Origin of the sequence: Nocardia sp. CY41 (genome assembly GCF_009829325.1) — a bacterium.
Lineage (GTDB): Bacteria > Actinomycetota > Actinomycetes > Mycobacteriales > Mycobacteriaceae > Nocardia.
This window is the reverse complement of record NZ_VUOS01000009.1, coordinates 113,174-170,844: the sequence shown is the minus strand read 5'-3', so window position 1 is coordinate 170,844 and position 57,671 is coordinate 113,174. Positions and strand designations below refer to the sequence as shown.

The following is a 57,671-nucleotide window of genomic DNA, read 5'->3' as shown; positions in this document are numbered from 1 at the left end:
CCAGGAGGTGGCGATGCGCATCGGGTACAAACTGGCGGCCGAGGCATTCGGTCCGAACGAGCTTGTCCGTCAAGCGATTCGAGCCGAGGAGGCCGGTTTCGACTTCGTCGAGATCAGCGATCACTTCCATCCCTGGCTGGACAATCAGGGCCATTCGCCGTTCGCCTGGAGCGTGCTCGGAGCTATCGCGGCGAAGACCGATCGGATCGCACTCGCGACCGGAGTGACCTGTCCCATCCTGCGCTACCACCCCGCGATCATCGCGCAGGCGGCGGCGACGCTCGCGATCTTGTCCGACAATCGTTTCACCCTCGGTGTGGGGTCGGGGGAGCGTCTCAACGAGCATGTCGTCGGCCGCGAATTCCCGCCGGTGCGGATCCGGCAACGGATGCTGCGTGAAGCGCTCGAGATCATCCGTTTGCTCTGGGGTGGCGGCTACCAGTCCTACGACGGTGAGTTCCTGACCATCTCCGAGGCGCGTGTTTTCGATTTGCCCGACGCGCTCCCGCCGATCGCTGTCGCCGGGGGCGGGCCGGAGGCGGCCCGCATTGCCGCCGAGCTCGGTGACGGCCTGTTCGCCACCGAACCGAACTCGGAGATCGTCGAGCGCTACCGCGCGGAGGGCGGCACGGGACCGCGCTACGCGGAGGTGGGGATGGCGTGGGCGCCGGACGAGGAGACGGCCGCGAAGGCGGTGCTGGATACGACGCGTTGGGCCGTCACAGGATGGAAGGTGATGAGCGAGTTGCCGAATCCGGTCAATTTCGCGGCGGCTACCACTACCGTCCGCCTGGAGGACATCCTCGACAACTTCGCCTGCGGCCCGGACCCGGTCCGCTACCTCGACGCCGCCAAGCAGTACACCGACGCCGGCTTCGATCATCTCGTGATGCAGAACGCGGGCCCGGACCCGGACGGCTTCCTCGACTTCTACCGGCGGGAACTCGACGAGCCACTGCGCGCTCTGGCGCCGAGCACATGAACGGGAACGGCACGCGCGAGACGCTTTCGCGGGAACGCTGGGGCAACCGCCGGCTATCGAGTCGATGTTCAGCTCACGGTAAGGAGTTTGCCGAGTAATACGGTGAGCGTCGGCGTTCGTCCCGCTCGCGTTCACCCTGGGCACCGACTTCCGGCCCGCGAAACGTATCGATCGGGCCGAGGTCCTGCACTGGGACACGTGGTGACCACCGCCCGACGCGTCAGAGGGTCGTTGCGCGGATCGTGGTGAACAGCCGCAGGCAGCGTGCGGTCATCTGGTCGGGCGTGTGACCGGGATGGTCGCTCCACCAGGAGATGGTGGTGGACACGATGCTGAACCACAGCGCCAGCAACAAGGAGTGATCGTCGTCGTCGGAGATGCCTGCATCGGCCAGCACCTGCGACACGCCCGCCGCGCCCATGCCGTTCAGGGCATTCCGATACTCCCGGGCCACCGAATAGGCCGCACTCGACCGTGGCAGGGTAGCGTCATAGATGATCTTCCAGTTCTGCGTGCGCCCGTCGAGCGCGCGGAAGATGCCGGTCAGTGTCGCGAGCGCCCGGTCGTGTGCGCCCTGCGCGAACTGAGCCGCTGCCACCGCATCGATCAGACTCTTCCCGGCGCGGTGCACGCAGGCCGCGTGCAGACCGTCGCGGGAACCGAAGTAGGCGTATACGAGCGGTTTGGAAACACCTGCGGCCGTGGCGATCTCGGCCACGGAAGCCTCGGCGTAGCCGCGCTCGCCGAACTCGCAGGTGGCGATGTCGAGGATCTGCTCCTCCCGCCGCTCTCGCGGCACACCCTTGGTGCCCGGCCTGCTCATCGGGCCTGCCGTACGGGCGACGGGACGATCGGGTCGAGCAGCACCCCGGGATTGAGGATTCCGGCGGGATCGAGCGCCGATTTGGCCGCCCGCAGCGCCGTGGCGAAAGGTTCGGGTCGCTGGCGGTCGTACCAAGGGCGGTGGTCGCGGCCGACGGCATGATGGTGGGTGATGGTCGCGCCGTTGCCGTGCAGCGCTTCGGATACGGCGGCCTTGATCTCGTCCCACTGCTCGACCGTTCGTCCCCAGCGGCCCGCGGCGTAGATGCCGAAATAGGGCGCGGGGCCGTCCGGATAGACATGGGTGAACCGGCAGGTCAGCACCCCGGTGACACCGGCGGATCGGAACGCGGCCGTGGTCGCCGCCTGCACGGCCGCGCGCAGAGCGTCGAAACGATCCCAGGTGCAGGCGGTTTCGAAGGTTTCCACGATCATGGACTGGGCCGCGAGCGCGTCCCGTTGATACGGCATACGCAGGAACGACGACCGCCACGTGTCGGCTGCGCCCGCGCGCGCCGGGTCTTCCGCGGAGTCGGTGGCGCGAACGCCGTCCGGGATCGTGCCGCCGTGCTCGCGGCAGATCTGCACGGCCCGGCGCATCGGTTCGTCTACCGGATGGTCCGCGGACTCGAATCCTAGAACCAGCACTCCGCCTGGCGCGCCGGTGCCCGCGTTGAGGAACGCCTCCACCGGATCGAGCAACCGGCAGTTGGCGGGAAACAGGGCCGACTGGGCGATGGCGCGGGTGGCGGCCACCGCCGCTTCGTAGTCGTCGAACAGCACCGATGCGCCGGCCCGCCAGCGCGGACGGTCTTGCAAGCGCATCCACGCCTCGGTGATGACGCCGAGTACGCCCTCCGACCCGAGGAACATCCGATCCGGCGAGGGTCCCGCGCCCGACGCGGGCAGCCTGCGTGATTCGCTGATGCCGGCGGGAGTGACCACCCGTAGCGATTCCACCATGTCGTCGATGTGGGTGTATACGGTCGCGTAGTGGCCGCCCGCCCGGGTGGCCAGCCACCCACCGAGCGTGGAGAACTCGAACGACTGCGGAAAGTGCCGCAGCGTCAAGCCCTCCGGCCGCAACGCGGCTTCCAGTGCCGGGCCGAGGATGCCCGCTTGGATCCGTGCGGCCCGGCTGGTGCGGTCGAGTTCGAGGATCTGGTTCATGCGGCTCGTGTCCAGCGACACGGCTCCGGCGTAGGTGTCGGCGCACCGTGGTTCCACACCACCCACCACCGACGTTCCGCCGCCGAACGGCACCACGGCGACCCCCGCGCTCGCGCACCAGTCCAGGATGTCGACCACGTCCTGCTCGGTACGCGGCCGCAGCACCTGGTCGGGGACGTGGTCGAGGCGCCCCAGCAGCGACCGCGCCACGTCGCGGAACGCCTGCCCGTGACCGTGTGCGACACGGTCGCCGAGGTCGTCGGAAGCCAGCCCAGCCAGTGCATCGGGTACCTGGACGCGCGGCGCGGGCACGCGCAACGACGTCAACTCCGGCGCTTCGTGCACGGTCAACTCGGCGTCCGGGAGCAGAGCCGCGACGCGTTTCGTCAGGGCGGCTCGCTCGGTGCCGGTCACCGCGTCTTCCCGGTTGCCCCATCCCCACCAGGACCTCGTCGCCATCACATGGCTCCATTCCCACGAAGTTAATTGACTTGAGAGTAAATTACCTCAGGATCAATTGGTCCTACGGGGGCGACGCCGCTCTGCCGCTCGGGCCGGCGCCGGCCGGTAGTTCTTCGCTCGCGGGCGAAGGAGCGTCGGTCGGTCACTCGGATCCGGTTCGCTACGCCTGGCTGCGAGCCGGTCGGCGGCAGGCGTCAGCAGCGCGACAATTGGAGTGACTTTCATCACATCAATTTCCGCGACCAAATGACTGTTCTTCGCATCACACCATGTCGTAGCCCAATCTGGACCGGGGTACTCCTGTGAGCCATCCCAGCCTCGTCGCGACTATCGATGCGGCGTTCGCTAAGGTCCCTCTGCACGCTCGGGTCATGGTTCACGCATTTGAGGCACTGCTTCTGGCTCCATCGCCAGGGCGGACAATGATCGACCAGAGAGTGAACCCGCCGCCGCATGACCCCGACACGCCGTTCCGCACGTCGCACCCAGCATTCACGGGCACGCAATCTCCTGTTCCCCCAACTGCTCACGGCCGCGGTCGACGCGGCGTTCGACTCCCCGGCGGTCCGGTATAATCCCACCGGCGATCCAGCAGATCAGCGGGAGCTCAGCTACCGGGAACTGGACGAGGCGTCCTCGCGATGGGCGCGCTATCTGATCGGGTTCGGGGTGGGGCCCGGGGACTTCGTCGCGGTCGCCATCACCCGGTCGATCGAGTCGGTGCTGGCGGTGTGGGCGGTCGCGAAGACCGGCGCCGTCTACGTGCCCGTCGACCCCTCCTATCCGGCGGATCGAATCGCGCACATGATCGCGGATACCGGCGCGATCGTCGGGCTCACCACCTCGGCGCACGTGGGCGCACTCGCCCCGCTCGACGTGCGGTGGATCGAACTCGACTCCGCGGCGCACCAGGAGAAGGTCGCCGCCGAGCCCGGACACGCCGTCTGTTATCTGGACCGACTACGTCCGCTCACCGAACAGCACCTCGCCTACGTGATCTATACGTCCGGCTCGACGGGCAAGCCGAAGGGCGTGGCCGTGACGCATGCCGGTCTCGCGAGCTTGGTGGAGCACGAGATCGCCGCCCGGGCGGTGCGGCGGGAATCGCGCGTCTCGCATCTGTGCACACCGAGCTTCGACTTCTCGGTGATCGAGATGCTGCTCGCCTTCTCGGCGGGCGCGACGCTGGTCGTTGCGCCGCACACGGTGTTCGGCGGCGCCGAACTCGCCGAGCTGCTGCGACGCGAGCGGGTGACGCATCTGTGCATCACGCCGGGGGCGCTGGAATCGATCGAGCCGGCCGGTCTCGGCGAATTGCGGGCCATCCTGTGCGGCGGTGAACGGGTAGGACCGGAACTGGCCGCGCGGTGGGCGAGCGGCGACCGCTGCTTCTACATCGTCTACGGACCCACCGAGACCACTATCTTCGCTACCGGCACGGAGGCGTTGTCCGCAGGCGGAGCGACCCATATCGGCACTCCGGTACCGGCGCTGGGCGTCCATGTCCTCGATGCTCGGTTGCGGATGGTGCCCACCGGCGTGGTCGGGGAGCTGTATCTGTCCGGACCGGCGCTGGCTCAGGGGTACCTCGGACGCCCCGGGGCGACCGCCGACAGATTTGTGGCCAATCCGTTCGCGGCGGTGCCCGGCGCGCGCATGTACCGCACCGGAGACCTGGTACGTCGGACCTCGGCGGGCATGCTCGAACACCACGGGCGGGTGGATTTCCAGGTCAAGATCCGGGGGCTGCGGATCGAGCTCGGCGAGATCGACAACGCGCTGACCAGCCACCCGGACGTCGACTATGCCGCGACGCTCGGTACGACACTGCCCTCCGGTGGCGCCGCGCTGGTGTCCTACGTGCTGCCACGAACGGCACCCACCACCGACGGAAGCGTCCGGGTGGCGCTCGACACCGCGGAACTCGCCGACTTTCTGGCGAAATCGCTTCCGGCTTACATGATTCCGGTCGCGATCACGGTGCTCGACGAACTGCCGCTGACGCCGGTGGGCAAGCTCGATCGCGCCGCGTTGCCGGAGCCGGTGCTCACCACCCGGCAGTTCCTGGCCCCCGCCACACCGACCGAGCAGGTGGTCGCCGACATCTTCGCCGCACTGCTCCTGCCGCCGGGCGGCGCGCGCCGGGTGGGGGCGAACGACGACTTCTTCGAGCTCGGCGGCAATTCGCTGATCGCGACGCAGGCGGCCGCGCGACTGGGCGCCGCCCTTGGCGTGCGGGTTCCCGTCGCTCTGCTGTTCGAGGCGTCGGTGGTGGCGAAACTGGCCGAACGCCTGAACGAGCAGGCTCACCTCGGCCATCCCGCACCGCGACCGATGCCGCGACCGGATCGGGTGCCGTTGTCGTTCGCGCAGCGGCGGATGTGGTTTCTGAACCGATTCGATCCGGCCGCAGCGAGCAACAACATTCCGCTGGCGGTGCGGTTGAGCGGACAGTTGGACGTGGACGCGCTGCGGGCCGCGATCCGGGATCTCGTCGAGCGGCACGAGGTGCTGCGAACCAGCTATCCGGAGCACGAGGGGACGGGCAGCCAACGGGTGCACGCTCTCTCGGAGCCCGGGGCGGTACCGGAACTGCCGGTGCTCGACGTCACCGAAGCCGAAATGCGCGAGCGCACGGTTGCCACGGTGGTCGAGGGTTTCGACGTCACGGTGGCGCCGCCGGTCCGGCTGCGTCTGCTGCGCTCGAGCGAGACCGAGCACGTGCTGGTGGGCGTGGTCCAGCACATCGCCGCGGACGGCTCCTCCATGGGCCCGCTGACCGCAGACCTGATGACGGCGTACGCGGCCAGGGCCGCAGGCCGCGCGCCCGCCTGGAAACCCCTGCCCTTCCAGTACGCGGACTACACGCTCTGGCAGCGCGACATGCTGGGCGCGGAGCACGATCCGGACTCGATCTTCGCGCGACAACTCGAATTCTGGCGCGAGCGGCTGGCCGACCTGCCGGAGAGGCTGGATCTACTGGCCGACCGGCCGCGCCCCGCGGTGTTCTCCGGTCGCGGCGCCGTGCACGAGTTCAAGATCGACGCGACGGTGCACGCGGCGCTGAACCGGCTGGCGCACCGAACCGACGCGACGCTGTTCATGGTCGCGCACGCCGCGTACGCCGTCTTGCTGGCGCGGTTGTCCAACACCCGCGACATCACCGTGGGCGCACCGGTGGCCGGACGCGGCGAGGCCGCGGTGGACGGCCTGATCGGCATGTTCGTCAACACCCTCGCGCTGCGGACCGACGTCGACCCCGGCCACAGCTTCGCCGAACTGCTCGCGCAGGTGCGCAACCGGGACATCGAAGCGTTCGGCCATGCCGACGTGCCGTTCGAACGCCTGGTGGAACTGCTGGACCCGGTGCGTTCGAGTGCGCATCACCCGCTGTTCCAGACCATGCTGACGTTCCAGAACTTCGCGCCCCCGACACTGGAATTGCCCGCACTGCGCGTCTCCGCGCTGGATTTCGCCCTGCCGCTGGCGAAATTCGATCTCGAGCTGACCATGGTGCCGCACGAGGACGAGCGGACACCGCTGGGCATCTCGGCGGCGTTCACCTACTCCACCGACCTGTTCGACGAGGCCACGGTGTCGGGCTTCGCCCGGCGGCTGTGCGGCGTCCTCGCGACCGTGGCCGATGCGGCGGATCGCGCGGTAGGGGAGATCGACCTGCTGGACGCCGCGGAGCGCACCGCGATTCTGGTGCATTGGAACGAGACCCGGCACCCGGTCCCGGCGGGTGTGGTGCTGGACGGGTACCGGCGCGCGGTGGCGCGTCATCCGGACGATGCCGCGGTCGTCTTCGGGGGCCAGCAGCTGACCTACCGTGAGTTCGACGAGCGGGTCAACCGGCTCGCCCGGGTGCTCATCGATCACGGCGTCGGCGCGGAAACGCTGGTGGGTCTGGCGATCCGGCGTTCGCTGGACCTGGTGGTCGGCATGTACGCGATTCTCGCCGCCGGTGGCGCGTACGTACCGCTGGACCCCGAACACCCCGCCGAACGAATCGCGCACGTTCTCGAGGTCGCCCGGCCCATCTGCGTGCTCACCACCTCCGCCGACGAAGTACCGGCGCCCGACGATGTCACCGTCCTGCACCTGGAGGCGCTCGGCGTCGATCGGCGCTCGGGCGCGCCGATCCGCTCGGACGAACTGCTGCTCGAGGTGCGCCCCGAACACCCCGCGTATGTGATCTTCACGTCGGGCTCGACCGGGCGCCCGAAAGGCGTGGTGGTCTCGCACAAGGCGATCGACAACCAGATCGAGTGGATGCTCGCCCGATACCCCATGGGGCCGGGGGATGCCTACCTGCAGAAGACCGCCACCACCTTCGACGTTTCGTTGTGGGGCTATCTCATGCCGCTGCGGTCGGGCGCGAAACTGGTCGTCGCCGAACCCGACGGGCATCGTGACGCGGCCTACCTCGCCTCGGCCATCGCGGCGCACGGTGTCACCGTCACCGATTTCGTGCCTTCGATGTTGACCGCGTTCGCCGCGCACGCGACGGCCGAAAACCTCGCGACACTGCGCGATCTGTTCGTCATCGGGGAAGCGCTGCCGCCGGAGACCGTGCGCGCGGTCCGAGCGGTCACCGGCGCACACGTGCACAATCTCTACGGACCCACCGAAGCCGCGGTATCGGTCACCTACTGGCCCGCTGGAACAGGCGACTCGGTGACGGTGCCCATCGGGCAGCCGGAATGGAACACCCAGGTCTACGTCCTGGATTCGCGGTTACAACCGGTCGCGGCCGGCGTGCCCGGCGAGTTGTACCTGGCCGGAGACCAACTCGCCCGTGGATACGTGCGGCAGGCCGCACTGAGCGCCGGTCGTTTCGTCGCCAACCCGTTCGACAACGGCAGAAGGATGTACCGCACGGGCGACCTGGCCTTGTGGCGCGCGCCCGCCGGCGGCGAGCCGCAGCGACTGGAATATCTCGGGCGCACCGATTTCCAAGTGAAGTTCCGCGGTCAGCGCATCGAACTCGGGGAGATCGAGACCGCGCTGCTCGCGCAGCCGTCGGTGAGCCAAGCGGTCGCCGCGGTGGTCCCCTCGGCATCGGGAGATCGGCTGGCTGCCTACGTGGTCCCGCGGCCCGGCCAGGCCGTCGACCGTGCCGAACTCATGGCCGGGATCTCGGCGGTGCTGCCCTCGTACATGATCCCGTCCACGCTGGTGGAGCTCTCGGCGCTGCCGCTGAACGCGAGCGGCAAACTCGATCGCAGAGCACTGCCCGAGCCGGTGATCGAGGCCAGGGCGTTCCGGCCTGCTCGCAACCCCGTCGAGCAGGCCGTGGCTCAGGTGTTCGCCGAGCTGCTCGGCGTCGAGCGAGTCGGCATCGACGACGATTTCTTCGCCCTCGGCGGCAATTCGCTGCTCGCCACCCGGACCGTCGCGCGGGTCAACGAGGCACTGGGATCACAGGTCGGCGTGCGCGACCTGTTCGAGGCGCCGCTCGTCTCCGCGCTCGCCGCGCGGGTGGCCGCCTGTGGGGCGGGTACCACCCGTCCGCCGTTGACGCGGTCGCGGCGGCCGGACCGCATTCCACTTTCGCTCGCACAGCAGCGCATGTGGTTGCTCAACCGCATCGAGCCGGACTCGCCCGCGTACAACATGCCTTTCGCCGTCCGGCTGAGCGGTGTCCTGGACCTCACCGCGCTGCGTCAGGCGGTCGCCGACGTGATCGAACGGCACGAGGTGCTGCGCACCCGGTACCCGGTCGACGCCGAGGGACAGCCGTACCAGGAGATCCTTCCTGCGGACGCGGTTCTTCCCGACGGCATCGCGGTCGAGCACGGCATCGCCGAAGTCGCGGACCTGGTGAACGGGCTGATGTCCGCGGGTTTCGACGTGACCACGGACGCGCCCATCCGGGTGCGGCTGTTCACCTCGGGTCGTGATCATCTGCTCGTCATCGTGACCCACCACATCGCGGCGGACGGATCGTCGCTCGCGCCACTGGCGCGCGACCTGGTGGCCGCCTACACGGCGCGTCTCGGCGGTGGCGCGCCGCACTGGCCGCGTCTGCCGGTGCAATACGCCGACTTCGCGATCTGGCAGCACGCCGCCATCGGCCCCGACGATCATTCCGATTCGATTGCGGCGCAACAGCTGTCGTATTGGCGCAACCAGCTGGCCGGGCTGCCGGGACCGCTGGAGCTGCCGACCGATCGACCGCGACCGTCGACCGTCTCCTCCTGTGGCGCGTCGATCGGCCATCCCATCCCGGCGCGGATCCACGAGCGGCTGAGCCGGATCGCGCGCGACCACAACGCGACGCTGTTCATGGTCGTGCACGCGGCGCTCGCCACACTGATCGGGCGCCTGTGCGGCGCCACGGACGTCGTGATCGGCACCCCGGTCGCCGGGCGCGGCGAACGCGCGCTCGACGACCTGGTCGGGATGTTCGTCAACACGTTGGCTCTGCGCGTCGAGGTCGACCCAGCCGCCACGTTCCGCGACCTCGTCGGCCGGACCAGGGAAGCGGCGCTCTCGGCGTTCGCCAACGGCGACGTGCCGTTCGAGCGGGTGGTCGAGGAGGCCGCCCCCGCACGCAGCGGGGCGCACAACCCACTCTTCCCGGTGATGCTGTCGTTCCAGAACATCCAGCAGCCCACCCTGGAACTACCCGGCCTGACGGTCACCGCGGTCGACAACGGCGCCACCGCGGCGAAATTCGATCTGCACGTGGTCGTCGAGCCCCGGCTCGGTGACGACGGCCGGACCGAGATGGCAGTGAGCTTCACCTACGCCACCGAACTCTTCGACGAATCGACCGTCCGCGCCTTCGCTCGCCGGTTCGAGCGCATCGTGTCCGCGGTCGCGGAGAACCCCTCGGTGCGGGTCTGGGACATCGATCTCCTCGATGAAGACGAAAGCTGCCCGGCCGTCACGCGATCGCACGAAACTCGGGACGAGACCGCGTCGACGCTACCCCAGCTGATCGGCGAGCAGGCGCGCCGCAGGCCGGAGGCGACGGCCGTCCGGTGCGGCGCCGCCGCCGTGAGTTTCGGCGCATTGCAGCGGCGCGCGAATCGCATCGCCCGCGCCTTGATCGCAGCCGGGGCGGGGCCGGAAACCATTGTGGCCGTGGCGGTGCCACGCACCGAAGAACTGCCCGCCGCACTGCTCGGCGTGCTCACGGCCGGCGCCGCGTACCTGCCGATCGACCTCACCTACCCGGCGCAGCGGCTGGCCTTCGTTCTCACCGACGCGGCGCCGGTGTGCGTGCTGACCACCGCTGACGAGCAGGCCGCTCTTCCGGACACGGGCTTGCCCACGGTTATGCTGGAGCAGACGGCGGAATTCACCGACGATCCGCTCACCGACGCCGAGCGCATGGCGCCCCTGCTCGCGGACAACCTCGCCTACGTCATCTACACCTCGGGCTCCACCGGCGTGCCCAAGGGTGTCGGGGTGACGCACCGCAATGCGGTGGAATTGTTCACCAGGGCGCAGCCCCTGTTCGAATTCGGCGAGCGTGACGTCTGGACGTTGTTCCACTCCTTCGCCTTCGACTTCTCGGTGTGGGAACTGTGGTGCGCGCTCGTGACCGGCGGCACCGTCGTCGTGGTCGACTACGAGACCTCGCGATCACCGGAGCAGTTCCGCGAGTTGCTGATTCGCGAGCGGGTGACGGTGCTGAACCAGACGCCGTCGGCGTTCTGCCAACTCGTCGACGCCGACCGGGACGCCTCGGCCGCGCCAGGGGAGTTCGCGCTCCGATACGTGATCTTCGGTGGTGAGGCGCTGGATCTGCGGCACCTGCGACGCTGGTACGAGCGTCATCCGGAGGGCACGCCACGACTGGTCAACATGTACGGCATCACGGAGACCACCGTGCACGTCTCCTTCCTGGAGGTCGGCACGGATCTGACGGACACTCCGCTCAGCCTGATCGGCCGCGCCTTGCCCGGGCTGGACACGCACGTGCTGGACATCCGCCTGCGACCGGCGCCGTTCGGTTCTCCCGGCGAGATCTATGTCGCGGGTGGCCAGCTGTCGCGCGGTTACGCGGGCCGTCCCGGCCTCACCGCGACGCGGTTCGTCGCCGATCCTTTCGGGCCGCCCGGGTCCCGGATGTACCGGTCGGGTGACCTCGCGCGCTGGAGCCGGTTCGGCGGTGACGCCGGGCTCGCCTATTCCGGTCGCGGCGACCAGCAGGTGCAGCTGCGCGGCTTCCGGATCGAGCTGGGGGAGATCGAATCGGCGCTGGTGCGGTGTCCTGGCGTGCGTCAGGCCGTCGCGCTGGTGCGGACCGATGCCGCTCTGGGCGATCAGCTCGTGGGCTATGTGCTACCGCAGCCCGGCGCGCGGCCCGACCCGGCCGAATTGCGCGATCAGGTCGCCGCGTATCTGACCGGCTACATGATTCCCGCCGCGATCGTCGTGCTCGACGCCTTCCCCTTGACGCCCAACGGCAAGCTCGACCGCCGGGCACTGCCCGCGCCGGCATTCCGCGCGCGCGAATTCCGCGTGCCCGCCACGCCCGTCGAGGCGACGGTCGCCGACGCCTTCGCCGCGGTGCTCGGCGCCGAGCGCTTCGGCATGGACGACAACTTCTTCGAACACGGCGGGAACTCGCTGCTCGCCGCCAAGCTGACGCTCCGGCTGTCGTCCGCGCTCGGCACCCGTATCCCGGTGATGCGGGTGTTCACCGCGCCCACACCCGCGCAGCTGGTCGCCGACCTGGCCCGTCGTGCGAGCGGCGCGGTCGAGACCGAGGCGGCCTTCGAGATGCTGCTGCCGCTGCGCCCCTCGGGTTCGGCCGCACCGCTGTTCTGCGTTCACCCGGTCTCGGGGATCTCCTGGTCGTACGCCGGTCTCGCCGCCTACCTCGATCCGGAGCGTCCGCTCTACGGTCTGCAGACACCGGTGCTGGCTACCGACGAGGTGATGCCGGGTTCGATCGAGGAATGGGCCCACCACTACATCGAGCTGATCCGTTCGAAGCAACCGACCGGCCCCTACCATCTACTCGGCTGGTCCTTCGGCGGCGTCATCGCGCACGAGATAGCCGTCCAACTGCAACGTCGGGGCGAGCGAGTCGCGTTGCTCGCGGTGATGGACAGTTACATGGCGGATCCGCCGGGCACACCGCCCGGCGACGCAGGCCAGGTGCCGGTGGCCGAACTCATGGGCGGTCTGCTCGGTGAGCAAGCCGGCGACCTCGGCAACGTCGCGGAAGTGGATTGGGCCGCGCTGCCTCAGAAGATGACCGAACTCCCCGAACCTTTCGCTTCGTTCGGATCCGACCGCGTCACTCGCATCCTCGACGCGGCCGTGCACTCGGTCGCGCTCCGCGAAGCCTACGACCCGCCCGTCTACCGCGGCGACGTCGTCTATTTCACCGCCGCTCTCGACGACCCGACCGGCTGTGTCGGCGCGTCGCTGTGGCGTGCGGTCGTCGACGGCCGCGTGCACAACCACGCCGTGTCCACCACGCATTGGCGGATGACCACGGCGCCCGGCCTGGCGGAGATAGCCGACGTGCTCACGCGAGCGTGGCGTGCGGACGAGCCGGACCAGGAGCGGCCGGTCAGCCGGTGAACCAGCGCCGCAGCCTGGCCTCGGCGGCCGCGGCCTTCTCCCGGGCCAGCTCCGCCGACGGCGGGGAGAACGGCGCGGCCGGCGCGGGACCGGAGAGGAAATCCGCCTCCACCTTGCCGACCAGCCCGTCACCGAACTCGATATGACAGGTGCCCCGGCCGTGGTACCGCCCGGACGGGACCGCTCCGCGCAGCTCGGCCTCGATGCCTGCGGCGACCGTGCGGGCGGCGTCCTCGGCGAACACGCCCGCACGCGGGACCGGAGCGTCGGCGCAGTCGCCCAGGGCGTAGACGCCGGGATACGGCGTTGCGAGGGTGCGCGGGTCGACGGCGACCCAGCCGTCGGTCCCGCCTTCGGTGAGCCCCGATGCCTCGACGACCGCGGGGACTCGGTGCTTCGGGATTCCGATGAACAGGTCGTAGGACAGCTCGCCGCCGTGGGTGACCGCCACATGGCGGCTCGGGTCGAGCGCCTGGACCGGCAGCCCGGGGGAGTAGCCGATCCGACGCCGGTTCAGCGCTTCGACGATCGCGGCGGAGGTCGCCGGGGACACCGGGATCGGTGACTCCATCGGGCTGGCGAACCGGATCTCGGCGCGGTCGCGGACGCCACGCCGATCCAGCTGCTCGTGCAGGAGCATCGCGCCTTCATACGGCGCGGGCGGGCACTTGAACGGAACGCCCAGCACCGCGACGAGCACCGAACCGCCGTCGAAGCCGGCCAGGCGTTCGCGCAATCGGCGGGCGCCGTCGATGGAGTAGTACTCGTAGCCGTCTTCGAGGAACCCGGGGGTCGCGCCGGGGTCGTAGTCGGCGCCGAGGGCGACGACGAGGATGTCCGGGTCGTACCCGCCGCGGTCGGTGCGGACCCGGCGGGTGCTCGGGTCGATCGCGGTCACCTCCTCCTGCCGGAATTCGACGCGCGGATGGCGGAAACGGGTGTACGGCACGCGCACGGCCTCCGGCGGCACGTCTCGGAACAGGATGTCCAATTTGGCGAAGCCGAAGGTGAAGGAGTCGTTGCGGTCGATGACGACGACACGGAGGTCGCCGGCCGGCGAACCCGACAGACGGGTGGCCAGCTCCAGTCCTCCGAACCCCGCACCGAGAACGAGTACGGTTCGCATACGGTGATTCTTCACCCTGCGGCGCGGGCCGGTCGAGTACTTCTTCATCCCTGCCCGCGTGCGACGCAGCTTCCGCCCTGTGCCTGCCGGGCCGACGCTCGAGCGCGTGGCCGGAGGGCCCTGCGATCGGTGACCTTCGGCCATCAACTCCGGCGGCACTTCGCGCGATGCTGAGAAGACGAACCGACGAGTCCCCGTTCCAGCCGCGCCTGCCGGTCGCAGGCGACGCACTGGAACGGCGGGTCCGACGAACAGGTGATCGAGGTGCCGCGATGTACCTCGCCGGGCCGTGTGGCCGCAGCGCTGGGCATCGACCACCGGAATGAGCGTGCCCATGACAGAACTACGGCCTCTCGATTCGGGCTTCATGGAACTGGAGGACTCCGACCGGCACATCAGCCTCGGGATCGGCGCGGTGGCGATCATCGCCGGCGCTCCGCCGGGCAGGACCGAGTTCGGCGACATGATCGCCAGGAGTGCGGAGCGGAACCCGCGCCTGCGCCAGAAGGTGCGGCGGGCGCCGCTGGACCTGGCTACGCCCGTATGGGAGGACGACCCGGATTTCGATGTCGCGCATCACATCCGGTGGACCGCGCTGCCCACCCCGGGTGACGATCCCGCGTTGTGCGAACTGGTGGCGGCGGAACTGGAGGAGCGGCTCGATCGCGACCACCCGCTGTGGCAGTGCGTCGTCGTCGAACATCTCGCGGGAGACCGGTGGGCACTGTTCGTCAAAGCGCATCACAGCCTGGTGGACGGCGTGTCCGGGATATCGGTGTTTCGCAGCTTCTGTGATCCCGTGACGGAGGACCCCGGCCGCGCCGGGTCGGACACGCAGGGCCGCCGCGCCGGCGTGCGGTGGCTCGATATGGTCCGCGGCGTGACGCGGCTCCCCGTCGTCGCGCCACGGTCGGTGATCGCGGTGACGCGCGGTCTGGCTCCGGTGGTGTCCGCCGTGGTCTCGCCGGCCGCCGAGTCCTCGCTCAACGGCCCCATCGGCCGCCAGCGCCGGTATGCGGTGGCACGGGCCGCCCTGTCGGACGTGCACGACATCGGTACGGCGTTCGGCGTCACGGTCAACGATGTCGTCCTGGCTTCGGTCGCCGGCGCTTATCGCGACCTGCTGGCCGGGCGCGAAGAGCGGACAGCTCCGGACAAACTGCGCATCCTCGTCCCGATCTCCATGCGGTCCGACAAGGCGAAGTATCTGATGGACAATCGGGTTACGGCGGTGCTGCCGTTCCTGCCGATCGATGTAGCGGATCCGGTGGAGCGGCTGAACGCGATCAGGGAGCGGATGACCAGGCACAAGTCGGGCGGTACAGCGCAAGCCGAGAATTCGGTGCTCGCCCTGGCCGGCCTGCTGCCGTTCGCGCCGCTGGCGTGGAGTCTCCGTCTGCTGGCGCGTTTTCCGCAACGAACCGTCGGCGCGCTGGTGACGAACGTGCCCGGCCCCCGTGACCGGTTGACCATCCGTGGGCGCACGGTATCGGAGATCCTGCCCGCCGTGCCGATCGCCATGCGGGTGCGCACCGCCATCGCGGTCCTCAGCTACGCGGACCAGTTGACATTCGGCATCACGGGAGATTACGACACCGCCCCTGATATCGCCGTGCTCGCCGAGGGAATTGAGCGGGACATCCGGCGGCTGCGCGAGCGTGCCGGCCTCCGTAGGCCGTCCCGGCCGGGGGTGAGCGAACCGTGACGATCACTCGGCCGGGAGCCCCGGCTCCGCAGGTAGCAGGGACCGATCGGGGACTTTCTGCTCTGTCCGGCAGGAGAACTCGGTGATGATATGGGAAACCGTGGTGTCGAGCGAAGATCGGAAAGCGAGGTCGTCCCCAGTGGATGCACGCGTGATGTGCCGCGGTGCGCGATCATGATCGCGTCGAACGGCCGTGTCGCGGACAACGGCGTCCCGGCCCGCACGATGGTGGAGATCGACCGCGAGGAGGCGTTGCGGCTACTGGCCGGTGTCGCCTACGGCCGCGTCGTCTTCACCCGGGACGCGCTGCCCGCGATCCGTCCGGTCAACCATTTCGTGGACGCCGGGCTGGTCATCGTGCGTACCCGGGTCACATCGCGGCTCACCGGCACCGTCCGTGCCGATCCCTCCGTCGTCGTCGCCTACGAGGCCGACGACATCGACGCGGTGACCCACGTGGGTTGGTCGGTCGTGGTGACCGGCCTCGCCCGTACGGTGACCGACCCCGAACGGGTGGAGCGCTATACGCGACTGCTGCGGCCGTGGGCCGATGCGGTGATGGACACGGTCATCGCCATCGAACCCACGATCGTGACGGGTGTCCGGCTGCTCGGCGAGCAAGATCAGGCGGCGCGATGACCCCGGCAGACCCGAAGGATCCCATGGACATCGAGAACCTCCCGCACGCAACAGATCTCGACTCTCCGATGCTGGCCGCGGTCGACGGCTCGGCCAGCTCGTATCAGGCGGTCGCCTGGGCGGCAGTCGAAGCCGCGCTGCACGGCCGTGCGCTGCACATCCTCACTTCGATGGCGATCCCGACCGGCTCCGGGCCCGAGATCTCGCTGGGAGAGGCCGATCTGGAGTGGTTGCGCGGCGACGGCGAGCGCATCCTCGCCGAGGCGACACGGGTGGCGCGCACGGCCGCGCCGGGTGCCGAACCCGCCATCACCACCGAGCTGACGTTCGAGCTGATCATTCCGACTCTCATCGAAAGGTCCTCGCGCGCGCGGATGTTGGTGGTGGGCAGCCGCGGACTCGGTGCGTTCCAGCGCGGACTGCTCGGCTCGGTGAGTACCGCGACCACCCATCACGCGCGATGCCCGGTCGCGGTGATCCATGGCATCTCGGCGATCGACGCCGTGTCGGCGCAACTGCCCGTGCTGGTGGGCGTGGACGGGACCGACAACAGTACGGCTGCCATCGAGCTGGCGTTCGACGAGGCGTCGCGGCGAAAAGTCGACGTGATCGCGCTGCACGCGTGGAGCGACACCAGCGGTCTGGACGCGCCCGTCCGGGGGTGGGACACCGCCCGCGAATCGGCGGAGGCCGTGCTGGCCGAGAGCCTCGCCGGGTGGGTCGACCGCTATCCGGACGTCGCGGTGCGGCGGGTCGTCACAGCCGACCGGCCTGGTCGGTCCCTGCTGGACGAATCGTCGAACGCGCAGCTGGTGGTCGTCGGCAGTCATGGCCGAGGCGGGTTCACCAGCATGCTGCTCGGGTCGACCAGCAATACGTTGTTGCACTCGGTGGACGTGCCTTTGATCGTCGTGCGCGTACGGTGACGGATGCCGCCCGCCGACCGGCGGGCAGATGACCGAGGGCGAACGGCTGCCCAGCTCGACTCGCCGTGGCCGCCGCCGGATCACCATGGACCAGCGGCGTTGTGCCGCAGGGGCGATGGCCTGCCCTCCGTATCGGTTCGGCGGCGGTGGGTGCGCGATATCGGAACAGCGGGGACTTTCGGGTGCGAAAAGCGACCGGTGGACGTCTCCGCATCCCCTGGACACGGAGATTTGTCCCAGGTGGTGGGCATGAGACATCGGCAGAATTTGCCGAACCATCGTCCCGAGAATCCTCCGCGACCTATCCGACAGGATCGCTCGTGGCTTCGTTCGACGTACGAGTTCCGCTGCGGATTAAGACACTCCAGGGTGACTCGCTCGCGCTCGATGTAGTCGCGAAGTCGTCCGCGCCGGCCGCGGTGCCGGTGTCCGTCATGCTGACGTCGATCCGGTTGGCGGAGTAAATCCGTGGTTTGACCGGCCGGATGTCATTCGCAGGCCCCTCCCCGACGGCTGCGCGCCTTCGGCTGCTCGGCGAACCGGGATGATGGCGAGCGCGGAAAGCGACGCGGCCCGACGAGATCGTTCCGAACAAGAGGACGACGCTCGACGGGAATATCGCGCAATACGTGCATGATTCCGCCCGGAAGTATGTATATGAGCATCCGAGCGGTGCATAAGTTCTGTGTACCCGAGTGGCGCTACGGTGAAAATACAAGTAAAGCGGAAGTGTGATAATCGGTTGGCCGCAGAGATGGGCTTCGACGGTCAATTGCCAGTGTATTGCCCTATTGCTGATTCCGTTCTTTTCGGGCAATGTACGATCCGGAGCTCAGGCGGTCGAGGGTCGCTTCCCGCTTCGTGTCGCGGCGTTGGCCATCCCGGCTTGATTCCGGCCCCGACCCGGCATGTACGATGCCCGATCGCGGGTCTCTCCACCTGGAGTCACCCCTCGGCATCAGGCACTTCCTTGTGCGATACGGGCACATGGGGGTCGCATCGCCCTGGGTGTGCGATGGCCCGCAATGCGTGCACCGAGATTCGAAACGCCCGGCTTCCGTGCGGAGCTGGGAGCTTTGATTCCACTAGACTGAGCCGAGCTGCTGTCAGATAGCTTGTCCCGCCAGTGTGTCGATGCTTCACCGCAGGTTCAAAAGTTCTGTTTTCAGATTTTGAGACGACTGGAAATGCCGACGAACGGGAGGTGTGGGAGTCGCCGTAGGCAGGCCGATCGGAGGTCGGGCACCGGCGGATCGAGCTACACGCGAAACCTGAACGGGGCGGCGAAGCGCAGGGGTAGCGCCGCTTCCTAGTACACGAAGTGCCTATATAAGCCAGATTTCGGACGCGGAGAGCCGACGTGCTTCCGTCATGCCTTCGCGCGTCCGGGTATGAATAAGGGGACATGCGATGAATCTGAAGTCAGACGGAACCGCCGACGGCGATCTGGGGCTGATTCCGCTCTCGAGTGCGCAGTACGGCATGTGGCTTGCGGACCATGTGCCCGGTGGACCGGCTGTCAACATCGCACATTGCGTCGAGATCGAGGGCCCGGTGGACTACGACGCGTTCACCCGGGCGGTGAACGACGGCGGTCACGAAACCGAGTCGCTGGTGGTGCGCGTGGTCGAATCCGACGGCCGCCCCTATCAATTCGTCGACCGCGGCATCATCTATGACGAGCCGGTGCTGGATTTCAGCGATGCGGAGGATCCGGTCGCGACGGCGATGGAGTGGATGCGCCGCGACTACAACACCAAGGCAGTCGATCTGAGTCGTGACCGGCTCACCGAGACGAGGCTGATCCGGGTCGGCGAAGACCACTACTTCTGGTACGGCCGCGCGCACCATTTGGTGATCGATGGGTACGGCGCCTTCAACAGCTTGACCCGGATGGCCGAGCATTACAACGCCCTGCTGGAGGGCAGGCCGCCGACCCGACTGGACGCGGCGAGCCTGCACGACATCGTCGAGGCGGAGCACGCCTATCGCGCCAGCTCGCGATACGAGGCGGACAAAGCGTATTGGCTGAACAAGGTTTCCGACCTGCCGAAGCCGGTCAGCCTGTCCGGCCGCACGGCCCGTTCCGGCAAGGTCGACCGCGTGGCCGGTTTGCAGCTGCCCGCACAACTGTCCGATCGGCTCGACCGCTACGCCGAGGAGGTGAACGCGTCCGCCGCGCAGGTGGTGATCGCGGCGTTCGCCGCGTTCCTCGCCCGGATGACCGGCACCGAGGATGTCGTGCTGTCGCTGCCGGTGACCGCCCGGGTGACCAAGCGCCTGCGCAATGCCGCCGCGATGCTGGCGAACATGGTGCCGATCCGCTTCGCCGTACACCATTCGACCACCGTGGAGGAGCTGGTCCGCGCGTCGGTGTCCGAGCTGGTCGCGGCCATGCGTCACCAGCTGTACCGGTTCGAGGACCTGCGCCGCGAGTCGGCCGCGATCGACTCGTCCGCGAACTCGTTCGGCCCGATCGTGAACATCCTGTTCTTCGATTCGGAGATTCGGCTCGGCTCGGCCGTCGGCCGCTATCGCGCGCTGACCTCCGGCGCACTCGACGATCTGCAGCTGAACCTGTACCGCTCGGGCGCGGACGCGCCACTGCTCATCGAACTGCACGGCAATCCGAACCTCTACGGGCAGGAAGAACTCGAGTCGCACGCCGACCGGTTCCTCGATTTCCTGCACCGGATGATGGACTCGCCCCTGGACGCTCGCATCGGCGACATCCCGCTCGTGGGCCCCGCCGAGGAACTGCGCATCGTCGAGGAACTCGCGGGCCGCGACGGCGAATCACCCTCGGCCACATTGGTGGATCTGCTGACACGACAGGCGGCGGCCACGCCGTCCTCGGTCGCCGTGACATTCGACGACATCACCCTCACCTACCGCGAACTCGACGAACGCTCCAACCGGTTCGCGCGCAGGCTCATCGCGCTCGGTGCGGGGCCGGAAACGCTGGTGGCCATCGCGCTGCCACGCGATGCCGATCTGATCGTCGCGGTGCTCGGCGTACTGAAATCCGGCGCCGGGTACCTTCCGCTGGACACCGCCCATCCCGCCGAGCGGCTCGAATACGTGCTGGGCGACGCGAACCCGATTGCGGTGGTGACCAAGCGGGACATGCGCGAGCACGTGCCGGGCGATCCCGGCCGCGTCGTGCTGTTCGAGGACGTCCTCGCCGCCGAGGAAGCCGCGGACCCGATCACCGATGCCGATCGGGTGGGCGTGCTGCGCCCCGACCACCTCGCCTATGTCATCTACACGTCCGGATCGACCGGCCGACCGAAGGGCGTCTCGATCACCCACCGGGCCGTGTCGACCTACCTGGTGAACTCGTGCGCCGAGATCGGCATCCGTTCCGACGACGTGTGGACGCTGTTCCACTCCTTCGCCTTCGACTACTCGGTGTGGGAGATCTTCGGTCCGCTGGTCAGCGGCGGCCGCATCGTCGTCGTGGACGGTCTCACCAGCCGCTCGCCGGACGACATGGTGCGGCTCGCGGCGCGCGAGCGGGTCACGGTCTTCAGTCAGACGCCGTCGGCGTTCTACCAGTTCGCGGCCGCGCGACAGCGGTACACGCACGCCGGTCAGCCGGACGGCGAGCTGTCGCTGCGCCTGGTCGTCCTGTCGGGTGAGGCCCTCGATCCCGCCGGGTTGGCCGACTGGTACGAGCACAATCCGGAGCTGCCGGTGCTGGCCAACAGCTACGGGATCACCGAAACCACCGTCTTCGTCACCTATACCGGTCTCACCGCCGACATCGCCGTTCCGGGCGCACCGAGCACGGTCGGCCCGGCATTGCCGGGCTTGCGCACGTATGTCCTCGACGAGCGTTTGCGCCCGTGCCCGCTCGGAGCCTGGGGCGAAATCTACGTCGCTGGAACACAGCTCGCTCGCGGCTACCTCGAACGGCCCGCGCTGAGCGCGGGGCGTTTCGTCGCCGATCCCTTCGGACAGCCGGGCGAGCGCCTCTACCGCAGCGGTGACGTGGCGCGCTGGAATCACCGAGGCGAGCTGGAATATCGCGGCCGCGCCGACCAGCAGGTGCAGTTGCGCGGGTTCCGGATCGAGCTGGACGAGATCCGCAACGCACTGCTGTCGCACGGCGCCGTCGCCGCGGCGGTCGTCGTTGTGCACCTGCCCGGCACGGAGGCCGCCCGGCTGGTCGGATACGTCGTGCCCGCCGTCGGCGCCGACGTGGATCCGGACGCCTTGCATACCCACGTCGGCGGGCGACTGCCGGAGTACATGGTGCCGTCGAGCGTCGTCGTGATCGACGCGGTGCCGCTGACCGTGAACGGCAAAGTGGACTACCGCGCGCTTCCCGAGCCGGTCTTCGATTCGGCCGCGGCTTACGTCGCGCCCCGCACGGTCGTCGAGGAGTCGATCGCGGACGTCTTCGCGGAAGTTCTCGGCACCGACCGGGTGGGCGTGTTCGACAGCTTCTTCGAACTCGGCGGCAACTCGATCACCGCGACCAGCGCGGCCGTGCGCATCGCTGAGGTGACCCGGTGCGACATGTCGGTGCGCGACCTGTTCGTCAAGCAGACCGTCGCGGAACTGGCCGCGCATCTCGAGGCCGGAAGCAGTTCCGGCAGGCCCGTGCTGCGGGTGGCGGCGCCCCGGCCCGAGCCCATTCCGCTGGCGCCCGCGCAGAACAGGATGTGGCTGGTCAACCAGACCGACCCCACCTCGGCCGCCTACAACATTCCGCTGATCGTGCAGCTGACCGGGCGTCTGGACGCCGCGGCGTTGCGGGCCGCGCTGACCGACGTGATCGATCGGCACGAATCGCTGCGTACCGTCTATCCCGCCGTGAACGGCGAGGGCGTACAGGTCGTCCTGTCCGCCGAAGAGGTCGTCGCCGGTCTCGACCTGACTCCGCGGCCGACCGACCCGGACGAGATCGAACATCGACTTCGCGACCTGGCTTCCGTCGGAACGGATTTGCGCGAGCGGGCCCCGATCCGGGTGGCGCTGCTCGCGACCGCGGACCGCAGCCGGCATGTGCTGGCCGTCATCCTGCACCACATCTGCTGCGACGGGTCCTCGCTCCAGCCGCTCGCGGCCGACGTCGCCGTCGCCTACGAGGCCCGGGTGCAGGGAAAGACCCCGGATTGGGAGCCGTTGACCGTTCAGTACGCGGACTACAGCGTCTGGCATCGCAGTCTGCTCGGTGACCCGGACGATCCGGATTCGCGCGCCGCCCGCCAATTGCGCTATTGGTCCGAGCGACTGGCGGGCATGCCGCCGGTCCTGGAGCTGCCCGCGGACCGGCCGCGTCCCCCCCGCCAGTCCATGCGCGGCGACGTCGCGGACACGGTGATTCCGGCCGAGACCTTCGCCGGGATCGAACGGCTGGCACGCGCGGCCAACGTCACGACGTTCATGGTCGTCCACGCGGCGCTGGCCGTCCTGCTGGCCCGGATGTCGGGTTCGGCGGACGTCACGATCGGCACGCCGGTCGCCGGTCGCGGCGAACGGGCGCTCGAGCCGCTCATCGGCATGTTCGTCAACACCGTGCCGCTGCGTACCGAGGTGTCCTCCGACGAGTCGTTCACCGAGTTCCTGACTCGCGTCAAGGGCATCGACGTCGATGCCTTCGCCAACAGTGACCTGCCCTACGAGCGCGTCGTGGACGAACTGCATCCGAAGCGGTCCCTGGCATACGCGCCGCTGTGCCAGGTGTATCTGGCGTTCGAGAACATGGGCCGGGCGAGCTTGGAGCTGTCCGAACTCACCGTCGAGCTGCTGGATCCCGGCGCCGAGCCGGCGAAGGTGGACATCATCGTCACCGTCGCCGAGAACACCGCCGCGGGTGGCGATGTCGCGCTGCGGATCAACTACGCGACGGACCTGTTCGACCGGGAGACCGTCGAAGAGTTCGCCGAGCGGCTGAACCGGATACTCGACGCGTTCGTGGCTAATCCGCGGGCGCGTGTCGGCGACGTGGACCTGTTGTCGGGTGTCGAGCGCCTGGGATTGGTCCCGGCATCCGGTGGTCGTGCCGAGAAACCCCGGGTGCTGGCGGATGTGCTGCTGGTCGGTGAGCGCACCGCGCCTGCCGTGGTGGCGGGCAATCGTGTGCTCACCTACGGGGAGCTCGACGAGTGGTCGAATCGTCTCGCCCGCGTGCTGATCGACTGGGGCGTGGGACCGGGAGACCAGGTCGCGCTGGCCATGGGACGGTCGGTGGAATTCGTGGTCGGCGTGTGGGCGGTGGCGCGGGCGGGCGCCGCGTTCGTGCCGGTCGACCCGCGCTACCCCGCCGAGCGGGTGGCGCACATGATCGCGGACTCGAACGTGGACGTCGCGCTCAGCATCGAGGCGTCGCACGCCCTGCTGCCCGGCCACGTGCGGCAGCTGGTCCTGGACCACCCGGCCACCGAGGCGTTCCTCGCGGCGTACTCCTGCGCGGCGGTGACCGACGCGGATCGCCTGCGCGCCTGCCGGGTGGCCGACGCGGCCTATGTGGTGTACACCTCGGGCTCGACCGGCAAGCCGAAGGGCGTGGCGGTGACCCACGAGGGATTGGCGAATTTCGCGATCGAGCAGCGGGAGCGCTATCGCGTCGACCGGCGGTCCCGCGTGCTGCAGGTGGCGGCGCCCGGCTTCGACGCGGTGATGCTGGAGCTGCTGATGGCACACGCGAACGGCGCGGTGCTGGTGGTGTCGCCGCCGGAGGTGTTCGCCGGTGCGCAGCTGTCGGAATTGATTCGCGCACAGGAGGTTTCGCACGCTTTCGTGACGCCGAGCGTGCTGGCGACGATGTCGCCCGCCGGGCTCGACTCGCTGCAGGTGCTGGTGGCGGGCGGCGAAGCGGTGTCGGCCGAGACGGTGGCCGTGTGGGCGCCGGGACGACGGCTGCACAACGGATACGGGCCCACCGAGACCACGATCATGGTCGCGATCAGCGACCCGCTGTGCGTCGGCGACCCGGTGACCATCGGCGGCCCGATCCGCGGCGTCGACGCGGTGGTCCTCGACGAGCGGTTGCGTCCCGTCCCGGTCGGGGTGACCGGGCAGCTGTACGTCTCCGGTGTTCAGCTCTCCCGCGGGTACCTCAACCGGCCCGCCTCCACGGCGGTCACGTTCGTCGCCAACCCGTACGGCCCTGCGGGCACCCGCATGTACGGCACCGGTGACCTGGCGCGCTGGACCGCCGAACACACGTTGGAATACTTGGGGCGCACGGACTTCCAGGTCAAGATCCGCGGGCAGCGCATCGAATTGGGCGAGATCGAAGCCGTGCTCGCCGGACACTCCGCCGTCGCGGCGGCCGTCGTGGTCGGCGTGCACGCCGAGAGCGGCTCGCGGCTGGCGGCGTACGTGGTGCCCGCGGACGGCTCGGTCGACACCGCGGAGCTGACCGACTACGCGGCGCAACGCCTGCCGTCGCACATGGTGCCGGACACGGTCATGGTGCTCGACACCCTGCCGCTGTCGTCGGTCGGCAAGGTCGACCGCGCGGCCCTGCCGGAACCGGAGTTCGCTCCCGGCGTCGAGTTCGTCCCGCCACGCAATGCCACCGAGCAGATCGTCGCCGACATCTGCGCGGGCGTGCTCGGCATCGACCGCGTCGGCGTTCTCGACAGCTTCTTCGACCTCGGCGGCAACTCGCTGTCGGCCACCCGCGCCGCGGCGCAGCTCAGCGGCGCGTTCGGTGTCGAGGTGCCGTTGCGCGCCATCTTCGAGACGCCGACCATCGGTGCGCTGGCCGAGCGGCTGCGTAGCGCCGACGCGGCGACTCGGCCGCCGCTGGTCCCCCAGGAGCGCCCGGACCGGCTCCCACTGTCGCCGGCGCAGGCCCGCATGTGGTTCCTCAACCAGTTCGACACGAGCTCAGCGGTGTACAACATCCCGCTGGTCGTGCGGATGTCCGGAGACCTCGACGTGACCGCGATGCACGCGGCGATCGCGGATGTGCTCGAACGGCACGAGGCGCTGCGCACCGTCTACCCCGACAGCGACAGCGGACCACACCAGGTGATCGTGCCGGTGGAGGCGGCGCTGCGTCCGCTGACGCCGGTGACCGTCGCGGCCGAGGAGATCGAGGCGAGTGTCGCCGCCGAGGTGACGACGGGCTTCGACGTCACCACCGAGGTGCCGTTGCGGGTGGCGCTGCTGCGCAGTGCACCCGACGACCATTCCCTGGTGCTCGTGGTCCATCACATCAGCTTCGACGGATCGTCGCTCGCACCGCTGGCCGCGGATCTGATGACCGCCTACCGGGCCCGGGTCCGGCGCGAAGCGCCACAGTGGGCGCCGTTGCCGGTGCAGTACGCGGATTACGCGCTGTGGCAGCGGAAGCTGCTCGGCAGCGAGGACGATCCGCACAGCCCGACCGTCGCGCAGACCAACTATTGGCTCGCGGCCCTCGCCGGACTGCCCGAGGTGCTGGATCTGCCCACCGACCGTCCGCGGCCGGCGAAGCAGTCGTTCCGCGGCGCGACCGTCTCGGCCACCCTTCCCGCGGATTTGCACCGGGAAGTGGTCGCGCTGGCCCGCCGCCACGACGCGACGGTCTTCATGGTGATGCACGCGGCCTACGCGGCGTTGCTGGCGCGGCTGTCCGGCACCGGGGACATCGCGGTCGGCACCCCGATCGCCGGTCGCGGCGAGCCGGGGCTGGACGGCTTGGTCGGCATGTTCGTCAACACGCTGGTGTTGCGCACGCACATAGCGCCCGGAGCGTCCTTCGTCCGGATCCTGGATCAGGTCCGGGCCACCGATCTGGCCGCTTTCGAGAACGCCGACATCCCGTTCGAGCGCTTGGTCGAGGTGTTGAACCCGCCGCGCTCGACGGCGCACGCGCCGCTGACGCAGGTCGGCTTCTCGTTCCAGAACATCGAGATCCCGACGGTGCGGTTCGAGGGCTTGACGGTGTCGGCGCAGATGGCCGATCCGAGCGTGGCGAAATACGACCTGCACCTGAATCTGGTCGACGCCTTGGCGCCGGACGGTGAGCCGGGTGACATGGCTGTCGAATTCGGCTACGCGACAGACCTTTTCGACGAGTCGACGATCACGGCGATGTTCGATCGCTACCTGCTGTTGCTGCGCGCGATCGTCCTCGATCCCACCCGCGCCATCGGCGACATCGATCTGCTCACCGAACCGGAAGCGCAGCATATCGCGCAGCGGTCCAGCGGTGCGATCACCCAGGCACCGGCGGTGACGATCGCGGATCTGTTCGCCGCGCAGGCGGCGGCGACGCCGGAACACACGGCGGTGGTGGACGCCGCCGGTGGAGCCCGGCTCGATTACCGGGAATTCGCGGCCCGGGTGAACGCGCTGGCGCGTGCGCTGATCCGGCGCGGAATCGGCCCGGAGACCGTCGTGGCGGTGGCGATGCGCCGCTCGGTGGACCTGCTGACCACGCTGTACGCCATCCACGCGGCGGGTGCGGCCTACTTGCCGCTGGACCCGGATCACCCCGTCGATCGGGTGCGCGCCGTTGTGTCCGACGCACGGCCCGTCGCGATCCTCACCCGTCCGGACGATCGGGCGAGTCTGCCCGGCGACGTGCCGGCCTGGACGCTCGGCGACCTCGAAGCCGAGCGGCTGGACGCCTCGGCGGTGACCGATGCCGACCGGACGCGCCCGCTGCGTCCGGATGACCTGGCCTACGTCATCTACACCTCCGGCTCGACGGGTGTGCCCAAGGGCGTGGCGATTCCGCACGCCGCGGTGGTGAACCAGTTGCGCTGGATGCGCGAGCACTACCGACTCGGCGGCGACGACGTCATGCTGCTGCGCACGCCGGTGACCTTCGACCTCTCGGTCTGGGAGCTGTTCTCCGCGTTGACCTGTGGCGCGGCCTTGGTCGTCGCCGGTCCCGACGCGCAGAGCGATCCACGGGAAGTGGCCCGGCTGATCGCCGACTATCGGGTGACCACGGTGGATTTCGTGCCGTCGCTGCTCTCGGCGTTCCTCGAGGTGGCCGCTCCGCGCGAATTCCCCACCCTGCGGCGGGTGCTGTGCATCGGTGAGGCGCTGTCTGCCGAGATCGTGCGCCGGTTCCGGGATTTCAGCGACGCGCGCATCGACAATCTGTACGGCCCGACAGAGGCCGCGGTCAGCGTCACCGCGCACCGGATCGACTCGGTCGAGGGCGCGGCGGTGCCGATCGGCGTGCCCGAGGCGAACGTGACCGTGCACGTCCTGGACGGGCGGTTGCATCCGGTGCCGATCGGCGTGACCGGTGAGCTGTACCTCGGCGGTGTCCAGCTGGCTCGCGGGTACCAGGACCGCCGGGGCCTGACGGCGGCGACGTTCGTCGCCGATCCCTTCGCCGGCACGCACGGCGCTCGGCTCTACCGCACCGGAGACCTGGTGCGCTGGGACGAGGACGGCAACTTGCGTTACGTCGGCCGCGCCGACACCCAGGTGAAGCTGCGCGGCCTGCGGATCGAACTCGGCGACATCGAAGCGGCGCTGGTCGCGCACGAGCAGGTGCACGCGGCCGTCGCGCAGGTACGCGTCGGCGGCGGCGAGCAGCGGCTGGTCGCCTACGTGGTCGCGGACGCGGCACTCGACGTCCGGCAGGTCCGGACCGTGCTGCGGGACCGGCTGCCTGCCTACATGGTGCCCTCCTCGGTGACCCGGATCGACTCGATTCCGCTCAACGCCAACGGCAAGGTGGACTACCGGGCGCTGCCCGAACCGGACCCGAGCGTGCAGGAGTCCGAGTTCCGGCCGCCGCGGGGCCTGGTCGAACAGGCGATCGCCGCGGTCTTCGCGGAACTGTTCGACCGGCCGGAGATCGGCGCGGACGACGACTTCTTCGAACTCGGCGGCAACTCGCTGGTCGCGACGCGCGCATTGAGCCGGATCGGCGACGTCGTCGACGTGACCATCCCGGTGCGCGCGATCTTCGAGGCTCCGACCGTGGCCGGCCTGGCCGAGCGTATCGCCCGGTTGCGCGCGATTCCCGGTCTTCCCGCGCCGACTCCGGTCCCGCGGCCGGAACGCATTCCGCTGTCGCACGCGCAGACGCGGATGTGGTTCCTGAATCAGTTCGACCCGGCCGCACCTGGATACGTGGTGCCGCTGGCGATCCGGCTGGAAGGCGAGCTCGATCTGGCGGCTCTGACCGCTGCCGTGGGCGATGTCGTCGAACGGCACGAGAGCCTGCGCACGATGTACCCGGCGGTCGACGGCACACCGACCCAGGTCGTGCTGAACGCCGAGGACGTGCTGGCGAGGTGCGATCTCACCCCGCAGGCGGTCGGCGAGCGGGAGCTGCCACACCGGCTGGCCGAATTCTGCGGCACCGGATTCGACGTCGCCGCGGGCGTGCCGCTGCGCGTGGCGCTGTACCAGTTGTCGGACGAGGCGTGGACGCTCGCGCTGGCCGCGCACCACATCAGTTGCGACGGCTTCTCGGTGGCTCCGCTCGCCACCGATCTGGTGACGGCGTATCGGGCTCGTTCCGGCGGTACCGCACCGGACTGGGCGCCGCTGGCGGTGCAATTCGCCGACTACGCCCTGTGGCAGCGAGCGGTGCTCGGTTCCGTCGACGACCCGGATTCGTTCGTGGGCCGCGACATCGCCTACTGGCGAACCCGACTCGCGGGCGTCCCCGATCTGCTCGAGTTGCCGACCGACCGCCCGAGGCCTATCGAACAGTCCCAGCGCGGCGCGGTGATCCAGGTCGCCATCCCCGGTGAACTGCAAGGCCGGGTGGAATCGCTGGCGCGGCGAGCCGGGGCCACGACGTTCATGGTGGTGCACGCGGCCCTGGCGGTGCTGCTGTCGCGGCTGTCCGGCAGCGACGACATCACCGTCGGCGTTCCGCACGCGGGCCGGGGCGACCGGTCGCTGGACCACCTGGTCGGAATGTTCGTCAACACCTTGGTGATGCGGACCCGGATCTCCCTCGATCAGACCTTCGCGAGCTTGCTGGACGACGTGCGGCGCAGCGACATCGAGGCGTTCGACCACGCCACGGTGCCGTTCGAGCAACTGGTCGACGCGCTCAACCCGGTGCGCTCGACCGCGCACACGCCGTTGTTCCAGGTGCTGCTCGCCTATCAGAACATGGCCCGAGCTCGCGTCGAGCTGCCCGGCCTCACCGTGGAGAATGTGGACCCGGGCGACAGCGCGGCGATCTACGACCTGCTGTTGATGATCAGCGAGGGCCACGGCACCCACAACGAGCCCACCGGCATGACGCTGCGGCTGACCTACGCCATGGACCTCTTCGACGAGGACACCGTGCGGCGCTTCGCCGACCGATTCGTTCGCGTTCTCGACGCGGCGGCCCGCGACGCCGAGGCCACCGTCGGGGCGCTCGGGTTGCTCGACGAGGCGGAGCGGTCGCAGGTGCTGGAGCGGTGGAACGACACCGGTGGCTCCGCCGCGGGGGGCCGGACGCTGGTCGACGTCTTCGACGAACAGGTCGCCCGCACCCCGGACGGTACGGCGCTGCGCCTGCCGGACGGCAGCACGTCGACCTATCGGGACTTCGACGCGAACGTCAACCGGCTGGCCCGGTGGCTCATCGCGCGCGGTGCCGGTCCGGAAACGGTGGTGGCGGTGGCGATTCGCCGCTCGGCCGAGCTCGTCACGGCTCTCTACGCGGTGGTGAAGGCGGGCGCGGCGTTCCTGCCGATCGACCCGGATCACCCGAGCTCGCGGATCGCGCACGTGCTGGGCGCGGCCGGTCCGCTGCTGGTGCTCACGACCGCGAGCGACGGCGACGGTCTGCCGGACGAATTCGAGTACGCGCCGATCGACCGGCTGGACGTGACGAGCCTGTCCGGCGCTCGGATCACGGACACCGAACGTCGCACACCGCTGCGGCCGAACCACTTGGCATACGTGCTGTTCACTTCCGGATCGACGGGCGTTCCGAAGGGCGTGGCCCTGACCCATGCCGCCACCGTGAGCCAGTTGGCCTGGGCCCAGCGGCAGTGGCCGCACAGCGCGTCCGACGCTGTGCTGCACAAGACGCCGATCACCTTCGACATCGCCGTGTGGGAGTTGTTCTGGCCCTTGCAGACCGGCGCGCACATCGTGGTCGCCGAACCGGGCGGTCACCGCGACCCCGCCTACCTCGCGGAGATCATCGCGCGCAACGAGATCACGACCGTGCACTTCGTGCCGTCGATGCTCGACGTCCTGCTGGAATCCGCCGGTGTCGCCGAACTGCCGTCGATCCGGCGGGTGTTCGTCGCGGGCGAGGCGTTGGCACAACGCACGGTCGACGCGGCGGAGCGCGTCTTCGCGCACGCGGAACTGGTGAACTGGTACGGGCCCGCGGAAGCGGAGGTGGTGACCGCGCAGCGGTGCACACCACATGCGACGACCGCCGCGACGGTGCCGATCGGCGCGCCCGCCGCGGGCATGAAGGCCTACGTGCTGGATGCGCGGTTGCGGCCGGTGCCGATCGGCGTCGTCGGTGAGCTGTACGTCTCGGGTGTCCAGTTGGCGCGCGGTTACCACGCGCGCGCCGACCTCACCTGCGGCGCGTTCGTCGCGAACCCGTTCGGTGCGGCGGGGGAGCGGCTGTACCGGACCGGTGACCTGGTCCGGTGGCGCAAGACCGGGGAGCTGGAGTATCTGGGCCGCAGCGACTTCCAGGTGAAGGTGCGCGGCCAGCGGGTGGAGCCGGGTGACATCGAGTCCGCGCTGCGCGCTGTCGCGCAGGTGGCGCGTGCGGTGGCAATCGTGACCACCGAACGCATCATCGGATACGTCACCCTCGCACCGGGCGCGGTGACCGACGGTCGCGCGATCCGCGAGCAGCTGACCCGCACCTTGCCGTCCTACCTGGTGCCGGACGCCGTGCAGGTGCTCGACGCGATGCCGCTCACCGCGAACGGCAAACTCGATCGGTCGGCGCTGCCCCGGCCGGTGTTCGACGTCGGCGACGCCTTCGTCTCGCCGCGCACCGACGCCGAGGCGGTGCTGGCGCGGCTGGTCGCCGACCTGACCGGCGCGGACCGGGTGAGCGTGACGGCGAACCTCTTCGAGATCGGTGTCAACTCACTGTCGGCCGCCCAGCTCGCGGCCCGAGCACAGGCGGCTGTCGGTGTCGACGTCGGCATCCGGGACGTGTTCGACGCGCCGACGATCGCCGCACTGGCCGAACGGATTTCGGCACGGACCCGGTCCACCGCGGTTGCTCTGACCGCACGGCGACGCGCGGGTGCGGTCCCGTTGGCGGCGGCGCAACGGCGCATCTGGTTCCTCAACCAGTTCGACACCGCCTCCTCGGCCTACAACATCTGCTTCGCGGCCCGCCTGACCGGCCCGCTGGACACCGACGCGCTGCGGGCGGCCTTCCTGGACGTGGTGACCAGGCACGAGCCCTTGCGGACGGTGTATCCGCTCATCGACGGCGAACCCCACCAAGTGGTGCGCGACGTCGCGGCGATCGGCGCGGAAGTGGCCCTCGCAGCGGACCCGGTCAGCGGCGAAACGGAACTCACCGAGCGGATCCGGCACGCGGTCGAGGCGGGATTCGACGTCGCGGAATCGACACCCGTGCGGGCGCGGCTGTATCGCACCGCGCCGGACACGCATGCGCTGGTGGTCGTGGTCCATCACATCGCGGCCGACGGCGCGTCGATGGCTCCGCTCGCGCGGGACGTGTTCGCCGCGTACCGAGCGAGGGTGAGCGGCCACGCGCCGCAGTGGGAACCGCTGGCGGTCCAGTACGCCGACTACGCGATGTGGCAACAGGAGTCGCTCGGCGCCGAGGACGATCCCAGCTCGCCGATCGCCCGGCAGATCGAATACTGGACCGATGTTCTCGACGGCTCGCCCGAGCTGCTGGCCATGCCGACGGACCGGCCGCGGCCCGCCACCCTGTCCACCGACGGTGGCAACATCCGGTTCGAGATGCCGGCCCGGCTGCACGATGCCGTCGTGCGGCTGGCCCACCGGGAGGGCGTCACCGTGTTCGTCGTCCTGCACGCGGCGCTGGCGATCCTGCTGGCGCACACCGCGCACAGCGACGACATCACGGTCGGCACGCCGGTGGCCGGTCGCGGCAGGCCGGAACTCGACGATCTGGTGGGCATGTTCGTGAACACGGTGGTGCTGCGCACACGGATCGACGAGAACCGATCGTTCCGGGAACTGCTCGGCGAGGTGCGCGACGTCGACCTCGAAGCGCTCGCCAACGCCGACCTGCCCTACGAACGGCTCGTCGACGTCATCGGACGTCCGCGTTCGACGGCGTATTCGCCGCTGTTCCAGGTGATGTTCGGGTTGCAGAACACGCGGGCGGCCCGATTCGAGCTGCCCGGCATCGGCGTGGAAGTCCTCGATCCCGGCATCGCACAGGCCAAGGCCGACCTCACCGTGCTGGTGACCGAACGCCGCGAGGGCGATCAACCCGCCGGAATCGATGGCGAGATCATCTACGCCACCGATCTTTTCGTCGAGTCGACCGCGCAGGCGCTGGCCGAGAGATTCGTTCGTGTCCTCGAGGCCGTCGTCACCGATCCCGCGCGGCCGATCGGCCGCATCGGTCTGCTGAGCGAGGCCGACGCCGAACGGTTGGTGCCCGTGCGGGGCATCGAGGGCGCGCAGCCGTGCCTGCTTCCGGATCTGCTGGCCACCGCCGTGGCGGCGGCCCCGGCGGCGACGGCGCTGATCGGGGACACCGAAACCCTCACCTACGCCGAACTCGACAGCAGGGCCAACCGCCTCGCCCGTGGGCTGCTCGCCCGTGGCGCCGGCCCGGGAGTGTTCGTCGCGCTGGCCGTGCCGAGGTCGGTCGACTATCACGTCGCCATGTGGGCGATCGTGAAGACCGGCGCCACGTTCGTCCCGGTGGATCTGCGCTACCCCGTCGAGCGGATCGCCCACATGGTGAGCGATTCCGGCGCCGGGATCGGCATCACGCTCGCGACCACTCGCGCGGCGCTGCCGGACAGTGTGGATTGGCTGATGCTCGACGAGGCACGGACGGCGGAGGTGATCGCCGCGCAGCCGGACAAGCCGGTGACGGACGCCGAACGCGGACGTGTCCTGCGGGTGGAGGATGCCGCCTACCTGATCTACACATCCGGTTCGACGGGGACGCCCAAGGGCGTCGTGGTCACGCATGCCGGGTTGGCGAACTTCGCCGCGGAGCAGCGTGATCGGTACCGGGTCGACGGCACGTCCCGGGTGCTGCAGGTGGCGGCGCCCGCGTTCGACGCGGTGCTGCTGGAAGCGTTGATGGCGCACGCGGCCTGCGCGGCGTTGGTCGTGTCGCCGCCGGAGGTGTTCGGCGGCCCGGATCTGGCCGAACTGATCCGGACGCATCAGGTGTCGCACGCCTTCCTGACGCCGAGCGTGCTGGCCACCATGTCGCCCGCCGGCCTCGAGTCGGTACGGATGCTCGCGGTCGGCGGTGAGATGGTGCCCGCGGAACTGATCGCCACCTGGGCGCCCGGCCGGCGGTTGCACAACATCTACGGCCCGACCGAGACGACGATCGTGATCACGATGAGTGACCCGGTGCAGCCCGGCGATCCGATCGCCATCGGCGGCCCGATCCGTGGCGCCGAGGCAGTGGTGCTGGACGCGCGCCTGCGACCGGTGCCGGTCGGTGTCGCGGGGGAGCTGTACCTCGCGGGTGCCCAGTTGGCGCGCGGATACCTCAACCGGCGCGCGGTCACAGCCGGTGCGTTCGTCGCGAATCCCTACGGCGCGCCGGGTGCGCGGATGTATCGCACCGGCGACATCGTCCGCTGGACCGCGCAGCGCACGTTGGAATACGTCGGCCGCAGCGATTTCCAGATCAAGATCCGCGGCCAGCGCATCGAACTCGGCGAGATCGACGCGGCGCTGCTCACGTACCCGAAGGTGGCCGCCGCGGTGACCGTCAGCCGCACCGGGCCGGGAGGGCAGCCGCTGCTGGCCGCGTACATCGTGACCGACGCCGGAGCCGATGTGAACCCGGACGCCGTGCTCGAGCACGTCGCGTCGGCGTTGCCAGCGCACATGGTGCCGTCGGTCGTCACCGTGCTCGACCGCATGCCGATCACCTCGACCGGCAAAGTGGATCGGAAAGCGTTGCCCGAACCCGTGTTCCGAGTCACCGACGACGACGGGCAGACGGCGGCGACAGAGCTGGAGCGGACCGTCGCGGCCGCGTTCGCGGACGTGCTCGGCATCGAGTCGGTCGGTGTCACCACCTCTTTCTTCTCCCTCGGTGGCGATTCCATCCTGTCGATCCAGCTGGCTTCCCGGCTGAAGTCGGCCGGCGTGGTCGTGACGGCGCGCGACATCTTCGAGCACAAGACCGTCCGGGGCCTGGCGCGGGTCGCCGCGGCCGCCGAACGGGTCTCGCTCGCGGAGTTGCCGGGTGGTGGCGTAGGCCGGGTCCCGTTCACTCCGGTCGTCGCCTGGTTCACCGAACGCCTCGGCGCCGCACCTCGGTTCGCTCAATCGATGCTGGTGCGCTTGCCGCGCGAGGCGCGGGTCGAGGACGTCACCGTGACTGTGCAAGCGGTGCTCCGGCAGCACGACATGCTGCGTGCGCGGCTGCGCGACCAGTGGTTGGAGGTGCCGCCGGACAGCGCCGCCGACGCCGGGGACGTGGTGTTCGCCCGCACCTTCCGCGCACACGAGAAGCCGGGAAGCGACGGGTTCACCGCGGTGGCGGAAGCGGCGTTGGCCGAGGCCTCCGACCGTCTCGACCCGGCGGCGGGCCGGATGGTGCAGGTCGTGTGCCTGCTGCCGGAATCCGGTGTCGAGGCCGAAGCACGCGCTCTCGTGGTCGTTCATCACCTGGCGGTCGACGGTGTGTCGTGGCGGATCCTGATCCCCGACTTCGCGACGGCATGGCAGCAGGTCACCCAGGGGCGCGCGGTGGAACTGCCCGCACAGGGCACATCCATGCGCCGGTGGGCGCACGCGGTGGCCGACGCCGCCGCGGCCCGCGCCGGAGAATTCGAACTGTGGCATCGGATGGGCACGGCCCCCGACCCGCTGCTCGGCAGCGCGGTGCTGGATCCCGCCGTCGACGTCCAGTCGACCGTGCGGCATCTGACGGTATCCCTCCCCACCGATGTCACGTCCGCGTTGCTCGACGTGGTCCCGAAGGCCGCGCACGGCAGCGTGGACGACGCGCTGCTGGCCGCTCTGGCCGTGGCGACGACCCGCTGGCGCCACCGCCGCGGCGTCGCGCACGCGGGTGTCAAAGTCCTGCTGGAGGGACACGGCCGGGCGGAACAGATCGCCGAGGGCGCGGATGTCTCCCGCACGGTGGGGTGGTTCACCAACACCTATCCGGTGGCGCTCGATCTGAACGGCGTCGAGACGGACGATCCGCGTGCCGCGGTGAAGGCCGTCAAGGAGCAGTTGCGCGGCATTCCGGACAAGGGCATCGGCTATGGCCTGCTGCGCTATCTGCACGCGGACACGGCCGAGCGGCTCGCCGCGCTGCCGGAGCCGCAGATCAGTTTCAACAATCTCGGCCGCGTCGGCGTCGACCTCACCGCACTGTCGGAGCTGGCGTGGATTCCGACCGACGAGCCGTTCGACCGGCGTGGCGCCTTCGACCCGGACATGCCCGCGGCCGCGGCCCTCACCATCGACGTCAACATCGTGGACACCGAGGCCGGTCCGCGCTTGTCGGCACAGGTCGGATACGCGTCCCGGTTGCTCGGGCACGACGACGTGACCGAACTCGTCGACGCGTGGGTCGATGCGGTGACCGCCATCGCGGAGGCGGCCCGGGCCGACGCGGACTGGGGCTTCTCACCCGCCGACGTGCCGCTCGTCGCGGTCACGCAGTCCGACCTGGACGCGTTCGCGGACCGATACGGCGCCCTCGGGGATGTCTGGTCGTTGGCGCCGCTGCAGGCGGGTCTGCTGTTCCACGCCGAACTCGCGGCGGGTGATCTCGACGTCTACACGGCGCAATCGACCCTCGCCCTCGCCGGTGTGCTCGACGAGGATCGGCTCGAGCGGTCCGCGGCGGCCTTGCTGCAGCGTCACCCCAACCTGCGCGCGGCGTTCGTCCGGACCGTCGAAGGCGTTCCGGCGCAGGTGATTCCCGCGGCCGCGGTCGTGCGCTGGCGGAGGGTCGATCTGCGCGACAGCACGACGACGCCGGAGGAGCTGATCGCGGCCGAGCGCGCGGTCCCGTTCGATCCGGCCGATCCTCCGCTGCTGCGTTTCCTGTTCGTCCAGGTGGGACCGCAGGACTACCGGCTGGTGCTGACGGCCCACCACCTGTTGCTGGACGGCTGGTCGCTGCCGTTGCTGTGGCGCGAGCTGATCGGCCTGTACGCGGTGAGCGCACGCGCCGAACTGTTGCCCGCCGCGGCGTCCTACCGCGGCTACCTGGAATGGCTGGATCGGCGCGAGCCGTCCATCGGTCTCGAGGTGTGGCGCGACGCCCTGCGCGACTTCACCGAACCCACGATGGTCGCCGACACGCGGACGCACACCACGGTCGGCATCCCGGTCGACCTCGCGGTCGAGCTGGATCGCGCCGTCACCGCCGAGCTGGTGGAATTCGCTCGGGCACGAGCGGTCACCATGGCGACGATCGTGCAGTTCGCCTGGGCGGTGGTCCTGGGCAACCTGCTCGGCGTCGAACGCGTCGTGTTCGGCAGCACGGTCTCGGGACGTCCCGCCGACCTGCCGGGTGTGGAATCGATGATCGGCTTGTTCATCAACACGATCCCGGTGGCCGTGCACGTCCCGCGGGACGCGACCGTGGCGGACGCGCTGTGGCGGTTGCAGGCGGACAACACCCGTTTGCTCGATCACCACGACGTCGAACTGCCCCGGATCCTGTCCGAGGCGGACGCCGGCCCGCTGTTCGACACGCTGGTCGTCTTCGAGTCCTACCCGGTCGACAGCAGTGGCCTCGGCGACGCGGACATCGACGGCATGCGGGTGGTCGCCGCGGACGGAAGCGACGCCGCGCACTACCCGATCACGGTCCAGGCCCATCAGACCGACCGACTGCACGTCCGGATCCGCTACCAGCGGACCCGCGTGGACGACCGGACGGCCGCCGGTCTGGCCGCTCGGATGGAGACAGTGCTGCGCGCTGTCACGGCCGATCCGGGAGCGCGGCTGGGCGCGCTCGACCTGTTGACCGCGGCAGAGCGCCGTGCGCTGGTACCCGCCACCGGCGGACCGGCCGAAGCGCCCCGAGTGCTGGCGGAGTTGCTGGCGTCCGGTGTCGCGGTGGATCCGGCGGCGGCGGCGGTGGTTTCGGCTGAGCGCACGCTGTCGTACGCCGAGTTGGACGCCTGGTCGAACCGTGTCGCACGCGGACTGATCGATTGGGGCGTCGGCCCGGGCGACCAGGTGGCGTTGGCGTTGGCGCGGTCGGTGGATCTCGTGGTCGGCATGTGGGCGGTGGCCAAGACCGGCGCCGCGTTCCTGCCGGTGGATCCGCGGAACCCGGCGGAACGTGTCGCGCACATGGTCGCCGACTCCCAGGTGCGGGTCGCGGTCACGGTTTCGGCGTCGCGAGAGCTGGTTGCCGACCCTGTCCGGCGGCTGGTGCTCGATGATCCGGAAATCGGCAAGGCGATCGAGGCGCGGTCCTCGGCCGCGGTGACCGACCGGGATCGGTTGCGGACGCCGCATTTTCGCGACGCCGCCTACGTGCTGTACACCTCGGGATCGACCGGAACGCCGAAGGGCGTTGCCGTCACGCACGAGGGTTTGGCCAACTTCGCTGCCGTGCAACGGGAACGCTTCGGCGCGGACAACCGCTCGCGGGTGCTGAACGCGTCCGCTCCCGGTTTCGACGTGGTGGTGCTCGAGCTGCTGCTGGCCCACACCAACGGCGCCGTGCTCGTGGTGCCGCCGCCGGAGGTGTTCGGCGGGCCCGACTTGGCGGAGTTCATTCGCGCGCAGCGGGTGTCGCACTCGTTCATGACGCCGAGCGTGCTGTCGACGATGTCGCCGGAAGGCCTGGATTCGCTGCGGGTGCTGATGGCCGGTGGCGAGGCGGTGACGCCGGAGATCGTGACGCAGTGGTCGCCGGGCCGGCGGCTGCTGAACGGATACGGTCCGACCGAGACGACGATCCTGGCCGGCATCAGCGATCCGCTGCATCCCGGCGAGACCGTCACGATCGGTGGTCCGATCAGCGGCGTCGAGGCCGTCGTGCTGGACGCGTGGCTGCGACCGGTGCCGGTGGGCGTGGTCGGCGAGTTGTATCTCGCCGGTGTGCAACTGGCCCGCGGATACGTCAACCGGCCGGTGGCGACGTCGGGTGCGTTCGTGGCGAACCCGTTCGGCGCGCCGGGGTCGCGCATGTACCGCACCGGTGACCTCGCTCGCTGGACGCCGGAACACTCCGTGGAATACCTCGGCCGCAGCGATTTCCAGGTCAAGATCCGCGGCCAGCGCATCGAGCTCGGTGAGATCGAGGCGGTGCTCGCCGCACAACCCGGGGTGGAGCACGCGGTGGTCGTGCTGCGCAAGGATGAGCGCGGCATCGGCAGGCTCGCCGGCTATCTGGTCGGCGCCGATGGCTTGGATCCGGAGGAGGTCAGGACCGCCGCGCGGCTGCGGCTGCCCGCGCACATGGTGCCCGACGTGTGCACGGTGCTCCCCGAATTCCCGCTCACCAGGACCGGCAAGCTCGATCGCTTGGCCCTCCCCGCACCGGAGTTCACGGCCGTACGGGCCTGGACGGCTCCGCGTACGGAGACCGAACGGCAGGTCGCGGACGTGTTCGGAAACGTCCTGGACCTCGACCGGGTCGGGGCCACCGACAGCTTCTTCGACCTCGGCGGCAATTCGCTGTCGGCGACCCGGGTGACCGCCCAGTTGAGCACCGCGCTCGGGGTGAGCGTCGGTGTTCGCGACCTGTTCGAAGCGCCGACGGTCGCCGAGCTCGCCGCCCGGCTGGACACCTCCGAGCGGGCGGTCCGGGTGCCCCTGGTAGCGCGCACCCGTCCCGCGCTCGTCCCGCTGTCGATGGCCCAGCAGCGGATGTGGTTCCTCAATCAGCTCGACACCGCTGTGGGCGCCTACAACATCCCGTTGGTGATCCGGCTGAAGGGCGAACTCGACCTCGATGCGTTGCGACGCGCGTGCGCGCTGGTCATCGCTCGGCACGAGTCGCTGCGCACCAAGTTCCCGATGACCGACGGGACGCCGCATCAGGTCGTGGTGCCCGTCGAGGAGGTCCCGGCCGGACTCGACGCGGTCGAGGTCGAGACGGAACGGCTGATGGAGCGTGTGCTCGCCACGGTGTCGGCGAGCTTCGACGTGACCCAGGCGCCCCCGGTGCGCGCGGAGTTGTTCCGGCTCGGCGAGGACGAGCACGTCCTGGTCATCGCCGTGCACCACATCTGCGCCGACGGGCAGTCCATGCTGCCGCTCGCGCGGGACGTGGCGATGGCCTACCAGGCGAGCAAGCAAGGCACGCCGCCGCTCTGGCCCGCGCTCGCGGTCCAGTACGCGGACTACACCCTGTGGCAGCGCGACGTGCTCGGCGACGAGCACGACCCGGGCTCGGTCCTGTCCCAGCAGTTGCGTTTCTGGAAGGACACCCTCGGCGGGTTGCCCGAACTGCTCGAATTGCCGACCGACCTGCCGCGCCCGCCGGTGGCGTCCATGCGCGGCCGCACGGTGGACTTCGCGATCTCCGCCGCGTTGCAGGAGCGGATCGGCGCGGTCGCACGCACGGCGAACGCGACGGTGTTCATGGTGCTGCACGCCGCGCTGGCCATCCTGCTTTCGCGGCTGGCCGGGGTCGGCGATGTCGCGGTGGGCACCCCGGTGGCCGGCCGCGGCGAGCGCGAACTCGACGATCTGATCGGCATGTTCGTCAACACCCTCGTGCTGCGGTCGCGGGTGTCGTCGCGCCAGTCGTTCGCCGAGCTGCTCGCGGCGACCCGGGAAACGGACCTGGCCGCGTTCGCGCATGCCGACGTGCCGTTCGAGCAAGTGGTGGAGGCGCTGAACCCGCCGCGGTCCACCGCGCATCTGCCGCTGTACCAGGTCACGCTCGATGTCCAGAACCTGAGCAAGGCCGCGCTGGAACTGCCCGGGTTGATCGTGGAGCCGGTCGAGAACGGATTCGAACCGGCGCAGGCCGACCTGAACCTGAACCTGGTCGAGCGGTCGGGTATCCAAGGGCAGCCGGACGGCATCCGCGGACGCCTGACCTACGCCACCGATCTCTTCGTCGAGGAGACGATGACCCGGTTCGCGCAGGCCTACGTGCGGATTCTGGAGGAGGTGACCGCGGACACCGCGGTCGCGGTCGGCGACATCGACCTCGTGGATGCGGGGGAGCGTCGAGCGGTGCTCGACGCGGCCGGTGACGCGGGGGTCGCGGTACCCGAGACCACCCTCGCCGAGCTGTTCGCCACTCAGGCCGCCGCACGGCCGGACGCGGTCGCGGTATCCGACGGCCGGGCGCAGCTGACCTACGCGGAGCTGGATCGGCGCGCCGCCGCGGTGGCGGCACGGCTGACCGAGCTCGGCGTGGCACCGGAATCGCTGGTGGCCGTGGCGTTGCCGCGCTCGACCGACCTGGTGGTGGGCTTGCTCGGCGTCGTGCGCGCGGGGGCGGGATATCTGCCGCTGGATGTGGCGTATCCGCCGGAACGGTTGCGTTTCATGCTCGACGACGCGCGTCCGTCCGCGGTGCTCACCACGGCGGGCATGTCCGCGGCGGTGCCGGACTGCGCCGCGCCGGTACTGCTGCTCGAGGATTGCGACGACGCTTCGGATCCGGTGGTTTCCAGCGCGCGACCGGGCAACATCGCCTACGTGATCTACACGTCGGGATCGACGGGCCGTCCCAAGGGCGTGACGGTCGGCCATCGTGAAGCGGTCACCCTGTTCACCAACGCGGCCGAGCGCTTCGACCTCGGACCCGACGACGTGTGGACGATGTTCCATTCCTACGCCTTCGATTTCGCGGTGTGGGAGATCTGGGGTGCGTTGCTGTCCGGCGGCAAGGTGGTCGTGGTCGACTACGACACCTCCCGGTCGCCGGAGAGCTTCGTGGAGGTCGTGGCCCGCGAAGGCGTGACGGTGTTGAGCCAGACACCCTCGGCCTTCTACGGTTTCGCCGATGCCGAGCGCCGCTACCGGGACGCGGGATGCCCGGCGGGCGATCTCGCGCTTCGCTATGTCGTCTTCGGCGGCGAGGCGCTGGACGCGTCCCGGTTGGACGACTGGTTCGCCGCGCATGCGCCGGGATCGCCGCGGCTGGTCAATATGTACGGCATCACCGAGACGACCGTGCACGTGACGTTCTCCGAGGTCACTCCGGCTCGGGCAGCGGCGGCCGGGATCGGTGCTCCGCTCCCCGGATTGCGGGTGTACGTCCTCGACGACCGCTTGCGGCCGGTGCCGATCGGCGTCGCCGGTGAGATCTACGTGGCCGGTGACCAGCTCTCGCGAGGGTATCTGGGAGCGCAGGCACTGACCGCGAGCCGATTCGTGGCCAACCCGTTCGACCTCGACGGCGCACGGCTGTACCGATCCGGGGACGTGGGCCGGTGGCGGAGGTCGGCGAGCGGGCTGGAGCTGGCGTACGCGGGCCGGGCCGATGCGCAGGTGCAGTTGCGCGGTTTCCGCATCGAACTCGGCGAGGTGGAGTCGGCGCTGCTGCGGCACCCGCTGGTTACCCAGGCCGCGGCGGCGGTGCACCGGCACGATCGCGGGGTGGACCAGCTGATCGGCTACGTCGTCGGCGGCGAGCGGATCGATCCGGCCGAGGTCCGCGAGACCGCCGCCGAGGTCCTGGCGAGCTACATGGTGCCCGCGGCGATCATGGTGCTGCCCGCACTGCCGTTGACGGTCAACGGCAAGCTCGATCGAAAAGCATTGCCTGCGCCTGAGTTCGAGGAATCGACGGCCGCGTTCGCGGCGCCACGGACCCACACGGAGAAAGTGATCAGCGACGTCTACGCGCACGTTCTGGGTGTCCGGCGCGTCGGGGCCACGGACGGGTTCTTCGACCTCGGCGGCAACTCGCTGCTGGCCACGATGGTGGTGACCGAGTTGCGCGGTCGCGGCGTGACCATCCAGCTGCCGTGGATGTTCGACGACGCGACGCCGCGGGCGCTGGCGGCCAGGGCCGACGGCGCGGCGGGCGGCTCGGGCCTGCAAGTGTTGCTGCCGCTGCGCGCGCAGGGCACGAAGCCCGCGGTGTTCGCGGTGCACCCCGCGGGCGGTCTGGCGTGGTTCTACGGTGGCGTGGTCGAGCATCTGCACAAGGACCGGCCGGTCTACGGCTTGCAGGATCCCCACGTCGTGGCGGGCGAACCGGGTGCGCATTCGGTCGACGAACTCGCCGAACGCTATGTGGCCGAGATACGCCGACTGCAGCCCAGCGGCCCGTACCACCTGCTCGGGTGGTCGCTGGGCGGTGCGATCGCCCATGCCGTAGCCGTCCGGCTCCAGCGGGAGGGGCAGCGGGTCGGCATGCTGGCGATGATGGACAGCGCCGTCGGCGACTCCGAGGCGCTGGCCGCGTCGATGAACTCCACCGCCGACGAGCCCGCGCCGGGCGAACTGATGGCCGATCTGCTCGGCGGCTGGCGTGAGCTGTTCGATCTGAGCGCGGAGGTGACCGCGGATACCCACGAACAGGCCTGGGCGGTGATTCGCGCGCAGGTCACCGCCACCGGCATGTTCACCGCCGAACAGGTCGACCGGGTGATGGAGAGCTTCGAGACCGCCACCGCCATCGCCGAGGAGTACCGGCCGGGCGTCTTCGACGGCGACCTGGTCTTCTTCACCGCGGGGAAAGACCGCGCTGACCGCGACGCCGTGGTGCGGACGTGGCGGCCCTTCATCACCGGCGACCTGCACAACACGGTCGTCGACGCACGGCATCTCGAATTGACCAACCCGCACGCATTGGCCGTCATCGGCCCGATCCTCGAAAGGTTCTTGAACGAATGCTGAAGACTCTCGATCAACTCCAGCAACTCCGGCTCGAGGACGGCAGGACGGTCGCCTGCACCAGTCCGGCCGAGGCGCGGATGTTGTGGGGCGAGATGTCGACCGACGGTTTCTACCGGCTAGCCGCCGCGCTCTTGCGACCGGGGGACATCGCACTCGATATCGGCGCGAACATCGGGCTGAGCGCGATGATGTTCGCCGACACCTGCCCCGGGGTGCGAGTGATCGCCGCCGAGCCGGCCCCGGCGACCTTCGACTGTCTACAGCGCAACATGGGCGTGCACGTGCCGGACGGGGTGGCGCTGCAGGTCGCGGTCGGCACCGCGCCCGGCAGTGCGCCGTTCACCTGGTATCCGCGAGCCTCGGCGAATTCCGGGCTCTATGCCGACCGCGCGGCGGACGACGAAGCCACCGAGATCTATCTGCGCAACAGCGGTCTCGACGACGAGGCGATCGCGCTCATCACCGCTGGGCTGCACGAGGGTGAGCGCATGGACGTCGAGGTCACTACCGTCTCGGCGATCCTGCGCGAGCACGGTCCGACCGCCGAGGTCGGCTTGCTGAAGGTCGATGTCGAGCGAGCGGAGCTGGACGTGCTGCTCGGGGTGGCCGACACGGACTGGCCGCGGATTCGCGCCGTGGTCGCGGAGGTGCACGACCGGGAGGATCGTTTGGCGCAGTGCTGTGCGTTGCTGCGCAGGCACGGCCTGCTCGCGCGAACCCGCCAGGACCCGAGCCTGACGGGGACCGAACTGCACGAGATCTACGCCGTGCGGCCGGAGACCGTCTGACGGTCTCCATCCGTGCGACATTTCATCCCGGCACGGGACCAGCCCCGAGGAGTCGAGGCTGTTCCCGTGCCGGATTGCTTCCGGTCGTGGCGTCGCTCTCCGCGTATATCCGTCCGGTCAGAACGCGGCTTCGTCGAGATCCATCACGCTGATGTCGACATCGGAGATCACCGACCACTCCGCGCTGAGGTGCGGCAGGACCGTCTTGGCGAAGAACGATGCCACGGCGATCTTTCCCTGGTAGAAGGCGCGGTCCTGGTCGGCGGGATCGGCATCCAATGCGGCGATGGCGATTTCGGCGGCGACGATCAGCCGCCAGGCGACGAGGAGGTCGCCGACGGCGAGCAGGAACCGGACGGAGTTCAGTCCGATCTTGTACAACTCGGTGGGTTGCTGCTGGGCGGCGAGCAGATGCTGGGTGAACCGACCCGCCATGTCCTGGACGTCCTCCAGCGCGGTGGCGAGCAGAACCTTCTCGGCCTTGAGCCGGCCGTTGCCCGTGGAAGAGTGAGCCGTGTCCCGGATCCGGCTCGCGAGGTGGGCCAGGGCGACGCCGCGGTCGCGGGCGATCTTGCGGAAGAAGAAGTCCTGCGCCTGGATGGCGGTGGTGCCCTCGTAGAGCGAGTCGATCTTCGCGTCGCGGATGTACTGCTCGATCGGGTAGTCCTGCAGGAAGCCGGAACCGCCCAGGGTCTGCAGCGACTCGGTCAGGTACTGGTAGGCCCGCTCGGAGCCGACACCCTTGACGATCGGCAGCAGCAGGTCGTTGACCCGCGCGGCCAGCTCCGCGTCCGCGCCCGAGATGTGCTGTGCCACCACATCGTTCTGGTGCCCGGCGGTGTAGAGATAGACAGCGCGCAGGCCTTCGGTGTATGCCTTCTGCATCATCAGCGACCGGCGCACGTCGGCGTGCCGGGTGATGGTCACCTTCGGCGCGGTCTTGTCGGCCATCCGGGTCAGATCGCTGCCTTGCACGCGGTTCTTCGCGTATTCGAGGGCGTTGAGGTACCCCGTGGACAAGGTGGCGATGGCCTTGGTGCCGACCATCATGCGGGCTTCCTCGATGACCTGGAACATCTGCGCGATGCCGTTGTGCACCTCGCCGACCAGCCAGCCCTTGGCCGGGATGCCGTGGCCGCCGAAGGTGACCTCACAGGTGGCGGACGCCTTCAGACCCATCTTGTGCTCGACGTTGGTGACGAAGACGCCGTTGCGCTCGCCCAGCTCACCGGTCTCGTGGTCGAAGTGGAACTTCGGCACGAAGAACAGCGACAGGCCCTTGGTGCCCGGTCCCGCGCCCTCGGGGCGGGCCAGGACCAGGTGCATGATGTTCGGGAACAGGTCGTCGGAGTCGGCGGAGGTGATGAACCGCTTGACGCCCTCGATGTGCCAGGAGCCGTCTTCCTGCTCGATCGCCTTGGTGCGCCCGGCGCCCACGTCGGAACCGGCGTCGGGCTCGGTCAGCACCATCGTGGCCCCCCAGTTGCGCTCGGTGATGAACTGCGCCCAGCGCTGCTGCTGCTCGGTGCCGACGCCGTGCATGATGTGGGCCATCGTCGGCCCGGTCAGGTACATGTAGGCCGCGGGCTGCGCCCCCAGCACGAATTCACTGATGGCCCAGCTGAGCATCGAGGGAGCGGGCACCCCGCCGACCGCCTCCGACTTGCCGACGCGCCACCAGTCGGCGTCGTACCAGGCGCGCACCGCCTTCTTGAACGGCTCGGGCAGGCTGACGGAGTGCGTGGCCGGATCGAAAACGGGCGGGGTGCGGTCGGTTTCGGCGTACGGTTCGGCGACCGGTCCCTCGGCCAGGCGCGCCGCCTCCGCCAGCATCGATCGCACGGTTTCTCCGTCCAGATCCCCGAACGCTCCGGTCCGCAGGATGTCGTCGAGTCCGTACACCTCGAAGAGGTTGAATTCGAGGTCGCGCACGTTGCTCTTGTAATGGCTCACGGGCCAATGCCTTTCGAGAAACGGCCGGTGTACCGGCGAGGGAATCGGCGGGCGCACCTTCAGGTGATCACCCACGGCACACTGTGCGGCACCGACAACTCGAAATCAATCTGATGTTAATGACCGCTAAGTAAAGTGCGAGTTGGGTGGTGGCATTCAATCCGCTGCTAGCGCATATTCGGCGCGAATAAGTTAATAGCCACTAAGTGGTACAAATCACTGCGCGCCGACTCGGCCGTGGATTCCGGCGGTTCCGATTCCCTCCCCGATGGCCACGAGAATCTCGACGAGCTCGGCACGCCGCCGGAAGCGGGGATTGCGTACGGCATCTATGACCACCGTGGTGACGGCCCGGCTGAGCACCCGCGCGCTCGGCGCGGACAGGTCCGGCCGCACGGCCTGCAGCATGCGGGCCCACTGGGCGATGCCGTCGAGGCGCACCCGTCGGTAGCGCTGCACCCCGTCGCCCGGCAGATGCCGGATCTCGCTGACGGTGATCGCCAAGAGATCGGGTTCGTCGACGCCCAGCTGGGCGAAGCTGCGCATGAGCGAGCGCATGGACTCCTCGGCGCTACGACCCTCGGCGATGGCCCGGGCGAGCAGCAGTCGCAGCCACTCGTCCTGGCGCCGGACGATCTGGTCCAGCAAATCCGCCTTGCTCGAGAAGTGGTGATAGAGCGCGGGTCCGGTCACGCCGACGGCCGCACCGATGTCTTCGATGCCCACGGCGGCGTAGCCGCGGGTGCTGAACAGTCGCGCCGCCTCGGCGAGCATCCGCTCCGACCGCAGCGCTCGGTCGAGTGCGGCGTTGCCGGTCTCCATGCGTGGTGGCCGGTTCGGCGCGTGGCCGGCCGGGCGCGCGGGCATCCGGGTCGTGATCACGGCCGCGACGGCGGCGTCGAGCACCTGCGCGGCGGCCGGTGCGGGCAACTCGGCGCGATGATAGGAGGGGCTGACCGCGATCGACACCACACACCAGCTGAGCAGTTCCACATCGGCGGCGCTCAGCTCGGGGCGGCGCAGGCGGATCGTGCGCCGCAGGTAGCGGGTCAGCCGCGCGACGCGGACGAGCACCGCGGTCTTGTCGGCGGCGGTCAAGTTGCGGAACTCCAGTTGCCACAAGCGCGGCAGGCCGCGCAGCTCGAGCGCGACCCGGACCAGTTCGGCCAGGACCGCGCCACCGGAATCGTCGGCGCGATACGCGGCATCGAGCCGGTGGAGCGTGTTGTCGAGCCCGACCATCAGGCACTGTCCAAGAAGTTGCTGCTTGTTGTGGAAGTGCCGATACAGCGCCGTCGCCGAGATGCCGACCGCGGCGGCGATGTCGGCCATCGTCGTGCCGTAATAGCCGCCGTGCGTGAAGGCGTCGACCGCGGCGTCGAGGATCATTTCGCGCCGATGCGGTGGTCTTCGTCGTGGCTGTCCGCCGTGCGCCTGTGTGCCCATCGCGGTCAGTGTCGCCTATCGGATCATCCTCGGCGGGGGCGGGCCGCCTCCGCGTGCGAGCCGTTCGCTGGTGTGCGCGGCGGGATCCGGCGCGACGGTCATCCTGATGACGATTTCGTCATAGCCGACGCCGCGGTTCTACTGTCGAGTAGGCTTCCCGCAGCTATCACCAGCCCGGGGATCGTTCATCGATCAGGTAAGCAGAGGGAGCCCGCCCGTGAGCGCTGAGACCGCGGACGCCACAGCACTGTCCAGCATGGCGGCCCGCCTGCGCATTGCGTCGACCGTCATCCTGCGGCGCGCTCGGCGGGATCCCGAGGAACGGCGGCTTTCCGCGACGCAGTGGGCAGTTCTCGGTCGTCTGCATCGGCACGGCGCCATGGCCGCGGTCGACTTGGCGCGACTGGAGATGCTCCGGCCGCAAACGATGCGCAACGTGGTCGACGGATTGCGTGATCAGGGCCTGATCGTCGGTGTGCGCGACCCGAACGACGGACGCCGGGTGAACCTGACCCTCACCGAAGAAGGCCGCGCGTGGGTGTGCGGTCACCAGGCCTCCGCTAACGACGCACTCACGCAGGTGTTGTCGGAGAGCCTGCGGACCGGTGAGTTGGACAAGGTCGGCGAGGCGCTGGATCTGCTGGAGCGCATCGCCTACGGATGATCGCGGCGCGGCTTCGCCGAGCGCGGGCTGCCTCGAGGGCGGATCACCTCGCCGGGCAGCCGCACGATGACATCGCAGCCGGTCCGTCGGCAGACGGGTGAGCGCCCGGGTCCAGAGATCGATGATCGCACGGCCGCACTCGTCGGCGGTGCGACCGACCGGTGGGTCCAGGACGGCGCCGTGGATCTGCGCCTCCACCGCCTGCACGAGCAGCACGGCCGTCAACGCCGGGTCGGCGCCGCCGACGTCGAGGCGGCGCAGATGGAACTCCACTTCGCCCGCGAGTACCTGTTCGAGCCGGCGCAGGCGTTCGACGCCCTCACGTGTGCACGGCGCTTGATCGAAGAGCAGCCGGTGCATCTCCGGTTGCGCGGTGTGCAACCGCGTCACGGCGTCGACGAGCTGCCGGATGGTTTCGCGCAGCGGTGGCTGCTCGCGCGCAGGCGCTCGGCCGCGACGAGGAGCGCCAGGGATGCCTCGCGCGGGTGACGTTCGGCGAGCGCGTACAGCAGCGCGTCCTTGTTCGGGACGTAGTGGTACACCTTAACGTCGAAACCCTTCGCCGCCGCCGGCGCCGCGAACGGCCACATGGCCGCGGCGTGCCCACCGGCGCCGTGGATCAGGATCATCTGCACGTCCGCCCCGGTCGGCGGACACGTTCGACGTGCACCCGGTGCCCGCGCCACGACCAGGTGCCCGACTGCGGCCGTAGCTCCGGGTCCGCCGCGCAGGTCGTAGGGAAGGAATGCGAGGTAGGAGGTGTGCGTGATACGCCGCCACTACGACGAACAGGATCGCCGAACTCGCCGGCGTCTCCATCGGAACCCTCTGGACGCCGGGCATCTACCAGCCGGCCGAGGCGTTCGCCGAGATTCGCGACCAGTTGGTCACCGGCCCGGTGGTCGATCGGTGACATCGCCGGCCTGTGGCCCTCGAGCGCCCGCAATGCCGTCCGGGTCCGCACCGGCGCGGTAGGTAAGGTCTGAAGCGTCGTGGAACGGACTCCACGATGCAGCCGCCGAACACCTTCGCGCGGAGCGCCGCCCTGTCGAACGAAGAGAGCTGATTGATGCCGACCTCCACAGCGCGTGCACAGATCGGGGTCACCGGTCTGGCGGTCATGGGTAGCAACATCGCACGGAACTTCGCCAGGAACGGCTATACCGTTGCGCTGCACAACCGTACCGTCGCCAAGACCGACGCACTGCTCGAGGCGCACGGCGACGACGGCGACTTCGTGCGCACCGAGACCGTCGAGGAGTTCATCGCCGCGCTCGAGAAGCCGCGCCGCGTGCTGATCATGGTGAAGGCAGGCGCGGCGACCGACGCGGTGATCGAGGAACTGGCCGACGCGATGGAGCCGGGCGACATCATCATCGACGGCGGAAACGCGCTCTACACCGACACCATCCGGCGCGAGGCCGCGATGCGTGAGCGCGGGCTGAACTTCGTCGGAGCGGGCATCTCCGGTGGCGAGGAGGGCGCGCTCAACGGCCCCGCGATCATGCCGGGCGGTCCCAAGGAGTCCTACGACTCGCTCGGGCCGCTGCTGGAGTCCATCGCCGCCAAGGTCGACGGAACGCCCTGCTGCACCCATATCGGTCCCGACGGTTCCGGACATTTCGTCAAGATGGTGCACAACGGCATCGAGTACGCCGACATGCAGCTGATCGGCGAGGCCTACCACCTGTTCCGCGACGCGCTCGGTTTCGACGCCAAGCAGATCGCCGACGTGTTCACCCAGTGGAACTCCGGCGACCTGGAGAGCTACCTGGTCGAGATCACCGCCGAGGTGCTGAATCAGGTCGACGCGAAGACGGGCAAGCCGCTCGTCGACGTGATCGTCGACGCGGCGGAACAGAAGGGCACCGGGCGCTGGACGGTGAAGTCGGCGCTCGATCTCGGTGTGCCGGTCACCGGCATCGCCGAAGCGGTGTTCGCGCGAGCGCTGTCCGGTTCCCGCGAACAGCGCAAAGCCGCGCGCGGCTTGGCCTCGGGGCGGCTGGCCGACAAGCCCACCGATGTGGAACAGTTCACCGAGGACATCCGGCAGGCGCTCTACGCCTCCAAGGTGGTCGCGTACGCGCAGGGTTTCGACCAGATCGCCGCGGGCAGTGCCGAATACGACTGGGACCTGCGCCCCGGCGACCTCGCGACGATCTGGCGTGGCGGGTGCATCATCCGCGCCCGCTTCCTCAACCGGATCAAGGAAGCCTACGACGAGAACCCCGCGTTGCCGAGCTTGATCCTCGCGCCGTACTTCCGCGAAGCGATCGAGACGGCCATCGACAGCTGGCGCCGGGTCGTGGCCACCGCGACCCTGCTCGGCATCCCGGTGCCGGCGTTCGCCTCGTCCCTGTCCTACTACGACGCCCTGCGCGCCGAGCGCCTTCCGGCCGCCCTCACCCAGGGGCAGCGGGACTTCTTCGGCGCGCACACCTACGAGCGCGTGGACGCCGATGGCAAGTTCCACACGCTCTGGAGCGGTGACCGCAGCGAGGTCCGCGCCGACTAGCCGGGCGTAACGCAGTGCGGGATGCGTTCCCGCACTGCGGCATCGGTCGCTGTCAGCCTCGTCTTCCGGCAGCTCGCTCCCACGCCGCCCGGCGCAGCAGGCGCAGCCCGTTGAGCCCGACGATCACGGTGGAACCCTCGTGCCCGGCGACGCCGAGTGGAAGCGGCAGCGTTCCGGCGAGATCCCAGACGGCCAGTACGCCGATGAAGGTGGCGGCGATGGCGAGGTTCGCCAGCACTACCCGCCGTGCCTGCCGAGACAGCGCGATCACCGCCGGGATCGCGGTCAGGTCGTCGCGCACGACGACGGCGTCGGCGGTCTGCAGGGTCAGGTCGGAGCCGGCGCCCCCCATGGCGATGCCGACCTCGGCCGTGGCGAGGGCCGGAGCGTCGTTGATGCCGTCGCCCACGACGGTCACTTTCCGTCCGTCCTTCTGCAGTTCCCGCACGGCGGTCACCTTCTCGTCGGGCAGTAGCTCGGCCCGCACATCGGTGATGCCCAACCCGGTGGCGAGCCGGTCGGCGGCGGCGCGGTTGTCACCGGTCAGCAGCACCGGCGCGCTGCCGGTGACCGCGGTGCTCGCGCGAACGGCGGCCTCCGCTTCGGGGCGGAGCTGATCGGTCAGGGCCAGCACTCCGATCGGCTGATGTTCGCAGGTGACGACCACGGCGGTGTAGCCGTCGGCGTGAAATGCGTCGACAGCCATGTGCAGGGAGTGACTTTCATCCGCCGGTCCTGACGTGGTGGGGGAGCCGACGCCGACGAGGCGGTCGCCCACGCGAGCGGTCACGCCGCGACCGGGGTATGCCGTGAACTCGGTGGCCTCGGACAGTGGGAGACCCCGGCGCCGGGCCGCGCGCACGATCGCCGCCGCCAACGGGTGTTCGCTCGGGCGCTCGGCTGCCGCGGCGAGCGTGAGCAACTCGGCGTCGGTGAATCGTTTGTCGAGACAGCGTATTTCGGCGAGCTGGGGGATGCCGCGGGTCAGGGTGCCGGTCTTGTCGAAGGCGATGTGTGTGGTGGCGCCGAGCTTCTCCATGACGACCGCGGATTTGACCAGGACGCCGTGGCGACCGGCGTTGGCGATGGCCGCCAGCAGCGGCGGCATGGTGGCCAGCACGACCGCGCAGGGGGAGGCGACGATCATGAATGTCATCGCGCGCAAGAGTGATCGCCGGACGGTGTCTCCGAACAACAGGGGAACGACGAATACCGCGAGGGTGACCGCGACCATGCCGATCGAGTAGCGCTGTTCTATCTTCTCGATGAAAAGCTGGGTGCGCGCCTTGGTCCGGGCGGCCTGCTCGACCAGGGTTGCGATCCGCGCGACCACGGAGTCCTGTGCCCGGCGCTCGACGCGCACTCGCAGCGCGCCGGTGCCGTTGAGCGTGCCCGCGAACACCTCGTCGCCCGCGGTTTTGTCGACCGGCAGGGGTTCACCGGTGATGGTGGCTTGATCGACCTCGCTGCCGCCGGAGAGCACCGTCGAGTCCGCGGCGATCCGTTCACCGGGCCGCACTACGAGGACATCCCCGACGCGCAGGTCAGCGGCGTGCACCGTCTCCTCGGCGCCGTCATCGGTGACTCGGGTCGCGGTGTCCGGCGTGAGGTCGAGCAAGCCGCGCACCGAGTCCTCGGTCCTGGCGGTGGCCAGCGCTTCGAGGGCGCCGGAAGTCGCGAAGATGACGATCAGCAACGCGCCGTCGGTGATCTGGCCGATGGCGGCCGCGCCGATCGCCGCCGCGACCATGAGCAGGTCGACATCGAGCGTCTTGTCCCGGAGTGCCTGCACGCCGGCCCATCCCGGTTCCCAGCCGCCCGCGGCGTAGCAGGCCAGGTACAGGGCCCACCACAGCCACTGCGGACCATCGGCCAGCTGCATCGCGAGACCGGCGAGGAAGAACGCCACCGCCAGGGCGGCCCACCGTACTTCCGGCAGGGCGAACAGCCGGGTCCGGCGCGTGGGCACGCGATCGGACGGCGGAGTCGGACGGGTCGGCGCGAGTGTCGGCGCGGCCACGGGTCACCTCCAGGAGAGCAGTCGAGCGAACGCGCCGACCATAACAGAAAGCATGAACATGTCTTCATTTGTTCTTGGAGTATGCTTCTCAGTCATGGGACACGGTGTCGAGGGCAGGGATCGCCCTGCCGCGCGCCTGGATCCCGAATCGGCCGGTCACGTGGCGACCACGTTGCAGGCGCTGGCCACGCCGAGCCGATTGATGATCCTCACCGAACTGCGTCAGGGGCCGCTGCCGGTCAGCGCGCTCGCCGACGCCATCGGGATGGAACAGTCCGCCGTCTCTCATCAGCTGCGGCTACTGCGCAATCTCGGGCTGGTCACCGGCACTCGCACCGGCCGCAGCATCGTCTACAGCCTCTACGACAACCACGTCGCCCAACTGCTGGACGAGGCGATCTACCACAGCGAACATCTGCGGCTCGGGCTGGCCGATCGCCCCGAGACCGCAGGCTGACCGCGCACAGTCGTTGAGTGAACGCCCTTCGGCTCCCGATCGAGTGCGCTCGGGCCCGGAGCAAAAATCCACCGCTTGACCTGGAGCGCACTCCAGCACTTAGTGTGCGGTCGTACAGGGTTGCCCAGCGGAAGGGATCGGTTCATGGAACTCGGAATTCACGTCCCCGTCTTCGATATCGACGGCGGTGCGACCGCCATCGCCGGTGAGCTGGCGCGGGTGGGCGCGGCCGCGGAGGCGTCCGGAGCGACCTGGTTGTCGTTCATGGATCACTACTTCCAGATCGAGCCGACCGGGCTGCCCGCGGAGGCGAACATGCTCGAGGGTTACACCACCCTCGGCTACTTGGCCGCGCATACCGCACGCCTCGACCTCGGCCTGCTCGTCACCGGCGTGACCTATCGCCACCCCGGCCTGCTCGCCAAGATCGTCACCACGCTCGACGTCCTGTCCGGCGGCCGGGCCGTGCTCGGCATCGGCGCCGCGTGGTTCGAACGCGAACACCGTGGGCTCGGCGTGCCCTACCCGTCGACCGCCGAGCGGTTCTAGCGGCTGGAGGAAGCGTTGCGCATCTGCCGTCAGATGTGGGACGCGCAGGACAACGGGCCGTTCGAGGGGAAGTACTACCAACTGGCCGAGACGCTGTGCTCGCCGCAGCCAATCAATCGACCGAAAGTGCTGATCGGCGGCGGGGGAGAGCGCAAGACGCTGCGGTTGGTCGCGCAATACGGCGACGCCTGCAACCTGTTCGGTTCCTCGCCCGCGGACGTCGAGCACAAGCTCGAGGTACTGCGCAGGCATTGCGACGACGTCGGCCGCGATTATGACGATATTCGCAAGACGATCATCGCCAACAACCCGCGGCCGAACCCGGAAAACCGGGACGACTTCGTCCGGCAGATGGCGGACTACGCGAAACTCGGCATCGAAACCGCGATCGTCACTCCGACTACCGGCTCGCCGGCGGCGTGGATCGATGGCATGGCGCCTGCCGTCCCGCAGCTGGCCGAACTCGGCTGACGCAGCCGCAGTCCGCTTTCGATGCCGGTGCGACCTCGCTACGGGAGCCGGAGCGGCACTCCGTCAGAGTTTGTACCCGATCTGGCGCAGCAACTGTTTACGGGCAGCCTGGTCGTCGGCAGTCTCGACGCCGAGCGGCGCGGAACCGTCGATCACTCCGATGATTCCTCTGCCGAGTTCCGTTTCGGCGACCAGGACTTCCACGGGATTGGCTGTGGCACAGTATATTCCGCAGACTTCCGGAACCTGCTTGATCGCGTTGAGGACGTTGACGGGGTAGCCCTCGCGCAGAAAGACGATGAACGAGTGCCCCGCCCCGAGGTCGGCCGCGTTCTTGGTGGCGAGCTCGACGAGGGAGTCGTCGTTGCCGGAGTGGCGTATCAGGCGAGGACCGGAGGCCTCGCAGAACGCCAGCCCGAAGCGCAGATAGGGACCGACCCCGACCAGCGCTTCGTGCAGGTCTTCCACGGTCTTGATGAAATGGGACTGTCCGATGACGACGTTGAGGTCGTCCGGCTTGTCGATGCGCACGGCTGTCAGCTCCACAGCGACATACTGCGCGCCGCCGCCGGCGATTCATAGCATTTGGGAATTTATTTTGCTCGCGTCGCGAAGGGTGGGTTCGCCCCTACCCGGGGGCGCGGGCACCGGCCTAACCGGTGCGGGAAGGCAAGTCCACGACCAGCGCGGTGGCGTTGTCTCTTCCTCCGGCCAGGAGCGCGGCGTCCACCAGTGAGTTGGCGATCGCGGAAGCCGTGTCACCCTCGGCCAGGATAGCCTTGACGGCCGCGATGCCGAGCGGCTTGTGCACTCCGTCGGTGCTCAGCAGCAGCCTGCCCGTGCTCGAGCCGGTGGCGGCGTACCCGATCTGGTCCGGCCGGACGGTGCGGGCCGAGGTGGTGACCAGATGACCCATCCGCGCCGTGGGGACGCGCCCCCGGGCGCGGTAGAACTCGGCGACGGTGTGATCGGAAGTGATCTGATGCAGCACCCGGCCATTCCAGCGATACGCGCGACAGTCACCGACCCACGCCACCTCGCAGGGGCCATCCGGATGACCGGCCGAGGGTAGCACCGCGACCACGAGCACGGCGTCGGCCGAGGGTTCCGGGACCTCCCGCAGCAGCTCTTCCTGTGCTGCGAGGATCCCCGCTCGCGCCCCGTCGCGGGCTCCCGCACGTGCCGCCGCGGTGGCCACCGTGCGCGCCGCGCGGGCGCCGAGCAGATGGTCTCCGACACCGTCGGCGACGACGAATGCCGTCGCCCCGGTCAGCGCGTCGGTCTCGATCGCGACCGCGTCGGCGTTGATGGACCGTGACGCGCGCCGACTGGCGGAGGATCCCATGGACCCGCCCAGCCAGGATGTCTCGATCCGCGGCATGCTCGCGGTGGTGCCGGTGTGCATCAAGCTGGTCTCCTCGGGGGTGGGCTGGAGAGTGCTGCCGACCAGCACACGTCAAGGACACCGCATCAGTATTTGGGCTTGGCGAGAGCCGGTTGTGGGAACCCTGAGAATTCGCTCTCGATCAGGTCACGGCCGGTGTCCACGGTTGTCTCGCGGAGTCTCGGCGTCCTTCGCGCAGTCGCATTTCCGCGCTGCCGGTCGGTGGCGGAATCCGCAGCGGCAGTTATCGATCACCGCTGTACCTGTGCGGCACTCCACAGCTCGCGGCGCAATTCGCAACATTGTCTCCGGTTTCCGGCAATCCACCGGCTCACTGATCGTTGCTCGGCATATTTACGTTCTCCGGCTGTGCAGCAGATCCGAACGCAGCGCAAGTCGCGCCGACGCCGACCACTCTCATCCGAGTGCGCGGGGCTGTGGCCGAGCCCTACGCCGCATCTTGTGACGATCGCAAATCCGCAGCCGCCTGCTCGCTACGCCCCAGCGCGGTAGCGGGGCATGGGCGTGCCCGCCGCTGCTCGGCGCGAACGCAGCCGAAATTGTCTCTGCCGGTAAGACCCTCGCGCCGAGTCGAGGTCGTGGGAGCGACCCGCAGGCGCCCGACAACGCACGCTGCCGCCCCGGGCGGATCGCAGACGTGCCCGAATGGAGCATTACGTGGTCGTCAGTTCCGCCCGGCACGCTTCCCCGCGCTACGCGCCGCGGCTGATCCCACCTCGGGGAGACCTGCCCACCCCGCTGCTCGTGGTCGGCGCGATGGTCAGCATCCAGCTCGGCGCGGTCATCGCCAAGCATTTGTTCGCGTTGGCCTCGCCGGTGACGGTGGCATGCGCCCGGATCGTCCTCGCGGGTGTATTCGCGGTTCTGCTGTGGCGGCCGTCGCTGCGGGTAGACCGCACGGCTCTGCTTCCGATAGCGGGCCTGGGGGTGGCCATCGCGGGCATGAACGTGTGTTTCTACGCGGCGTTGGATCGCATCCCGCTGGGCATGGCGGTGACCATCGACTTCCTCGGTCCGCTCGCCATCGCCTCGATCGGGTCGCGGCGCACGCGTGACGCGCTGTGGATCGTCTGCGCAGGCGCGGGCGTCCTGTTGCTGGTCGACAGCGACGGGCCGGTGTCGTGGAGCGGCGTGCTGTTCGCGGTGGCAGCAGGCGCGGGATGGGCCGCGTACATCGCGTGCGCGGCCGTGGTCGGCAGGCACACCGGCGGACACGACGGATTGGCGTTGTCCATGGGACTCGGCGCGCTGCTCGCCTTACCGGTGGTCCTCGTCGATGGCACAGCGGCACTGGTGAACCCGAGTTTCCTGCTGGGCGCCGCGATGTTGGCGGTCCTGTCGTCGCTGGTGCCGCATGCCGTCGAAATGGCGGCCCTGCGCCGGATCACGCCCGCGGTGTTCGGCGTCATGATGAGTGCGGAGCCCGCGGTGGCCGCAGGCGCCGGACTGCTCCTGCTCGGCGAGGACATGCGGGCGGCGCAGTGGCTCGGAATCGGGCTGGTGATCCTGGCGTGCACAGGATCGGCGCGTGGCTCTCGGAACGACGGCACCGCGCGATGTGCCGAAATGGCGGTGTCCAGCGCGGTAGACAAAGTCACGTAGGTTTTCCGGATGTCGCCATGGCGCACTTGTTTCCGTCGCCACTGGCGACAGGCGCCATGACTAGGCAGAACGTATTCGGGCCATGGCGATTTCGGTAGACCGTGAAGTTTTCGGTGACGTAGACAACATCCGAAACTCGGTGGAATTCACCGCCTTACCGGCGGGTACGTGATCGAATGCTCTGCAACTGACATCCAGAACCCGTTGTGAGGCGTCACGGGTTCGCCGAATCCGGGAGGTTGTGGCGGTGGTCGACGCAAGCGTGCCCACGCTGCGTCCGTCCGAGCTGAAGAGGTTGGCTCAGCTGGACGAACACAACGAACTGTCCGCCGACCAGGTGAGAAAGAGTTCCAAGCGGCTGGGCGTGCCGGAGGAAGACCTGTGGCGGTGGCTGGCGGACCGCCGCGGCGCGTCCGCGACCACCGACCGCGGCGATGATCCTGCTCCGATCACGACGAGCGTCGACGACCCTGATGCGGCTACGACGGGCGTCGACGACCCTGATGCGGCTACGACGGGCGTCGACGACCCTGATGCGGCTACGA

At 69.3% G+C, this 57,671-nt stretch carries 20 protein-coding genes and 2 pseudogenes (1 of these 22 cut by a window edge); 13 read left to right on the top strand and 9 right to left on the bottom strand.

Annotation, left to right across the window (positions count from 1 at the left end; genetic code table 11):
- The first annotated feature begins 13 nt into the window (after positions 1-13).
- Positions 14-982 (top strand): TIGR03557 family F420-dependent LLM class oxidoreductase, encoded by a 969-nt coding sequence (locus GVY64_RS11665; protein ID WP_159840533.1) that lies wholly within the window; start codon positions 14-16, stop codon positions 980-982.
- Positions 983-1,202: 220 nt separating this feature from the next.
- Here the strand turns inward: GVY64_RS11665 and GVY64_RS11660 are convergent, their stop codons facing one another.
- A complete protein-coding gene (locus GVY64_RS11660) occupies positions 1,203-1,805 on the bottom strand; it encodes a TetR/AcrR family transcriptional regulator (protein WP_159840532.1) in 603 nt (200 codons plus the stop codon).
- On the bottom strand, positions 1,802-3,433 hold the full coding sequence (locus GVY64_RS11655; RefSeq protein ID WP_159840531.1) for an FAD-binding oxidoreductase: 1,632 nt from the start codon (positions 3,431-3,433) through the stop codon (positions 1,802-1,804). The genes GVY64_RS11660 and GVY64_RS11655 overlap by 4 nt, the downstream gene beginning before the upstream one ends.
- A 456-nt stretch (positions 3,434-3,889) precedes the next feature.
- Between GVY64_RS11655 and GVY64_RS11650 the strand changes: the two genes are divergently transcribed.
- Complete coding sequence (locus GVY64_RS11650; RefSeq protein ID WP_159840530.1) at positions 3,890-12,991, top strand: non-ribosomal peptide synthetase; 9,102 nt, start codon at positions 3,890-3,892, stop codon at positions 12,989-12,991.
- Here GVY64_RS11650 and GVY64_RS11645 read toward each other — a convergent pair.
- A complete protein-coding gene (locus tag GVY64_RS11645; protein ID WP_159840529.1) occupies positions 12,981-14,117 on the bottom strand; it encodes an NAD(P)/FAD-dependent oxidoreductase in 1,137 nt (378 codons plus the stop codon). The genes GVY64_RS11650 and GVY64_RS11645 overlap by 11 nt on opposite strands.
- 334 nt (positions 14,118-14,451) lie before the next feature.
- Between GVY64_RS11645 and GVY64_RS11640 the strand changes: the two genes are divergently transcribed.
- The 5 genes from GVY64_RS11640 to GVY64_RS11620 all read left to right on the top strand — a co-directional run bounded on the left by GVY64_RS11640 (position 14,452) and on the right by GVY64_RS11620 (position 44,044).
- On the top strand, positions 14,452-15,822 hold the full coding sequence (locus GVY64_RS11640) for a wax ester/triacylglycerol synthase family O-acyltransferase (RefSeq protein ID WP_159840528.1): 1,371 nt from the start codon (positions 14,452-14,454) through the stop codon (positions 15,820-15,822).
- 174 nt (positions 15,823-15,996) lie between these two features.
- Entirely contained in the window at positions 15,997-16,461 is a 465-nt protein-coding gene (locus tag GVY64_RS11635) for a pyridoxamine 5'-phosphate oxidase family protein (protein WP_159840527.1), read from the top strand.
- 23 nt (positions 16,462-16,484) lie between these two features.
- Positions 16,485-17,387, top strand: a complete 903-nt coding sequence (locus GVY64_RS11630) for a universal stress protein (RefSeq protein WP_159840811.1) — start codon at positions 16,485-16,487, stop codon at positions 17,385-17,387.
- A gap of 1,410 nt (positions 17,388-18,797) precedes the next feature.
- Positions 18,798-43,256, top strand: coding sequence for a non-ribosomal peptide synthetase (locus GVY64_RS11625; RefSeq protein WP_159840526.1), 24,459 nt, complete (start codon positions 18,798-18,800; stop codon positions 43,254-43,256).
- Positions 43,250-44,044: an FkbM family methyltransferase gene (locus tag GVY64_RS11620; protein ID WP_159840525.1), complete on the top strand. Its 795-nt coding sequence runs from the start codon at positions 43,250-43,252 to the stop codon at positions 44,042-44,044. The genes GVY64_RS11625 and GVY64_RS11620 overlap by 7 nt, the downstream gene beginning before the upstream one ends.
- A gap of 117 nt (positions 44,045-44,161) precedes the next feature.
- Here GVY64_RS11620 and GVY64_RS11615 read toward each other — a convergent pair whose 3' ends face one another.
- Positions 44,162-45,997, bottom strand: coding sequence for an acyl-CoA dehydrogenase (locus tag GVY64_RS11615; protein ID WP_159840524.1), 1,836 nt, complete (start codon positions 45,995-45,997; stop codon positions 44,162-44,164).
- Between the two features lie 216 nt (positions 45,998-46,213).
- Positions 46,214-47,443 (bottom strand): TetR/AcrR family transcriptional regulator, encoded by a 1,230-nt coding sequence (locus GVY64_RS11610; protein ID WP_159840523.1) that lies wholly within the window; start codon positions 47,441-47,443, stop codon positions 46,214-46,216.
- A gap of 217 nt (positions 47,444-47,660) precedes the next feature.
- Between GVY64_RS11610 and GVY64_RS11605 the strand changes: the two genes are divergently transcribed.
- Positions 47,661-48,107 (top strand): MarR family winged helix-turn-helix transcriptional regulator, encoded by a 447-nt coding sequence (locus GVY64_RS11605; RefSeq protein ID WP_159840522.1) that lies wholly within the window; start codon positions 47,661-47,663, stop codon positions 48,105-48,107.
- 207 nt (positions 48,108-48,314) lie between these two features.
- Here GVY64_RS11605 and GVY64_RS39085 read toward each other — a convergent pair.
- A pseudogene (locus tag GVY64_RS39085) lies at positions 48,315-48,497 on the bottom strand (TetR/AcrR family transcriptional regulator); the annotation flags it as partial.
- Positions 48,498-49,176: 679 nt separating this feature from the next.
- Between GVY64_RS39085 and gndA the strand changes: the two are divergent.
- Positions 49,177-50,622: an NADP-dependent phosphogluconate dehydrogenase gene (gene gndA, locus GVY64_RS11595; protein WP_201297982.1), complete on the top strand. Its 1,446-nt coding sequence runs from the start codon at positions 49,177-49,179 to the stop codon at positions 50,620-50,622.
- 52 nt (positions 50,623-50,674) lie between these two features.
- On the opposite strand, the gene GVY64_RS11590 is transcribed toward gndA, so the two are convergent.
- A complete protein-coding gene (locus tag GVY64_RS11590) occupies positions 50,675-52,642 on the bottom strand; it encodes a heavy metal translocating P-type ATPase (RefSeq protein ID WP_328820904.1) in 1,968 nt (655 codons plus the stop codon).
- 94 nt (positions 52,643-52,736) lie between these two features.
- Between GVY64_RS11590 and GVY64_RS11585 the strand changes: the two genes are divergently transcribed.
- The gene (locus GVY64_RS11585) at positions 52,737-53,099 is read left to right on the top strand and encodes an ArsR/SmtB family transcription factor (RefSeq protein WP_159840521.1); all 363 of its coding nucleotides are present in this window, start codon (positions 52,737-52,739) and stop codon (positions 53,097-53,099) included.
- Between the two features lie 144 nt (positions 53,100-53,243).
- Positions 53,244-54,119 (top strand): annotated as a pseudogene (locus GVY64_RS11580) (LLM class F420-dependent oxidoreductase).
- Between the two features lie 63 nt (positions 54,120-54,182).
- Here GVY64_RS11580 and GVY64_RS11575 read toward each other — a convergent pair.
- The gene (locus tag GVY64_RS11575; protein ID WP_159840520.1) at positions 54,183-54,665 is read right to left on the bottom strand and encodes an adenosine-specific kinase; all 483 of its coding nucleotides are present in this window, start codon (positions 54,663-54,665) and stop codon (positions 54,183-54,185) included.
- Positions 54,666-54,771: 106 nt separating this feature from the next.
- On the bottom strand, positions 54,772-55,572 hold the full coding sequence (locus GVY64_RS11570; RefSeq protein ID WP_201297981.1) for a PP2C family protein-serine/threonine phosphatase: 801 nt from the start codon (positions 55,570-55,572) through the stop codon (positions 54,772-54,774).
- A gap of 609 nt (positions 55,573-56,181) precedes the next feature.
- On the opposite strand from GVY64_RS11570, the gene GVY64_RS11565 reads away from it, so the two are divergent.
- Positions 56,182-57,126, top strand: a complete 945-nt coding sequence (locus GVY64_RS11565) for an EamA family transporter (RefSeq protein WP_236566757.1) — start codon at positions 56,182-56,184, stop codon at positions 57,124-57,126.
- Between the two features lie 247 nt (positions 57,127-57,373).
- A protein-coding gene (locus GVY64_RS37230; RefSeq protein WP_201297980.1) for a hypothetical protein crosses the window boundary here: on the top strand, positions 57,374-57,671 show its 5' end (the start). 1,286 nt of this gene lie beyond the right edge of the window; only the first 298 of its 1,584 coding nucleotides appear in the window; the start codon lies at positions 57,374-57,376; its stop codon lies off the right edge, out of view.

Coding starts and splice junctions, on each gene's coding strand:
- GVY64_RS11665 (WP_159840533.1), top strand. CDS start 14: ATGCGCATCGGGTACAAACTGGCGGCCGAGGCATTCGGTCCGAACGAG.
- GVY64_RS11660 (WP_159840532.1), bottom strand. CDS start 1,805: ATGAGCAGGCCGGGCACCAAGGGTGTGCCGCGAGAGCGGCGGGAGGAG.
- GVY64_RS11655 (WP_159840531.1), bottom strand. CDS start 3,433: ATGGCGACGAGGTCCTGGTGGGGATGGGGCAACCGGGAAGACGCGGTG.
- GVY64_RS11650 (WP_159840530.1), top strand. CDS start 3,890: ATGACCCCGACACGCCGTTCCGCACGTCGCACCCAGCATTCACGGGCA.
- GVY64_RS11645 (WP_159840529.1), bottom strand. CDS start 14,117: ATGCGAACCGTACTCGTTCTCGGTGCGGGGTTCGGAGGACTGGAGCTG.
- GVY64_RS11640 (WP_159840528.1), top strand. CDS start 14,452: ATGACAGAACTACGGCCTCTCGATTCGGGCTTCATGGAACTGGAGGAC.
- GVY64_RS11635 (WP_159840527.1), top strand. CDS start 15,997: ATGATCGCGTCGAACGGCCGTGTCGCGGACAACGGCGTCCCGGCCCGC.
- GVY64_RS11630 (WP_159840811.1), top strand. CDS start 16,485: ATGGACATCGAGAACCTCCCGCACGCAACAGATCTCGACTCTCCGATG.
- GVY64_RS11625 (WP_159840526.1), top strand. CDS start 18,798: ATGAATCTGAAGTCAGACGGAACCGCCGACGGCGATCTGGGGCTGATT.
- GVY64_RS11620 (WP_159840525.1), top strand. CDS start 43,250: ATGCTGAAGACTCTCGATCAACTCCAGCAACTCCGGCTCGAGGACGGC.
- GVY64_RS11610 (WP_159840523.1), bottom strand. CDS start 47,443: ATGGGCACACAGGCGCACGGCGGACAGCCACGACGAAGACCACCGCAT.
- gndA (WP_201297982.1), top strand. CDS start 49,177: ATGCCGACCTCCACAGCGCGTGCACAGATCGGGGTCACCGGTCTGGCG.
- GVY64_RS11585 (WP_159840521.1), top strand. CDS start 52,737: ATGGGACACGGTGTCGAGGGCAGGGATCGCCCTGCCGCGCGCCTGGAT.